The organism is Streptomyces sp. NPDC002537, assembly GCF_053594975.1.
Genome location: NZ_JBSFWT010000039.1, coordinates 1 through 57,537, shown reverse-complemented (window position 1 = coordinate 57,537; position 57,537 = coordinate 1). Strand labels below are relative to the sequence as shown.

47 protein-coding genes and 5 pseudogenes (1 of these 52 only partly in view) are annotated in these 57,537 nt (G+C 70.9%); 27 read left to right on the top strand and 25 right to left on the bottom strand.

The window, feature by feature from the left end:
* Positions 1–873, top strand: the 3' portion of a protein-coding gene (locus ACWD4A_RS19195; protein WP_451195297.1) for a LysR family transcriptional regulator. It extends 57 nt beyond the left edge of the window; the window shows 873 of its 930 coding nt (coding positions 58–930); its start codon lies beyond the left edge, outside the window; it ends in the stop codon at positions 871–873.
* Between the two features lie 66 nt (positions 874–939).
* Positions 940–1,461 carry an HAD domain-containing protein gene (locus tag ACWD4A_RS19190; RefSeq protein WP_451195295.1) on the top strand — a complete coding sequence of 174 codons (522 nt, stop codon included), beginning with the start codon at positions 940–942 and terminating at the stop codon, positions 1,459–1,461.
* Between the two features lie 18 nt (positions 1,462–1,479).
* Here ACWD4A_RS19190 and ACWD4A_RS19185 read toward each other — a convergent pair whose 3' ends face one another.
* Complete coding sequence (locus ACWD4A_RS19185; protein ID WP_451195293.1) at positions 1,480–2,406, bottom strand: LysR family transcriptional regulator; 927 nt, start codon at positions 2,404–2,406, stop codon at positions 1,480–1,482.
* A gap of 273 nt (positions 2,407–2,679) precedes the next feature.
* Between ACWD4A_RS19185 and tkt the strand changes: the two genes are divergently transcribed.
* Positions 2,680–4,737 carry a transketolase gene (gene tkt, locus ACWD4A_RS19180; protein ID WP_451195291.1) on the top strand — a complete coding sequence of 686 codons (2,058 nt, stop codon included), beginning with the start codon at positions 2,680–2,682 and terminating at the stop codon, positions 4,735–4,737.
* Between the two features lie 73 nt (positions 4,738–4,810).
* Positions 4,811–6,280 carry a glucose-6-phosphate dehydrogenase gene (gene zwf / locus ACWD4A_RS19175; protein ID WP_451195289.1) on the top strand — a complete coding sequence of 490 codons (1,470 nt, stop codon included), beginning with the start codon at positions 4,811–4,813 and terminating at the stop codon, positions 6,278–6,280.
* 7 nt (positions 6,281–6,287) lie between these two features.
* Here zwf and ACWD4A_RS19170 read toward each other — a convergent pair whose 3' ends face one another.
* The 3 genes from ACWD4A_RS19170 to ACWD4A_RS19160 all read right to left on the bottom strand — a co-directional run bounded on the left by ACWD4A_RS19170 (position 6,288) and on the right by ACWD4A_RS19160 (position 10,401).
* On the bottom strand, positions 6,288–7,730 hold the full coding sequence (locus tag ACWD4A_RS19170) for an MFS transporter (RefSeq protein WP_451195287.1): 1,443 nt from the start codon (positions 7,728–7,730) through the stop codon (positions 6,288–6,290).
* A 138-nt stretch (positions 7,731–7,868) separates the two neighbouring features.
* A complete protein-coding gene (locus ACWD4A_RS19165; protein ID WP_451195286.1) occupies positions 7,869–9,440 on the bottom strand; it encodes an FAD-dependent monooxygenase in 1,572 nt (523 codons plus the stop codon).
* A 121-nt stretch (positions 9,441–9,561) separates the two neighbouring features.
* Positions 9,562–10,401, bottom strand: a complete 840-nt coding sequence (locus ACWD4A_RS19160; protein ID WP_451195284.1) for a TauD/TfdA dioxygenase family protein — start codon at positions 10,399–10,401, stop codon at positions 9,562–9,564.
* 209 nt (positions 10,402–10,610) lie between these two features.
* On the opposite strand from ACWD4A_RS19160, the gene ACWD4A_RS19155 reads away from it, so the two are divergent.
* Positions 10,611–11,552: an ABC transporter ATP-binding protein gene (locus tag ACWD4A_RS19155; protein WP_451195282.1), complete on the top strand. Its 942-nt coding sequence runs from the start codon at positions 10,611–10,613 to the stop codon at positions 11,550–11,552.
* Positions 11,549–12,370, top strand: a complete 822-nt coding sequence (locus ACWD4A_RS19150; protein WP_451195280.1) for an ABC transporter permease subunit — start codon at positions 11,549–11,551, stop codon at positions 12,368–12,370. Before ACWD4A_RS19155 ends, ACWD4A_RS19150 begins: the two co-directional genes overlap by 4 nt.
* Before the next feature lie 44 nt (positions 12,371–12,414).
* Here the strand turns inward: ACWD4A_RS19150 and ACWD4A_RS19145 are convergent, their stop codons facing one another.
* The 5 genes from ACWD4A_RS19145 to ACWD4A_RS19125 form a co-directional block, all read right to left on the bottom strand.
* On the bottom strand, positions 12,415–12,843 hold the full coding sequence (locus tag ACWD4A_RS19145) for a hypothetical protein (protein WP_451195279.1): 429 nt from the start codon (positions 12,841–12,843) through the stop codon (positions 12,415–12,417).
* A gap of 75 nt (positions 12,844–12,918) precedes the next feature.
* Entirely contained in the window at positions 12,919–13,266 is a 348-nt protein-coding gene (locus ACWD4A_RS19140; protein WP_451195278.1) for a hypothetical protein, read from the bottom strand.
* 154 nt (positions 13,267–13,420) lie between these two features.
* Positions 13,421–13,672, bottom strand: a complete 252-nt coding sequence (locus ACWD4A_RS19135) for a DUF6087 family protein (protein ID WP_451195276.1) — start codon at positions 13,670–13,672, stop codon at positions 13,421–13,423.
* 128 nt (positions 13,673–13,800) lie between these two features.
* Positions 13,801–14,025, bottom strand: coding sequence for a hypothetical protein (locus tag ACWD4A_RS19130; RefSeq protein ID WP_451195274.1), 225 nt, complete (start codon positions 14,023–14,025; stop codon positions 13,801–13,803).
* Between the two features lie 150 nt (positions 14,026–14,175).
* On the bottom strand, positions 14,176–14,739 hold the full coding sequence (locus tag ACWD4A_RS19125) for a GNAT family N-acetyltransferase (protein WP_451195272.1): 564 nt from the start codon (positions 14,737–14,739) through the stop codon (positions 14,176–14,178).
* 69 nt (positions 14,740–14,808) lie between these two features.
* Between ACWD4A_RS19125 and ACWD4A_RS19120 the strand changes: the two genes are divergently transcribed.
* Entirely contained in the window at positions 14,809–15,411 is a 603-nt protein-coding gene (locus ACWD4A_RS19120; protein ID WP_451195270.1) for a TetR/AcrR family transcriptional regulator, read from the top strand.
* A 3-nt stretch (positions 15,412–15,414) separates the two neighbouring features.
* On the opposite strand, the gene ACWD4A_RS19115 is transcribed toward ACWD4A_RS19120, so the two are convergent.
* Positions 15,415–16,449 carry a pyridoxal-phosphate dependent enzyme gene (locus ACWD4A_RS19115; protein ID WP_451195268.1) on the bottom strand — a complete coding sequence of 345 codons (1,035 nt, stop codon included), beginning with the start codon at positions 16,447–16,449 and terminating at the stop codon, positions 15,415–15,417.
* Positions 16,450–16,684: 235 nt separating this feature from the next.
* On the opposite strand from ACWD4A_RS19115, the gene ACWD4A_RS19110 reads away from it, so the two are divergent.
* From ACWD4A_RS19110 to ACWD4A_RS19100, 3 genes are all read left to right on the top strand, one after another.
* Positions 16,685–17,821 carry an acyl-CoA dehydrogenase family protein gene (locus tag ACWD4A_RS19110; RefSeq protein WP_451195266.1) on the top strand — a complete coding sequence of 379 codons (1,137 nt, stop codon included), beginning with the start codon at positions 16,685–16,687 and terminating at the stop codon, positions 17,819–17,821.
* A gap of 116 nt (positions 17,822–17,937) precedes the next feature.
* Positions 17,938–18,321 (top strand): hypothetical protein, encoded by a 384-nt coding sequence (locus ACWD4A_RS19105; protein ID WP_451195264.1) that lies wholly within the window; start codon positions 17,938–17,940, stop codon positions 18,319–18,321.
* 320 nt (positions 18,322–18,641) lie between these two features.
* Positions 18,642–19,625 (top strand): PP2C family protein-serine/threonine phosphatase, encoded by a 984-nt coding sequence (locus ACWD4A_RS19100; protein WP_451195314.1) that lies wholly within the window; start codon positions 18,642–18,644, stop codon positions 19,623–19,625.
* Between the two features lie 29 nt (positions 19,626–19,654).
* Here ACWD4A_RS19100 and ACWD4A_RS19095 read toward each other — a convergent pair whose 3' ends face one another.
* The gene (locus tag ACWD4A_RS19095; protein ID WP_451195263.1) at positions 19,655–20,266 is read right to left on the bottom strand and encodes a DUF642 domain-containing protein; all 612 of its coding nucleotides are present in this window, start codon (positions 20,264–20,266) and stop codon (positions 19,655–19,657) included.
* A gap of 174 nt (positions 20,267–20,440) precedes the next feature.
* Between ACWD4A_RS19095 and ACWD4A_RS19090 the strand changes: the two genes are divergently transcribed.
* Complete coding sequence (locus ACWD4A_RS19090; RefSeq protein WP_451195261.1) at positions 20,441–21,253, top strand: aminotransferase class IV family protein; 813 nt, start codon at positions 20,441–20,443, stop codon at positions 21,251–21,253.
* Positions 21,254–21,291: 38 nt separating this feature from the next.
* Here ACWD4A_RS19090 and ACWD4A_RS19085 read toward each other — a convergent pair whose 3' ends face one another.
* The 7 genes from ACWD4A_RS19085 to ACWD4A_RS19055 form a co-directional block, all read right to left on the bottom strand.
* A complete protein-coding gene (locus ACWD4A_RS19085) occupies positions 21,292–22,458 on the bottom strand; it encodes a copper resistance D family protein (RefSeq protein WP_451195259.1) in 1,167 nt (388 codons plus the stop codon).
* Between the two features lie 128 nt (positions 22,459–22,586).
* On the bottom strand, positions 22,587–23,666 hold the full coding sequence (locus ACWD4A_RS19080) for a Rieske 2Fe-2S domain-containing protein (RefSeq protein WP_451195258.1): 1,080 nt from the start codon (positions 23,664–23,666) through the stop codon (positions 22,587–22,589).
* A 3-nt stretch (positions 23,667–23,669) separates the two neighbouring features.
* Positions 23,670–24,746, bottom strand: a complete 1,077-nt coding sequence (locus ACWD4A_RS19075; RefSeq protein WP_451195257.1) for a terpene synthase family protein — start codon at positions 24,744–24,746, stop codon at positions 23,670–23,672.
* A 23-nt stretch (positions 24,747–24,769) separates the two neighbouring features.
* A complete protein-coding gene (gene uppS / locus ACWD4A_RS19070; RefSeq protein ID WP_451195256.1) occupies positions 24,770–26,113 on the bottom strand; it encodes a polyprenyl diphosphate synthase in 1,344 nt (447 codons plus the stop codon).
* Positions 26,114–26,152: 39 nt separating this feature from the next.
* Positions 26,153–26,752, bottom strand: coding sequence for a 1-deoxy-D-xylulose-5-phosphate synthase N-terminal domain-containing protein (locus tag ACWD4A_RS19065; RefSeq protein ID WP_451195254.1), 600 nt, complete (start codon positions 26,750–26,752; stop codon positions 26,153–26,155).
* Positions 26,753–27,116: 364 nt separating this feature from the next.
* Complete coding sequence (locus ACWD4A_RS19060) at positions 27,117–27,629, bottom strand: hypothetical protein (protein WP_451195253.1); 513 nt, start codon at positions 27,627–27,629, stop codon at positions 27,117–27,119.
* 94 nt (positions 27,630–27,723) lie between these two features.
* Positions 27,724–28,857, bottom strand: a complete 1,134-nt coding sequence (locus ACWD4A_RS19055) for a NucA/NucB deoxyribonuclease domain-containing protein (RefSeq protein WP_451195251.1) — start codon at positions 28,855–28,857, stop codon at positions 27,724–27,726.
* 288 nt (positions 28,858–29,145) lie between these two features.
* On the opposite strand from ACWD4A_RS19055, the gene ACWD4A_RS19050 reads away from it, so the two are divergent.
* Positions 29,146–30,015: a DMT family transporter gene (locus ACWD4A_RS19050; RefSeq protein WP_451195249.1), complete on the top strand. Its 870-nt coding sequence runs from the start codon at positions 29,146–29,148 to the stop codon at positions 30,013–30,015.
* A 52-nt stretch (positions 30,016–30,067) separates the two neighbouring features.
* Here ACWD4A_RS19050 and lpdA read toward each other — a convergent pair whose 3' ends face one another.
* Positions 30,068–31,468 (bottom strand): dihydrolipoyl dehydrogenase, encoded by a 1,401-nt coding sequence (gene lpdA, locus ACWD4A_RS19045; RefSeq protein ID WP_451195248.1) that lies wholly within the window; start codon positions 31,466–31,468, stop codon positions 30,068–30,070.
* 218 nt (positions 31,469–31,686) lie between these two features.
* Here lpdA and ACWD4A_RS19040 point away from each other — a divergent pair, with 218 nt between their 5' ends.
* Positions 31,687–31,860, top strand: a complete 174-nt coding sequence (locus ACWD4A_RS19040; protein ID WP_451195246.1) for a hypothetical protein — start codon at positions 31,687–31,689, stop codon at positions 31,858–31,860.
* A gap of 202 nt (positions 31,861–32,062) precedes the next feature.
* Positions 32,063–32,491 (top strand): annotated as a pseudogene (locus ACWD4A_RS19035) (VOC family protein); the annotation flags it as partial.
* Here ACWD4A_RS19035 and ACWD4A_RS19030 read toward each other — a convergent pair.
* A complete protein-coding gene (locus ACWD4A_RS19030) occupies positions 32,490–32,816 on the bottom strand; it encodes an alpha/beta fold hydrolase (protein WP_451195244.1) in 327 nt (108 codons plus the stop codon). The pseudogene ACWD4A_RS19035 and the gene ACWD4A_RS19030 sit on opposite strands and share 2 nt — an antisense overlap.
* Positions 32,817–32,869: 53 nt before the next feature.
* On the opposite strand from ACWD4A_RS19030, the pseudogene ACWD4A_RS19025 reads away from it, so the two are divergent.
* From ACWD4A_RS19025 to ACWD4A_RS18995, 7 genes and pseudogenes are all read left to right on the top strand, one after another.
* A pseudogene (locus ACWD4A_RS19025) lies at positions 32,870–33,688 on the top strand (beta-ketoacyl [acyl carrier protein] synthase domain-containing protein); the annotation flags it as partial.
* A pseudogene (locus ACWD4A_RS19020) lies at positions 33,621–35,825 on the top strand (acyltransferase domain-containing protein); the annotation flags it as partial. The pseudogenes ACWD4A_RS19025 and ACWD4A_RS19020, both read left to right, overlap by 68 nt.
* A gap of 493 nt (positions 35,826–36,318) precedes the next feature.
* Positions 36,319–38,370, top strand: coding sequence for a methyltransferase (locus ACWD4A_RS19015; RefSeq protein ID WP_451195243.1), 2,052 nt, complete (start codon positions 36,319–36,321; stop codon positions 38,368–38,370).
* A gap of 86 nt (positions 38,371–38,456) precedes the next feature.
* Complete coding sequence (locus tag ACWD4A_RS19010; protein WP_451195241.1) at positions 38,457–39,644, top strand: thioredoxin family protein; 1,188 nt, start codon at positions 38,457–38,459, stop codon at positions 39,642–39,644.
* Positions 39,645–39,659: 15 nt separating this feature from the next.
* The gene (locus ACWD4A_RS19005; protein ID WP_451195239.1) at positions 39,660–40,199 is read left to right on the top strand and encodes a GNAT family N-acetyltransferase; all 540 of its coding nucleotides are present in this window, start codon (positions 39,660–39,662) and stop codon (positions 40,197–40,199) included.
* Positions 40,200–40,371: 172 nt separating this feature from the next.
* Positions 40,372–41,641 (top strand): annotated as a pseudogene (locus ACWD4A_RS19000) (DUF692 domain-containing protein).
* A 56-nt stretch (positions 41,642–41,697) separates the two neighbouring features.
* On the top strand, positions 41,698–42,702 hold the full coding sequence (locus tag ACWD4A_RS18995) for a TIGR04222 domain-containing membrane protein (RefSeq protein WP_451195238.1): 1,005 nt from the start codon (positions 41,698–41,700) through the stop codon (positions 42,700–42,702).
* A gap of 146 nt (positions 42,703–42,848) precedes the next feature.
* Here the strand turns inward: ACWD4A_RS18995 and ACWD4A_RS18990 are convergent, their stop codons facing one another.
* Positions 42,849–43,712, bottom strand: a complete 864-nt coding sequence (locus ACWD4A_RS18990) for an SDR family NAD(P)-dependent oxidoreductase (protein ID WP_451195236.1) — start codon at positions 43,710–43,712, stop codon at positions 42,849–42,851.
* A gap of 271 nt (positions 43,713–43,983) precedes the next feature.
* Here ACWD4A_RS18990 and ACWD4A_RS18985 point away from each other — a divergent pair, with 271 nt between their 5' ends.
* Entirely contained in the window at positions 43,984–47,277 is a 3,294-nt protein-coding gene (locus tag ACWD4A_RS18985) for a DEAD/DEAH box helicase (protein WP_451195234.1), read from the top strand.
* A 120-nt stretch (positions 47,278–47,397) separates the two neighbouring features.
* On the opposite strand, the gene ACWD4A_RS18980 is transcribed toward ACWD4A_RS18985, so the two are convergent.
* A complete protein-coding gene (locus ACWD4A_RS18980; protein ID WP_451195232.1) occupies positions 47,398–48,516 on the bottom strand; it encodes a PP2C family protein-serine/threonine phosphatase in 1,119 nt (372 codons plus the stop codon).
* Between the two features lie 97 nt (positions 48,517–48,613).
* Positions 48,614–49,420, bottom strand: coding sequence for a methyltransferase domain-containing protein (locus ACWD4A_RS18975; RefSeq protein WP_451195230.1), 807 nt, complete (start codon positions 49,418–49,420; stop codon positions 48,614–48,616).
* A 126-nt stretch (positions 49,421–49,546) separates the two neighbouring features.
* Between ACWD4A_RS18975 and ACWD4A_RS18970 the strand changes: the two genes are divergently transcribed.
* Positions 49,547–50,794 carry a cytochrome P450 family protein gene (locus tag ACWD4A_RS18970; RefSeq protein ID WP_451195228.1) on the top strand — a complete coding sequence of 416 codons (1,248 nt, stop codon included), beginning with the start codon at positions 49,547–49,549 and terminating at the stop codon, positions 50,792–50,794.
* Positions 50,795–51,018: 224 nt separating this feature from the next.
* The gene (locus tag ACWD4A_RS18965; protein WP_451195226.1) at positions 51,019–51,849 is read left to right on the top strand and encodes a peptidoglycan recognition protein family protein; all 831 of its coding nucleotides are present in this window, start codon (positions 51,019–51,021) and stop codon (positions 51,847–51,849) included.
* Between the two features lie 19 nt (positions 51,850–51,868).
* Here the strand turns inward: ACWD4A_RS18965 and ACWD4A_RS18960 are convergent, their stop codons facing one another.
* On the bottom strand, positions 51,869–52,255 hold the full coding sequence (locus ACWD4A_RS18960) for a barstar family protein (RefSeq protein WP_451195224.1): 387 nt from the start codon (positions 52,253–52,255) through the stop codon (positions 51,869–51,871).
* A 129-nt stretch (positions 52,256–52,384) separates the two neighbouring features.
* Here ACWD4A_RS18960 and ACWD4A_RS18955 point away from each other — a divergent pair, with 129 nt between their 5' ends.
* Positions 52,385–53,653: an exo-beta-N-acetylmuramidase NamZ family protein gene (locus ACWD4A_RS18955; RefSeq protein WP_451195222.1), complete on the top strand. Its 1,269-nt coding sequence runs from the start codon at positions 52,385–52,387 to the stop codon at positions 53,651–53,653.
* A 357-nt stretch (positions 53,654–54,010) separates the two neighbouring features.
* Entirely contained in the window at positions 54,011–56,041 is a 2,031-nt protein-coding gene (locus tag ACWD4A_RS18950) for an ATP-binding cassette domain-containing protein (RefSeq protein ID WP_451195221.1), read from the top strand.
* Positions 56,042–56,068: 27 nt separating this feature from the next.
* Here the strand turns inward: ACWD4A_RS18950 and ACWD4A_RS18945 are convergent, their stop codons facing one another.
* Positions 56,069–57,085 (bottom strand): alpha/beta hydrolase, encoded by a 1,017-nt coding sequence (locus tag ACWD4A_RS18945; RefSeq protein ID WP_451195220.1) that lies wholly within the window; start codon positions 57,083–57,085, stop codon positions 56,069–56,071.
* Between the two features lie 347 nt (positions 57,086–57,432).
* Between ACWD4A_RS18945 and ACWD4A_RS18940 the strand changes: the two are divergent.
* Positions 57,433–57,537, top strand: a pseudogene (locus tag ACWD4A_RS18940) (carbonic anhydrase); the annotation flags it as partial.

Below are 57,537 nucleotides of genomic sequence, written 5' to 3'. Positions count from 1 at the left end.
CAAGCCGCCGCCAGTCTCTCGATCACCCAGCAGGCCGTCTCCAAGCGCATGGCCGCGCTGGAGAAGGACCTCGGTGTGCGGCTGTTCACGCGCACCGCGCGGGGAGCCCGGCTCACCGTCGACGGGCAGGCGTTCCTGCCCCACGCCCGCGCTCTCCTCCGGGCCGAGGAACGGGCGGCCGCCTCCGTACGGCCCGGCAGTCGCGCGATGCGCGTCGACGTGATCGGCCGACGGCTCGCACCGGCGGATCTGCTGCGCGGTTTCCATCGCGCGCATCCCGGGATCGAACTCGACGTCGTGACACATTTCGACGCCGAGGCGGCCATCGCCGCTGTCCGGTCCGGCACGATCGACGCGTCGTTCCGCGCCGTCACCCTGCCCGCGCGGCAGCTCCCCGACGGTATCGAGACCGCCCGGGTCCTCGACGAACCCCTCCAGCTCCTGACCGGGCCGTCCCACGAGTTCGCCACCGCCCGCGCGGTCACGCCCGCCCAGCTCGCCGGGCACAGGATCTGGATGCCCGGCATCGTCGCCGGTACCGAGTGGGCCGTCTACTACGACGACCTCGCCGCCGCCTTCGGGCTCACCATCGAGGCGACCGGACCCGACTTCGGCACCGATCCGCTCCTCGACACGATCGCCGACTCCCCCGTCCTGGCGACCTTCGTCGGCGAACAGACCCGCCTCGTCTGGCCCGCCGGCCACGATCTGCGGCGCATCGCCGTGCACGACCCGACACCGGTCTACCCGCACTCGCTGGTCTGGCGCGGCGACAACCCGCACCCCGCGCTCACCGTACTCCGCGACTACCTGCGCTCCACCCGGCCCGAGCCCGGGGACACCGGGACATGGACGCCGAGCTGGGCGCAGTGACCGGCTCGCGATGCCACGGACGGTACCGCGAGCCGCCGACGGCCGGGACCGCATTACAGTGCAGTGGTGATCGATTCTGCGCTGCCCCTTCTCTTCCTCGATGTCGACGGTCCGCTCATCCCCTTCGGGGCGACGCGGGAACAACTTCCGTACGGGTACCCGACATACGGGACGGGACGAGAGGCGCGGGGAGCCGGTGCGAATCCCCTGATCGCCAGGATCGATCCGGCTCATGGGCCTCGCCTGATGGCGCTGCCGTGCGATCTGGTGTGGGCCACGACGTGGATGTCCGACGCGAACGAATGCATCGCACCATGGCTCGGTTTGCCGGAGTTGCCCGTGGTGGACTGGCCGGAGCCGTCCGACGAGGACGGGAGGGACGGGCTCCACTGGAAGACCCGTGCCCTCCTCGACCGGGCGGCCGGACGCCCGTTCGTCTGGGTCGATGACGAGATCACGGATGCCGACCGGGCCTGGGTGGCGGAACACCACCGGGGACGAGCCCTTCTGTATCGCGTCGATCCCCGGATCGGTCTCACGGACGAGGACTTCACCACTGTCGACGCGTGGCTGCGTCTGCGGGACTAGCCTGTCTCCCCGGCCACGTCACAGCCGACAGTGATCCGGGCGGTGCTGGGCGAGGTGGGCCGGGGTGACGCACGCATGGCGGTTGAAGGTGTCGACGAAGGCGGCGGTGAGGGGGTCGGGCCGACTGCGGGTGTACACCGACAGCCGTCGGCGCACCGCCGGGTCGGGCAGCAGGACACGGCCGTCGAAGTGCGCGGGCACGATGTTCGCGGGCACCAGCGCGGGGCCGATCCCCGCTGCCGCCAACAGGGGTGCGGTGGCGGTCTGTTCGGTTCGTACGGCGGTCCGCGGCCGGAAACCCGCTGTGGCGCAGGCGCGGTCCAGGAGTTCCGCCAGGCCGTTGTCCGGGGCGAAGTGGACCCACTCGCGGTCCGCGAGATCGGCCAGCCGGACGCGGGAGCCGCCGCTCGCGGCGACGGGGTCGTCATGGGCCAGGACCACGACGAACTCTTCGGTGCCCAGGGGCACCGTCGGACCCGTCCAGTCCACGGGTACCGGACCGACCGCCACGTCCGCCCGGCCCGACCCCATCGCGCTCTGCAGTGCGGCGGCGTGCGGCTGCTCGACGACCGTGACGCGGCCGTCGGGGTGGGCACGCCGCCACGCCCGCAGTACGGGCGGCAGCACCCCGAGGCTGATCGAGTGCAGGGTGGCCAGCCTGAGCTCACCGGCTCCGCCGCCGTTGACCCGTAGGGCGGCGGACCTGACCTTGTCCGCACCGGCCAACGCGGCCTGGGCGTGCGGCAGCACCGCACGGCCCAACGGTGTGAGCGCGGCCGGGCGCACGCCACGCTCGATCAACGGTCCTCCGCAGGACCGTTCCAGTGTCTGGATCTGGCGGGACAGCGCGGGCTGGGAGACCCGCAGCCGGTCGGCGGCCCGGGTGAAGGAGCCGGTGTCCACGATCGTCACCAAATACCGGAACTGCCTGAGCGTCATGGTCATAGCCGCAGGTTATGCAGCGGTGTTCAACGTTTGTTCCACGTCCCTGGCCGCGGCTCCGCGGACCAGTCGCATGACTTCCGGTTCTCGACATCCCCGGCGGCGTGGCGGGGGCCGCGAGCTTCTCCGGCCGCGTCCCACGGGTTCACCCGATCGGCCCATCTGCGGGTCTCCCTCCGGCTTCGTCGCCGGGAGGCCCAGCGGTCCGGGGATGCGGGCGGCCGGACGGGGTCGTGTACTGGTCGGAGCGGGGGCCGACGAGATCAGGGGCGTTCCATGCACGAGCTGGACACTCTCGCGGTGAACACCATCCGCGGTCTGTGCATGGACGCGGTCCAGCGGGCGGAGTCCGGACACCCGGGTACGCCGATGGGCATCGCCCCCGTCGCCTACACCCTCTGGCAGAGGTTTCTGCGGTTCGATCCGCAGGATCCGATCTGGCCGAACCGCGACCGGTTCGTGCTCTCCGAGGGGCACGCCTCGACGCTGCTGTGGTCCCTGCTGCACCTCACGGGGGTCCGGGCGGTCGACCCGGACTACGAGGTGCTGGGCCGCGCGTCGGTGACCCTCGACGACCTCAAGACCTTCCGCCAGATCGACTCGCGGTGCCCGGGGCACCCGGAGTACCGGTGGACCAGCGGTGTGGAGGCCACCACCGGGCCGCTCGGCCAGGGCGTCGCCATGTCCGTCGGGATGGCCATGGCGGGCCGCTGGCTCGCCGCGCGCTACAACCGGGACGGCTTCCCCCTCTTCGACTTCGACGTGTACGCGCTCGCCGGGGACGGCTGCATGATGGAAGGCATCTCCTCCGAGGCCGCCTCGCTCGCCGGGCATCAGCAACTGTCCAACCTGTGCTGGATCTACGACTCCAACCGCGTCACCATCGAGGGCCACACCGACATCACCTTCACCGAGGACGTCGCCGCCCGCTTCCTGGCGTACGGCTGGAACGTGACCACCGTCGCCGACGCCAACGACCTCGACGCCGCCACACGCGCCTTCCACACCTTCAAGGCCGAGACCGAACGCCCGACCCTGATCGTGGTGCACAGCCACATCGGCTACGGCTCACCCGTCGAGGACTCGCCGAAAGCACACGGCGAGCCGCTGGGGCCGGCCGGAGTACGGGCGGCCAAGCGCTTCTTCGGCCTGCCGGAGGACGAGCCCTTCCACGTTCCTCCCGGCGTCCGGGACTGGTTCGACAAGGGCATCGGCGCCCGGGGCGCCGGGCTGCGCATGGCCTGGGGGAAGTTCTTCGAGTCCTACCGCGCCTCCTGGCCCGACCTGGCGGAGGAGCTGGAGCGCATCCAGCGCCGCGAGCTCCCCGACGGCTGGGACGGCGCGCTGCCCGGCTTCCCCGACGACGCCGAGGGCCTGGCCACCCGGGACTCCTCGGGCCAGGTGCTCAACGCCCTTGCCCAGCGCGTGCCCTGGCTGCTGGGCGGCTCGGCGGACCTCGCGCCGTCGACCAGGACCCGGCTCACCTTCGACGGCGCCGACGACTTCCAGCCCGGCAGCCCCTCCGGACGCAACCTCCATCTGGGCGTCCGGGAGCACGCCTCGGCGGCCGTCGCCAACGGCATGGCACTGGTCAAGCTGCGGCCCTACTGGTCGGGCTTCCTCATCTTCTCCGACTACGCCAAGGCCGCGATCCGGCTCTCCGCCCTCATGGAGATCCCCACGATCCACATCTTCACCCACGACTCCATCGGCGTCGGCGAGGACGGCCCCACCCACCAGCCCGTCGAACAGCTCGCGGGACTCCGCGCGATGCCGGGGCTGCTGGTCTTCCGCCCCGCCGACGCCACCGAGGTCGTGGAGACCTGGCGGGTGGTCGCCCGGCTCCGTCACGAACCGGCGGCGCTCGTCCTGTCCCGGCAGAAGCTCCCCACGCTCGACCGCTCCCGGCTCGCCTCCGCCGACGGGGTCGCGCGCGGCGCGTACGTCCTGGCCGACGCGGACCCCGGACCTCCGCAGGTGATCCTGCTCGCCACCGGCTCCGAGGTCGCCCTGGCCCTGGCGGCGCGGGACGAACTCGCCGGGGAGGGCATCGGGGCCCGGGTGGTGAGCATGCCCTGCTGGGAACTGTTCGACCGTCAGCCGGCGGAGTACCGCGACCACGTGCTGCCGCCGTCGGTGACCGCCCGGGTGGGCATCGAGCAGGCGTCGACGTTCGGCTGGGACCGGTACGTGGGAGACGGCGGAGTCGTCATCGGCATGCACACCTACGGCGCCTCGGCCCCACTGAAGCAGTTGCTCCAACGGTTCGGATTCACACCGGAGGGCGTGGCCCGGACAGCGCGCGGACTGGTGGGCGCGGGAGACGCCGCGTGAGAGCGGCCGGGACGCCCGGGGAGCACGGGCAGGGCCCGCGCCACGCGCCACGCGCCGAGAGGAAGGAGTGACCGTGTCCGGCCCGTCCCGCCCCGCCGAGCCAGCCGAGAACAACGGCCCGCGCCCCGACGACCACGTCATCGTCCTCTTCGGCGCCACCGGCGACCTCGCCAGGCGCAAACTCCTGCCGGGCCTCTTCCACCTCGCACGGGCCGGGCTGATGCCCTCCCGTTACCGCGTCGTCGGCTCGGCACCCGCCGCCGAGGCGCTCGGTACCGAGGAGTTCCGCGGGCACGCGCGGGAAGCCGTCGCCGAGTTCGGCAGGTCGAAGCCCGAGGGCCGGGCCTGGCGGGAGTTCGAGGACGCGCTGGGCTTCGGCGCCGCCGACCCCGGCGCCTGCGGACCGCTCCTGGAGGCCGTACGCGATGCCGAGCAGGCCATCGGCGGACGGCCGCGACGGCTGTTCCATCTCGCCGTGCCACCGAAGGCGTTCCCCTCCGTCGTCGACGAGCTCGGCTCGACCGGCCTCGCCGAAGGCGGACGGCTGATCGTGGAGAAGCCCTTCGGCACGGACCTGCCCTCCGCCCGCGCCCTCGACGCGACCATCCATAGTGTGTTCGACGAATCCCGGGTCTTCCGCATCGACCACTTCCTCGGCAAGGAATCCGTCGACAACATCCTCGCCCTCCGTTTCGCCAACGGCCTCTTCGAACCCGTCTGGAACCGGAACCACATCAGCCATGTACAGATCGACGTACCGGAGGAACTCACCATCGAGGGCCGCGCCGGGTTCTTCGAAGGCACCGGCACCTTCCGCGACATGATCGTCACGCATCTCTTCCAGATCCTCGCGTTCGTCGCGATGGAGCCTCCCGCCGCCCTCACCGCCCAGTCGCTGCGCGACGAGAAGGACAAGGTCTTCGCCGGCCTGCGGCCCCTCGCCCCGGCCCACGTCGTCCGCGGCCAGTACGAGGGCTACCGCGACGAACCGGGTGTGGCCCCGGACTCGGACACCGAGACGTTCATCGCCCTCCGTGTCCGGCTGGACAACTGGCGCTGGGCCGGAGTGCCGTTCTACCTACGCTCCGGCAAAGCCCTGGCCCAAGGACGCCATCTGGTCACGCTCGGCTTCCGTGAACCCGCCCTCCGTATGTTCCCCGTCGACGCGCAGGACGCCGTCGGAGGACGGCACAACAAGCTGGTCGTCGACTTCGACGACCCGGGCCGCATCACCACCCGCTTCCTCGCCAAGGAACCCGGCCCCGAGATGCGCCTCGGCGAGGCGGAGATGGTCTTCGAGTACGCCGACTGCTTCAACACGGCCCACGCCCTGGAGGGTTACGAACGGCTCATCCTCGACGCGATGCTGGGCGACCAGTCTCTCTTCACCAGCTCCGACGGCATCGAACGCCTCTGGGCGGCGTCCGCCCCGCTGCTCGAGAACCCTCCCCCGGTCCAGCCGTACGCACCGGGCTCCTGGGGCCCGCAGAGCATCGACCGGCTCATCCAGCCGTACTGCTGGCACCTGCCGGACAGCCGGTGAGCACCAATCACCGTACGGCTTGAGGGGCGGGTGCCGAGCGGCCTCCGAGGACGACGGACAGGCCCATCAGGGCCGTGACGCAGGCGAGTGCCGCCAATGGGAGCGGCGGCAGGACCGAGCCCCGGGTGCGGTCACCGTCGAGGTGGAAGGTGAGGGAGACCAGGGCGATGCCGAGCGCGGTGCCCAGGGCCCGCACCATATTGATCATTCCGCCGCCGGTGCCGGACAGTTCCCTGGGCACGGCTCCCATGACCATCGCGTTGTTGGACGGGGTGAACGTCCCCAGCCCCAGCCCGAGCACGGCGAGCCAGCCGATCAGCCACGGCAACACGGGACAGGCCAGGGCGAGCCCGGCCAGACCGGCCAGGGATACCGCCGCTCCGACGAGGCACCGGCGGCGGCTCGTCCACCGCTCGGGCAGCAGCTTCTCCTGGAGGTTCGCCGCGCACGCGAAGCCCGCGGCCAGCGCGCTGAGCAGCAGACCGGCCCGCATCTCGCCCGCCCCGTCGCGAGTCAGCACCAGCGGTACGAGCAGCAGCGGCCCGAACAGCACCAGATATCCGGCGAGTGCCCCCATGAGGCCCCAGCCGATCCGCTTGTCGCGCAACAGCTCCAGCGACACCAGCGGCGCGGGGGCCCGAGCTTCCCGGCGGACGAACGCGGCGAACGCCCCCATGGACGACGCGATCAGCGCGGCGCCCGCCCATCCGGGCAGTGGCAGGCCGGAGAACACCGAGACCCCGGCGAGGAGTGCCGTCACCGCGGCCGCGAGCCAGGCCGTGCCCGGGAGGTCGAACCGTGTGCCGTCGGCCCGTTCGACCGTGCGCGGCAGCAGATAACGGCCGACGACGATCGCGGCGACGCCGACCGGCACATTGATCCAGAACACCCAGCGCCAGCCCACCGTGGAGACCAGGATGCCGCCCAGCGTCGGCCCGGCCGCGAGCCCCAGTGCCTGCCCCCCGGCCTGGAGACCGAGCGCTCCCCGCAGCCTGTCCCGTGGTGCGGCGAGGGTGACCAGGGCGACGCTGTTGGCGGCGAGCATCGCCGCGCCGAGCGCCTGTGCGCCCCGGCAGCACACGAGCACCGTCAGGTTCGGGGCGAGGGAGCAGGCGGCGGAGGCTGCGGTGAAGAACCCGAAGCCGTAGAGGTAGACCAGCTTGCGGCCGAGCACGTCCGACAGATGGCCGACGGTGACCAGGAGAGCGGTGAGAACGAGCAGATACGCCAGCGAGACCCACTGGACGGTGGCGAGCGGTTCGTGGAACTCGCGCTCCAGACTGGGGTAGATGAGCGTGACGATGCTCGCGTCGAGCTGGCTCATGAAGGCGCCGAAGCAGACGGTGGTCACCGCGAGCTGCCACGCGTACCGTGACTCGCGCACCCGGCGCGGGCGCGGGCGCTCGTGGACCAGCCGTGCTCTCCATCCTCCTGCTGCCGGGCGCTTCACGCGAAGCATTCTCCATGCGACGGCGACGACAGCTCCCGCAGGCGTCCGACACGCGCGGCCGAAGGGGTTACGCGATGCCGCCGTCCCGGCCGGCTACGGCCCCCGGACAGCACATCCGATTCGAGCCGGGCGGGGCCGTCAGGGAGGCGTCGAGCCGGTGATCGCGGTGAGGGCGTGGTGGAGGGCGGCGTCGCTCAGTGGGCGGTCGCGCCAGCGGGCGCCGATGTGGCCGTCGGGCCGGACGAGCAGCGCTCCGTGCGGGCGAAGGCCGCAGAGGCGGGCGGGCTCGTGGGGAAGGTTCTCGATGCGCAACGGCCATGGTGAGGTGGCGTGTTGTTGCGCCCAGCGGGCGGGGTCCGGCGTGAGCAAGGTGAACCACTCGCCGAAGGCGTCGAGCGTGGAGTGGCCGTGCGCGAGCCAGAGGTGTGGCATGCGATGGCCTGGTTCCGCGGTGGGGACATAATCCGTGCCCATGTCGGAGAGCTCGGGTGGGGTGCTGTCGTCGGCGAGGACGGCACCGGAGCGGTAGGTGACGCCGAGCACGAGACCGAGTTGCGCGAAGTACCGCTCCGACCACGGCAGTTCGACATGGGCCGGCGTCGCTTCGCCGCTCCGGAGCTGTTCGCGGCGCCGGTTCTGCACTTGGAGCAGGAGCTGGGTGTTGGCCACCGCTTGACGGAGAGTCTGGTCGGCGACGGGGTGTCGCTCCGTCTCGTAGGTGTCCAGCAGGCCCGGACCGGCCCATCCGCGGAGAACGCCCGCCAGTTTCCAGCAGAGGTTGTGCGCATCGGCGAGGCCGGCGTTCATGCCCAGGCCACCGACGATGGGCATCGCGTGCGCGGCGTCACCCGCCAGCAGGACCCGGCCGTGGCGGAGATGCTCGGCGACGAACGCGCTCATCGCCCAGTGCTGAACCCGCAATACGTCGGCTCGCACCTCGGCGCCGGTGCCGAGGGCACGCGAGACGAGGCCGGGCCAGTCGGCGCGCGCGGCGTCTTCGGGTGTGGGCACGAACCAGGCCCAGCCTCCTTCGGGGTAGAGCGGGGCGAACAGACCGTGGGCGGTGAAGTAGACCCCGGCAGGCTGACGGGCACACCAACGGCCGAGGTCGGCATCGAACACGACGGTGGTGAAGTCCCCCATCGTTCCGGGCCCGGTCGTGCCGATTCCCAGCAGTTGCCTGACGGTGGAGTTCGCGCCGTCGGCGGCGAGTACATAACGGGCGTGGACGCGGGTCTCCTCACCACGCCGGTGGTCGACGAGCAAGGCCACGACGCCGTCGGCCTCCTCGGTCAGGCCGACGAGCTCGACCCCGAACCGTACGGGCGCGTCCGCCGCGCCGAGCAGGGTGGGTTCCAACCGGTCCTGCGAGGTGACCGCGCCGATCACGGGGCTCTCGGGCACCGGCGCGTTGACCCCGACCATCGCCGCCGTGGCGAAGTCGCGGTCGTACAGGGTGTCGCGGAAGCGGATGCGGCCGTACTTCGGCGCGAACGCGTGGGCCGCGATCTCGGTGGCGAGCCCGAGCTGCCGGAAGATCTCCATCGAACGTACGTTGACCAGCCGGGACCGGGGAAAGGGTGACAGCTCGCCATGTTTCTCGACCAGCAACGCCCGCACGCCCCAGCGTTCCAGCAGCGCTCGGGCGGTGAGCCCGACCGGTCCGCCACCGACGATCAATACCGCCACCTCGGTGTCCGCTACGGACATGTCGGGCTTCTCCTGCTCACCTTGGATCCGTCGGGGTACGAGGTCAATCATGCGCACCCGGCGGCCGGCCGCAATGCCCGCGCGTCGCCGTACACCCGAACGTGCGCGGGCAGACGTACGGCTACGCCGCGGCGATGCTGACGCGGTGGACGGTTCGGTGAACTCCCGGCTCGACAGGTGTGGCCGCGTGGTAAGCGGTCGCCGTTTTCCACACCAGGAGGTCCTTCGGCAGCCAGCGGTGTGTGTAGATGTGTTCCGCATCCTGGACGAGGTGGTCGAGCAGGGTGCGGAACTCCTTGACCTGATTGGCGTCGAAGCCGCTCACTGTGCGCAGGTACTCGGGGGCACCGTAGAGATAGCGCCGCCCGGTGGACGCGTCGCGCCTGACCAGCGGGTGTTCGACGGGAGGGTGCTTGATCTCGATCAGGGCCCGCAGTTCGGCCACGGACAGTCCGGCGTGTTCCGGGCCGATGATGAAGTGTCTCGCGAAGGTGTGCACGGCCGTGCGCCCGTCGATCCTTGTTTTCCAGGGGTCCGGCAGGCGGTCGTAGACGTCACAGGCGTTGGCGTACAACGTGTGGCCGCTGGTGTGCGGGACGTCGACGCCGTACAGCATGGAATAGGCCGGCGGATCCTTGATGAACGTGGAGTCCTGGTGCCAGTAGCTCCCGGCGCGGGCGGCTCCCACCGGTTTGTTTCCCTCGACGACGTTCGACATGACGGTGACCTCGGGGAAGGACGGATGCCCGTACCTCGCGTCGGGGAAGGGAACCGGTCTGCCGATCTTGCGCGCGAGGACGACCTGCTGTCCGGGGGTGAGGGCCAGATCACGCACCACGATCAACTCCCGCTGACGCAGCGCCTCGTGGAGGGGGCCGAAGATGTCGGGGCGCCGCAAGTCCTCGAAGGTGACCCCGGTGATCTCGGACCCGATGAATGCCGTGAGCCGACGGATCTGCATACAGACCTCCCCCTTCAGGCGATCGGGGCGTTCCACCCCTCCCCGGACACCGGTGTGGCTGCTCGACGGCAATGTAATCCTTGTTCCCCGGGACCGGAAGCCGGGTTGTCCCGATGTGCTCCCGCAGGGTGGCCGACCGCGGAAGTGCTGGGTTCCCGTTTCAGCGGGTATATGCCCTCATGGTGCGTTGATGCAGTGAGGAGATCGCCATGCCCGCGATGATGACGGCCGACACGGCACCCGTGATCGAGATCGGATCTCTCACCAAGAAATACGGTCGGACCGTCGGTGTCGAGGGGCTGGACATCACCGTCGGCGAGGGCGAGGTGTTCGGTTTCCTCGGGCCGAACGGAGCGGGCAAGACGACCACGATCCGGTGTCTGGTGGGGCTGCTGCGCCCCACCGGGGGCCGGGTCCGGGTGCTCGGTCTCGACCCGGTCGCCGACCACCGCCGGCTGGCCCCGTCCCTCGGGTATCTGCCGGGTGAGCTGCGGCTGTACCCGGAGCTCACCGGCGGGCAGACCCTGGAGCTGCTGGCCGACCTGCAGGGCGCCGCCGTCTCCCGGCGCGCGGAGCTGTGCGATCGGCTCGGGTTGTCGGCGGCGGACCTCGGCCGCAGGGTCGTGGAGTACTCGCGCGGCATGAAGCAGAAGCTCGGCCTGGTCCAAGCGCTCCAGCACGATCCCGTGCTGGTGATTCTCGACGAACCGACCGAGGGTCTCGACCCACTGGTCCAGGAGACGTTCTTCGCCCTGCTGGCCGAAGCCGCGGCCGCCGGGCGTACGGTGCTGCTCTCCAGCCACGTGCTGCCGGAGGTCCAGCGGGCCTGCGGGCGGGTGGCGATCGTCCGGGCCGGGCGGCTGGTGACCGTCCAGTCGGTCGCGGCCCTGCGCGAGGCGCGGGCCCGCAGGGTGCGATTCACCTTCGGGGACGGGCGCGGCGCGAGGCGACTCGGCGCGGCGGAGCGCTGGACGCCGCGCTGGCAGGGCGACAAGGTCGAGTTGCTGGTCCCTCCGCACGAGGTGGTCGCCGTGGTACGCGATCTCCTGACCCTTCCCGTGATCGACCTCACCGTCGAGGAGGCCGGGCTGGACGAGGCCTTCCTCGACCTCTACCGGCAGCCGTCGCGGACCGGGCGGGAGGGCCGGTGAAGAGCCGTTTCCCCTTGCTGTGGCTGGCGCTCTACCGGCGCAGGCGGATGCTGGTCGCGCTGTCGACCGGCATGGTGGTCTTCGAACTGCTCATCGTGGTGATCACTCGTGCGGTCCCGCCGTCGGACCTCTTCGGCGGTGCGGGGCATACCCCGCCCAGCGCCTTCAGGGCATTCAGCGGTTCGAACGGTGAGGTGTCGATCGCCAGTTACCCCGGGCTGCTCGGGGCGGGTCTGACCCACCCGTTCTGGATCGCGCTGCAGCTCACCGCGATCGGCTCGCTGGCCGCCGGCGCGGTCGCCGCCGATGTAGAGTCGGGCACCATCGAGCTGCTGATGGTGCGTCCGGTCACCCGCACCCGTCTGCTGGCCGAGCGGACGGCGGCCCTGGTCCTGACCTTGGTGGTGCTCAACGCCGCCGCCACGGTCACCGTCGCCGCCGGGGTCGGGCTCTTCCCGGACCTGCACGCGGCGGTGCCGTTGAGCGGTGTGTTCGCCGCGGGGCTCCAGGGCTTCGGCTTCGCCCTGTGTCTGACGGGTCCGGCGCTCGCCGCGTCCGCGGTGGCCGGGCGCCGGGCGCAGGTGACCGGAACGACGATCGCCGTGGGTGCGGTGGGCTTCGCGGTCAACTTCGTGGCGCTGGCCTGGAAGCCAGCCGCCCCCCTGCGGTTCGTCAGCCCGTTCCACTACTACGCCCCCGGCGACGCGCTGGCCCACGGAGCCGTTCCTTGGGGGTATTTGGGGGTGCTCGTGGGCGTCGGCCTGCTGGGGATCACCGCGTCGTTCCGGCTGCTGGCCCGCCGGGACCTGGCGCCCTGACATCGGCCGGGGACATGACCGGGCGCGATCGGCGATCCGGGGTGTCAGCGCACGGCGAGGGTCGCGTGCCAGGTCTCGCCGGCGCTCCGGCGGCTGGTCAGTTGGACGTCACCGGTGGCGGTCGGGGTGAACAGGGCGGCAGTGGTGCCGATCGGCAGGGTCATCACGCCGTTGTTGCCACGCGTGACGGCCGTCTCCGGTTGTGCCGTGATCGGCTGCCAGCGTCGCTGCGGATCATTGCTGTGCGCGTTGAGGAACACGGCGATCTCCTGGCCCCGCGCCAGGCAGATGCGTGCGCCGTTGTCGTTCTCGGTGAGCGTCCCGTCGGTGTGCGGCAGCACGGCCTTTCCGGGGGCACGGCACGGTGGTGTCCGATGTGCCGGGGTCGCCCGTCCCGTGGTGGCGGCACAGCCGGTGAGGACGAGCAGGACGAGGACGGTACGGGCGATGAGGGCAAGGGTGCGGTGGCTCATGGCGTGGGCCGTTTCTGCGTTGCCGCGGGATGCCGGAGGGTGGGCGGAGCATCCGGCTCCGCCCACCCGGGCAGGTCAGCCTCCGCCTTGGTCGCCAGCGGTCTCACCGCCGGTCGTGTCGTTGTCGGTGATCCAGCCCGAGTCGGGCACCGGGTCCGGGAGGGTCTCGGCGTACTCGTGGCCGCCGGCGAGGGTCACACCTTCGTTGCTCGGGTCGACGCCACTGCTGCCGACGGGCTGGATGTCGGGGCCGCTCACGCCGAAGTACTGTGCGGCCTTGATGGCCTCGCTCGCGAAGTCGGACTGCGTGGGGCTCTGCGGCGAGGCCGCGCTGTCGTCGAACCACTGCCCCACTCGCTGGGTTCCCCACCACACGACATATACCTGGGGCGCGTCCTGGATCGCACCACCGTGGTACGTCACGGGGTTGGTGTTCGAAGGCAATATGGGGTGCGGGGGCTGAGGGCGAGGGATGCGGCCCTGCCGCGGCCCCATGCTGCGGGGCCATGCCGAGAAATCCGAGGACGAGAACGAGGACGCTCAGGGCGGCAAGCCCCGCGACCGACCCTTCGCCGACTCAGGGTGACGAGACTTCACGGGCCCAGGCCTGCGCCTCGGCGAGGTTCCGTGCGACGCCGACCGCCTGGTAGCCGAACCCGTCCCACTCCTCGAGCAGCCGCTGCTCGTCCGGCCGTACGTGACGCCCGCCGCCATTCACGGGCCGGTGACGCCGCGGGCCGTCCGCGGGCGGTCGGCGGCGCTCGTGGTAGACGGCGAGGGGGTCGTCGGACGGTTCGTCTGCAGAGGTGCGGCGTGCGTGCTTGCCCATGCCTCCGGAAGGGTGGACTCCCAGAGGCGATCCTGTCAATTTCCCTTCCATCGCTGCGCTGTTGAAGATCGCCCGTGGAAGGTGACGCACACGAACAGGGAGCTGAAGGCGGTGATGTCAGTCGCCTGTCACGGCGATTCACGCAGGAACAGGGCTCCGCAGCTGTGGCAGACCGGGATGCCCGAGCCCCAGTCGTCGGAGGACCGCACCGCCGACTGAGGTTCCAGCTCCCGGCCGCACATGGCCGTGAGCGAGTCCGCGCGCACGACGTGCCACGTCTTGACCTGGGCATCCGGGTCCTGGAGCAGGCTGCCGTTTGCGTATTCCGCACGAAGTTCGTGTTCCACTGCCATGCTCCCTGTCGCCCGCCCTTGCTGGTGAACGGCTGAGGTCGTGCTCAGCCGGCAAGGCCGCGTCCAGCCTATGGCCGACGGTTGACGGCGGAGATATCCCGGTAGGTGTGTCCGGCAAGTTACACCCGGTGGTTCAGCGAACGAGCGCGATCACGGTCGGATCCCGGACGCATGCCACTCCTCGGCCAGCAGCGACCAGACCTCCTTGTCGTGCCGGACCCCGTTGTGCGGGAAGTAGGAGCGCAGCACGCCGTCCAGGTGCATGCCCAGCCGCTCGGCGACCGCGCGGCTGCGCAGATTGAGCGTGCTGTTGAACCACTCCACCCGCTGCATCCCACGCTCGACCAGCGCGTACTCCATCAGGTGCCGCACGGCCGCGGTGACCAGCCCGCGCCCCTCGCCCGCCTTCTCCGCCCACACTCCGATCTCGCAGTTGCCGGAGCGGACGTCGAAGTGGACGAACATCACGCCGCCGACCAGTGTCCCGTCCAGCCAGATGCCGTAGATCCGGCCGGTGTCGCCCGCCTGCTTGTCGGCGTACGACTGGAGCGTCGCCCGAGCCGATTCCAGGTCGGTGGAGCGGGAGGCCCACGGGATCCAGGGGTCGGTGTTCGGCCGGGCGCGGTCGATGTGCGCGAGGAACTCCTCGGCGTGCCAGGGCTCCAGCGGGCGCAGCTCGGCGGCAAGGGTGGTGGACAGCGGTATGGCGTACATGGGGAACCTCCAGCGGCACACGATGACACACAAGGTACGTAACAAACGTTTGGTATGTACGATAGCGGCATGACCCCAGCTCGTGGAGACCATGACGCCCGCCGCCGCGAGGTTTCCGAGGCCGTCTGGCGCGTCCTGGCCGCACGCGGCTTCGGCGGGCTGACGTTGCGCGCCGTGGCGGCGGAGATGAACGCCTCCACCGGGCTGCTCACCCACTACTTCCCGAACAAGCGCGCCCTTGTCGGCTACGCGCTGGACGTCCTGTCCCAGCACTCCGAGAACCGCCGCCGCCGGACCGCGCCCGCCGAAGGGCTCGCCGCGCTCCGCACCGCGCTGCTCGACATCCTCCCGCTCGACGCGGAGAGCACCGTCGGCAATCGCATCTGGGTCGGCTCCTGGGACGTCGCGCTCGCCGATCCCGAACTCGCGGCCGAGCATTCCGCGCGCTACCGCCGCTCCCGCGAACGCCTCGTCGTCCACATCACCGCCGCCCAGCGGCGCGGCGAGCTTCCCGAAGACGTCCCGGCCGCCGAACTGGCCGCCACGGCCCAGGGATTCACGCTCGGCCTGGTGGTCCAGGCACTGCTCTCACCCGAGGAGTTCCCACCCGAACGCCAGGTGACGTTGCTGGACGACTGGCTGGCCAACTGGCACGGAACGCGGCAGCTTTAAGCGCTACCCGGATGTGTGCAGGTTCTCCCCGAAACCACCCACCGCCCGGGAGATGGCGTCGGGCACCTCGTCCAGGTGAGCCTGCCCGTGGGGGTGGTATGTGCCGGAAGGCAGTGGGGCGGAGCCGCCGGTGTACACGGCAAGCACGTGTTCGCCGGGGCGGATCACCTCCTGCTCGATCGCGTCGAGGGCACCCACGAGGGAGTAGAGCCCGGCGCGCTCCCCGGGCTGTCCGTCGCTGTCGCGTGTCACCGTCACTCCGGCTTCCTGCAGCATGGCGGTGGCCTGCGGCTCGAGCTGCCGGTAACGGGTGTTGGTGACGTGGCGCACGGTGCCCCGGGAAGTGGAGCAGAGCCGGCGCATCCGCTGGACGAGTTCATCGGTGAGGACACGCCGGAAGAGAGTGGGCTCCACCATGTCGGCGTCCGGGTCGCCCTTCCGGCCGGTGACGGCGTGGACGAAGGGTGTCACCGCTTCTTGCTGGATGCCGAGGAACCGGGGCACGCGCATGGCCGTGCGATCCGTACGCCCGATCTCCTCCACCCCTTGGTAGAAGCCGAAGGGGCCGTACGCGCTGGAGATCGCCTGTACGTGCCAGTCCCAGTGGCGGTCCAGCTCGCGTGCGGCGTCCCGCAGGAAGTACGCGCGCGCCTTGTTCGCTTCGTCCTGGTCGGACCGGGTGGGCGCGACGGGGATCCCGGAGGTCCGTGCGTAGGCGGCCAGGGCGGCCTTGATGTGCTGCTCGGTGGCGTCGACCTCGACGAACCGGACGGTCTTCGCCTGGGCGAGGTGCGGCAGGAACTTCCCGCGGGAGGCGGGCGGGTACAGGAACACGGCGCGGATACCGACGTGGGCGGTGTAGGCGGCCATGGCGTTGGCGGTGTTTCCCGAGCTCTGCCCCAGGATCAGCGCATGGTTCTCACCGAGGCACCGGGCGACGGCGACGCACGCGAGCCAGGACTTGAAGGTGCCGGTGGTGTTGGTGGTGGACAGGTCCAGCACATCGAGGAGGACCTCGCGGTGGGGCGGCAGTTGCACAATGCGGCCGCCCTCAAGGAGGGACGCGCGCCGGATGAGCTCCGGCGCGATGTCCAGGTGGGCGGCGTACCGCTCGATGACACTCGTGTCCTGCGCGTAGATCTCGATACTCTCCCCCTCGCCCCATAGTCCCCCATAAGGGTTGTAACAGATATCCCTTCCGAACAGCCCAACTGTGGGTAAATATCGTCCTCGTGAGTGAGACGTACGGCCCCGACGGCGGAAGGCAGCCAGCATGCGAACGACGCACGGGCCCGGCGAGGCCGTCCGGTCAGGGCTGGCACGGGTCAGGGCGTTCGCCCGGACGGAGATCGGACCGTATCTGGCCGAGCATCCCGAAGCGGACTACCCCCGCCCCCTGGTCCAACGGCTCGTGCAGCTGGGCACGTTCGGGGTGACCGTACCCGCGGAGTACGGCGGGGCGGACTGGGACCGCGCGGACGTGGCCAGGCTCGGCTATGAACTGGGGCGCGGCTGGCAGCCGCTCGCCGGCCTGGTGGGCACCCACCTGAGACTCTGCCGAGAAGTACGGCAGCACGGCACCCCCCAGCAGCGCCGGGCCTGGCTGACCTCGATGGCCCGTGGCGAGACGGTGTTCGCCCGTGCCTACCACGAACAGGGCATCGGCCATCCCTCGCGGCTGCGCAGCAGCGTCACCCGGAGCGGGGCCACGGGCGTGCTCGACGGCCGTAAGAGCTGGGTCACCAACGCCCGCGACGCCGATCGTGTCCTGGCCATCGCCCGGGGCCCCGACGCCGTCCTGGGGGTGTTCGTCGATCCGGCCCGGCCCGGGGTGACCATCGGCCCGGAGCTGCCGCGCCCCGGCATGCTCGGCGTCTCCCTGGCGGAGATCACCTTCACCGGTTACGAGTTCGACCCGGACGAGGAGGTCCTGGGCGGGTGGGGCCACGACATCACCACATCCCTGCTCGCCCATGATGTGACCGGCTATGTCTCCCGTGCCCTGGGCTCGGCCGACGCCGTGCACGCACACGCCCTGCGCTTCGTGCGCGACACCCTGGAGCAGCGACCGGCCGAAGTCAGGGGCGCGATGCTGTTGCGCGTCGGCGAACTGGCCACACGGGTGATGGTGATGCGGTCGGTGTGGCAGAGCCTGCTGGGACCGGACGCACCCGTGACGTCCGAGGCGGCCAAGGTGTTCTGCACAGCAAACCTCCAGGAGGCCGTGCGCGAGGCGGCACTGCTGTGCGGGGGAGCCGGTTACGCCGCGCCCGAGACCACGTTGGGCCGCCACTACCGGGACGCACTGGCCCTGTTGATCGTCGGTGCGCCCAACGACGCGCTGCTGCAGCGCATCGGCGAGCGGGAGCTGGGGCGATCGTTCACTGGTCGAGGGTTCCTTTCTGGCTAGAGGTGAAGGTGACGGCGCGGGTCGGGAAACAACGGCCGTCACACGGCGGACGAACCCTCTACCGTGGGCCGGACCATCACCACGCTCCGCCTGCGCTGGCTCCGGCCGTGGAGGGCGTGTTCGAAGCCCTCGCCCTGCTGAGGGCAGAGCCCTTCGAGGGGCGGGTGCACCTGGTGTCCAAGGCAGGCCCGAAGGTGGCCGCGAACACCTGCGCATGGCTGCACCACCATGAGTTCTTCCGCCGCACCGGCGTCCCCGCCGGAAACCTGCATTTCGTTCGCGAGCGTGCCGGCAAAGCGCCGGTCTGCGCGCAGTTGAACATCACGCACTTCGTCGACGACCGCCTCGACGTCCTGGGGCATCTGACCACGGTCGGCCACCGTTACCTGTTCACCGGCGGACTGGGTGACAAACCGGCTCCGAGAGCAATACCGTCCTGGGCGACAGCAACGGGCACGTGGGCCGAACTCGCTGCCGCGATTGCCTTCACAGCAAGCTGACGAGTGCGGCCGCACCCCCGCCACCCCCCATATAGGTCACGCGTTCGATGTCATGCGCGCCACCACCGGACGGCCTAACGATGGAGCGCGCGATCCGCGCCGCCTTCGCCCCAAGTGAAGCCGCCAGGCCCGGCCCCAGGCGAGGGCGAACCCGGCCCACCAGGGCGCTATGCCCCCTTTGTCTGGATAGACTGTGCAGTGTGATCAAGCCTGGCCGGCTGCGGCTCCGTCGTCGCCACGGCCGGTGGCCGCTTACTCCGCTGTCCCCGGTGATCCTCACCGTTGTCATCGCCAGCCTGGCCTACACCACGCCCAGGAGCATGGCCTTCAGCCGTCTCCTGCCCGCGGCGCCCGCTCTTGCCGCCTCCATGTGGCCCGTACTCCCCACCGTCCTCCTGGGCACGGTCTGCCTTCTGCTCATGATCGGCCTCGGCATCGTCTTCCCCGACCTGGGGACGGGGTACACGGCGGCGGGGATCGTCGCGGTCACCGTAGCGGCCGCGTACGGAAGTCACGTCCGGCTCCAGCGGGAGCGGACGCTCTTCCAGGTCCGGCTCGTCGCCAACGCGGCGCAGCAGGTGGTCCTGAGCCCGATGCCGCGCTGCTTCGGAGACATCGAGATCGAGTCGCTGTACCTCGCGGCCGCGGCCGAGGCCCGTATCGGCGGTGACTTCTACGAGGTGGCCGACACCCAGTACGGAGTCCGGTTGCTCATCGGAGATGTCCGGGGCAAGGGTCTGCCGGCGGTGGGGTCGGCGGCGGCGGTGGTCAACTCTTTCCGGGAGGCGGTCTACGACGAGCCCGACCTGGGCAGTATCGCGCGCCGCCTGGAGGCGAGCAGCGCCCGTTACAGCGCCGCGTTCCCCCTTGAGGATCTGATGGAGAGCTTCATCACCGCTCTTCTCGTCGAGATCCCGCACGAGGACGGCCGTATCGCGATCCTCAACTGCGGACACCCACCGCCCCTGCTCCTCGGCCGTGGAGAACTCCACGTCCTGGAGCCCACCGCTCCCTCGCCGCTGCTCAACCTCGCCGAACTGATCGGCGATCACTACAGCGTCGACACCTTCGACTTCGCCCCCGGCGACCATCTGCTTCTCTACACCGACGGTGTCACCGAGGCCCGCGACCGCGATGGCGAGTTCTTCCCGCTGGCGGCCTGGATGCGGCGGCAGACACCGGAGCGGCCCCGCGAGCTTCTCGACGGGCTGCACCGTGACCTCCTCCGCTACAGCAGCGGAGGCCTTGACGACGACATCGCCGCACTCGCCGTGCGTCTGCGTGAACCGGCCGGACCCGCTTGACGGCCGGATGGAGGCGCCCGCTGCGGCCACTACTGGCGCGAGGGCTCCAGCTCCACGTTGTCGAGCAGCGGGCCGCGCTCGGCGAAGCCGCCGGGTCCATGGCCCCAGGTGTTGTTGGAGAACTCCACCCAGGTCGTCCTGTCCCGCGCCGGGAACAGCTGGGAGTTCTTCTCCCAGCCCACGTCCTGCGGACGGTTGCCCATCGGGTCGACCGAGGAGGTGCGTGCCCCTCCGGATGAGAACGACACCAGGACGTCCTTGACCGCGCGGGGCTCGGCCGGGTCACCCGCGAGGTCGAACCGGACGTCGTACTTCTGCCCCGGGACGGTGTCGAAGGACCGCCGGACGGTGCCCTCGCCGAGAAGCTGCAGGGACTGCTTGCCCTCGGACGCGTTCAGGACTGCCGTGTCGCAGAGCCGCGCCTCACCGGCGGTCACCTCCCATGCGCCCACCCGGTCGCCTGTATGGAAGGTCCGGCACTCCCCCGGAGCGAGCGACGGGTTTTCGAAACCGTCGGCGGCGAGCGGTGCCGCCGGCGCTTGCGGGGCGAGGGCCAACGTCAGAGCGGCCGTGCCGAGCGTGGTGACCGTCAGGCCGAGCGCCCGCCGGCGTCGTCGTGCGGGTAGACGTATCGCTTCCATATCCGTACCTCTCGCCTCATGTCTGGAGATCAACTTGGCGATCAGCTTTGCCGGTACGGGACACGGACGCAACGGAGTTATGGGAACGGGCCCGCAGTGCGAAGCCGGCGGCGCCGCGGTCCCGCCGCACGACGAGGTTTCGCCCTACGGATCTCCTCTACCAGAATCAGCCGGGTGGACATCATCGATGGAGCACCGGCTCCGCCCGCATCCCTGCGGGCTCTGGCCCTGACGAACTATGGGCATTTCACCACCATGCGCGTGGAGAACGGAACGGTCCGGGGTCTGTCACTGCACCTCGACCGGCTGACGCGGGACTGCCGCGCGGTGTTCGGGGCGGAGCTGGACCCCGCGCGCGTCGTCGAGTACGTCCGGCGGGCGGTCGACGACCGGTCCGGGCCGGTCACCGTGCGCGTCACCGTCTTCGATCCGGACCTGGACACGCTCCGTCCCTGCGCGGAAGCGAACCCCCGCGTTCTGGTGACGGCCCGGCCAGCCGGTGCGACGGCTCCGCCGCCGTTGAGGGCGAAGCTCTTCGCTTTCCGGCGCGACACACCCGCGGTGAAGCACGTCGGCCTGTTCGGTCAGTACAGGTTGCGGCGGGAAGCGCAGCTGGCCGGGTTCGACGACGCGCTGTTCGTCGAACCCGCGGGAGGCGTTTCCGAGGATGTCGTTTCCGAGGAAGTCGTTTCCGAGGGCAGCACGTGGAACGTCGGTTTCGTGGACGCAGGGGGCACGGTGGTGTGGCCGCGGGCCGATGTGCTGGCCGGAGTCACCATGCGGGTGCTCCGGGCCGCCCACGGGCGCACCGTGACGGCTCCGGTTCCGGTCGGCCGACTCCCCCGTATGCGCGCGGCCTTCGCCACGAACGCCTCGGTCGGCGTGCGCGCGATCAGCGCGATCGACGACATGTCGTTCCCGGAGAACGAGAAGGTCGTCGGAGAACTGCGTGAGCTGTACGCGCGCATCCCCGGCGAGCCCTTGTGAGCAGCCCTGAACCTCCGGAACAGACAGATCCATTTTTGTCAGGGCATGGCCGGGGTCTCGCGCCGGGACAGGGCGTCGGAGGTCCTCACCGTGATCCAGAGCGAGGCCACGAGGGTGAGGACCAGCGCGACGCCCACGGCGAAGACGCTGCCGCTCGCGACGGGCTGGGGGCTGCCGCCCTCGGAGCGGGCGGAGCCGCTGAGGAAGGGGACGACGGCCAGGACGGCGAATCCGAGGGCGGCCTCGGCCCGGACGACCTTCGGGAAGTGCCGCAGCGTCAGGTGCAGGAGGGAAGCCGTGGAATCGGCACGGCGGGCCTGGGCTATGCGGGGCATCAGCCAGAACTGGTTGAAGCCGCCGGCCGCGACCATGCCGAGGACCAGCACGGTCTTGACGAGGAGGAAGAAGCCGTAAGTGGTCGTCCACAGCTGACCGACGGTGCCGACGTGCTTCCAGCTCATCCACAGGCCGGAGATCAGTACCGCGCCGACGCAGACCAGGGCGACGAAGCTGAAGCGACGCCAGAGGTCCGACCACAGGACACCGGCGTTCCCGCTCAGCCTGCCCCGGGCACCGGCGAGGGCGGCGAGCAGGACCAGGCCGCCGATCCATACGGTGCCGCTGACGATGTGCACCTGGTCGAACAGGAGGTCCAGCACCTTGTCCGCGTTCTTCGGCGCGGTGGCCGGTATCGCCGCGATGAGCGAGACCGCGAGCGACAGGGGCAGAGCGGTCAGCGCGAGCGCGTTCAGATGCCGACGCGCCCGCGGGGCGAACAGCACGATCAGTGCGGCGGACGCCAGGATCAGGACGGTGTTCTGGACCAGGTAGATCGTGCCCTGGGCCACCCAGGTTCCCTTCGCCGCGGGTGCCCGCAGGAAGTTCCAGATCCGTCCCGGCTCGAGGGCGTCCCCGAAGGGCATGCCCTTGCCGGCTCGGGCCAGGCGGGCGGCGAGCTGGAAGTAGCCGGTCACGAGCAGGACCACCCCGGCCCAGGCCAGGCAGCCGGCCGTCCGACGTCGCATGGCCGCGACATCGCCGCGCTCGTTCTCCGGGGCGCGAAGCGCCGGGCGGACCGCTGCCGCGTACGTCACCGTGGCGCCGACAGCCCCGGACAGGCCAAAGAAATAGCCCGATTTGGTAAGAATTCTCCAGGTCGGAGGCGTGGCGTAGCCGACCGAGGCGGCCAGATGAGCGAGGGTCATGAGAGGGAAGGCTAACCTAATTTTTTCGAGGCTCGTCCACTCGGGCACGACCCCCACAGCCCTGTCGGCACCCCCTTCGCGGCACCCGGCCCAGCCGTCCGGGCGCCGCGGGTTTCGGTGATGGTCCGTCAGAGTTTGAGCTGTGCGTAGTAGGCGTCAGGGTCCCGGCCTTCCGGAGCGGGATAGAACTGGCGGGCCCACTTGCGGTGGGCGCCGATGGGGCCGTCCCCGTCGGCGAGCCTCGGAGGCGCGATGAAGCGCTTGTGGTGGAAGATCCCCAGGTCGCGGGCCGCGTCCTTCCGGGTCTGCCAGAAGATGGGGTGGTGGATCGCGCGCACCGTCTTCCGGCCGAGCCATTCGCGGACCGGACCGGAGCGGTTCCGGGAGGAGAGAAGTTCCAGGCTGGAGGCCAGGCTGTAACGCATGCGGGCGGGACCGATGGGGGTGGCGAGCAGCCAGTTGACCGAATAGAGGCCGTATTCGGGCATCTCCACATTGATGTTGGCACCCGCGAGCCCCGGGAACTGATTGACGAATTCGCTTTCCACACAGACCGGGCCGATCCTGCGTCCGGACTTCATGGTCACCCACCCGAAGGGGCCCTCGTACTTCGGTGGCACGAGGACCTGCAGGTCGATCAGACCGTGCAGGTAGGTGAGGTGGGTGTAGTCCACGACGTTCTCCGAGACGTCCTGGGGGTATCCACCGAGATCGGTGATCTGGTAGATGGGGTCGCGGGCGTTGTCGAGTCCGCTGAGGCCTGCGGACACGTCCCAGGTCGGCCCTGTTCCTTCGTGGTGGTGCCAGGCCCAGACGATTCCCCATTTCTCCTGCACCGGGAGCAGGGACAGCGAGAGTTTCGGAGTCGGCCCGTACGGGCTGTGGACGCAGTCCCCGTCGATGGAGTAGCGGAGATTGTGGAAGGGGCACTGGAGTTGTTCGCCCTGCACTGTTCCACCGAATCCGAGGTGTGCGCCGAGGTGGGGGCAGTACGGGCGGGTGGCCCGGAGCGTGCCGCGTCGGGTGCGGAAGACGACGAGGTCTTCCCCCATGAAGGGGACCGTGCGGACGGAGCCGGGTGTCCACATGTCGGAAAATCCGGCGCAGAACCACCCGTTGGGGTACGGGAGAGCGGGAGGCCCGCTCCTTTCCCCGGGAAGGACTTCGTCCGGGAATTGCCTGACTCGCGGGGTCGGTTTCTTTCCCATTCCTCACCAGGATTCCGGTTGGTCAGCTGTCGATGGCGGTGTCAGGAATCCTTCCGTGCGCTTGTAGCGCAGGCATGATTCCTGCCAGCGGTAGTAGCCGGACAGGCCGTCCTCGAGGATCTGGACGCCGCGCAGGACGTCGTCCTTGTGGGCCGCGTGCGGGTCGCCGGGAATGCCGGTCATCGCGCGCAGCCGGTCGGCGATCCTCGTGAAGTCGCGCAGTCGCTGTTCGACCATGTACGCGACGTGGCGTGCGGCTTCCTGAAGGCCGATGCCCCGGTCCTGGCTCAGGACCAGGACGAGATTGTGGGGGTTGCGGTAGTGGAGATCCTTGCGAACGGTGAAGGTGTCGTTGGACCACAGCCACAACTCGGCGGTCATCTCGCGGAGCTCGTAGAACAGACCGCGGTGGATGCGGTCGGGAATGTCGGCTCCTTGGAGGCCTTCGAGGGCATCCATGCTGGGGCGGGTGGCACCGTTGATCAGGCGCAGGCGCAGATACGCGTCGGTGTCCGGGAGTTCTTCCGCGGACCGGTTGTGAACTTCCTTCTGCATGGCGTTCAGGTACTGCATGGTGTGGGCCGCGAAGCGGCTGCGCGGCCGCTCGGGGAAGTAGTCGTGGAAGTCACCCCACAGGTCGGCCAGGGCGCGAGCGTGCGGGAGGGAGAGCCTGGGATCTCCGGGTGGTGGGGGCGGGCTCTGGCGCAGGACGTAGTCGAGCTGGGATTTACCGTCCTGGAAGGCCCTCGGATTCCGTCCGTACGGTCCGTCGTCGAATATGTCGTCCCACAGGAAAAGCCAGGCGACCCACCTCGCCATGAGGACGGCACCGAGGGTGTCCGTGCGGGGGCACCACCAGCCGGAGAACAGACCTGACTGCATATCGACGATACGCTGACGTGCCGCGTCGTTGTTCAGCATGCCGAAGTCATCGGCCCATTCCTGTGCTTCCTTCTCGGCCAGCCCGTGGCTCGGGTTGAGACGGACCGGCCAGGGCATGCGGTAGTCGGGGATCTTGTAGTGGGCCATGGCTGCCATGCTCTGCGCATACGTACCTTCGAACAGCATGGGCTTGGGCACGGAGGCCTCCTGGCGGTGGAGGGTCAGCGACCGAAGCGGCGCTGGCGGTGGGAGTACCAGTGCAGTGCCTCGTCGAATTGGCGCTTGGTGAAGTCGGGCCAGAGCGTGGGCGTGAAGTACAGCTCGGCCTGCGTGGCCTGCCAGGGCATGAAACCGGACAGGCGTTGCTCTCCCGATGTGCGTATCACCAGGTCCAGGTCGGGCTGTCCCGCGGTGGTCAGGTGTGCGGCGATGAGGTCTTCGGTGACGGCTGCCGGTGCGACGCCGGTCTGCATATCGACGATCAGGCGGCGCACCGCCGCGACGATTTCCTCGCGGCCTTCGTAGACGACGGCCGCGTTGAGCGTCGCGCCGTGCGCGTCGGCCGTGTCCCGGGCGATGTCCCGTAGCCGGTCCGCTTGTTGCTGCGGCAGGAGATCCAGGGCACCGATCGGACGGATGCGCCACTTCCTGGTCTCGGCCATGGCGCGGAGCCCGTCGGTGATGACGGTGACGAGCGCGGACACCACAGGTGTGGGCCTGGAGAGATTGAGTGTGGACAGGGCCCAGACCGTCACCCAGCCGATGCCCTCGTTGTCGCACCAGTCCATGAGCTCGCCCACCTTGCCCGCGCCCTCACGGTATGCCTCGATCGAGGAGACACCGTGGGCTCGTGCCCAGCGCCGGTTCCCGTCAGGGATCACCCCGAGATGGCGCGGGAACACGGACGGCTGGGACAGTACGGGCTGACGCTGCTCGGCGCGGGAAATGTCGGCGACACCTCGAGGCAGGGCGAAATACCGACTCTCCTCGTCCCTCTCCATGGTCTCGACGTCCTCTAAGGCGCGCTGCGCCGGCCACTCCAGGGCACCCCCGACCCGAGCCCCGGAGACAGCTGAGCCCTCCGGTCCGGGGACGGTCGTCCCGGCGGCATCGCCCGGCCCGCCGACGGGCGTGCCGCGCCCCGGCGCCTCACCCGGGGTGCCGATGCCCTTGCCATGGCCCTCGTGGCCGGTCGTGAGGGTGCCGCAGTACTCCTTGGCGAACCGCGCGGCCTTCTCGTGAACCTTGTTGACCGACGGGCAGGTCGGATCAGTGGCCACGAGCTTCGGCTCGGCGGTCTCATCATGGACAGCCGGTGTCACCACTTGCGCCAAGAACACCACGATGGAACCTTCAGGCGCCTCGGCAGTCTCGTCGACGAAGGTCACGCTCTTCTTCTCCAGAGCCGGTACGACGTACTCGTCGGGGGCGGTCTCGTGCCGGGCGTGGACCGGCACCCCGTACTCCAGAGCCGTATCCACCACTTGCACAACTCGGTGGGCACCCCCGCGGAACCGTCGCAAGCCAGTCGCAGGACTCGCCGTGTGCACGGCGGCCTGCCCCATCGCGCTCAGCCGACGGATGGCCTGTGCCTTTGCCGGTCATCACATACGCGACCGGTCGGCCCACGCCACACCCCCGGCACAACACCGCCTCGATCTCAGTGGTGTTGCGGCCGCCGAAGGCCCGGAGCGGACGAGCCCGGGACCGGTGAGCGGCCGAGGCGCATGCCGGCCCCGCCACCGGGCATCAACGTGTCCAGGCGCACAACCACCACGCCGGCAGGCGGAGCGTGCGACCCCGCTCGTGTGCCGCCCGCGGGCGGCCGGAGACCGATTCTCCGCCGGGTCCTGGACCGGCTCCGCCCGGCCGGGACAGCCGGGCGCATCCGTCTGCCGCCGCCCGGCGTCGAGAACGAGTGCGCCCCGGGAGGAGTCGAGGAGCCGGTACAGGGCAACGGCCAGCCCCACCGGCAGACTCAGCACCAGAAGACCGCCCGATGCGCATACCGTTTCGATCAGGAACTCTCGGGTCCGACGGGCCAGGGCGGGCAGCCGTGCGGCAGGGCGTTTCCACAGCTGGGCGAAATCAGACACCTTCAGCGAATGCCGGTTCGTGGCAGTCACAGCGAAACGGCCTCCCCACACTCGTGCCCTGCGCGGACGGCCGTATCCCTGGTCGCGGTGCCGTTCCGGGCGCTCCATGGACCCGCCGCGGACAGGGCAGGAAGGCACGCCCCACAACGACGGGAGGAACAGCGCACCCGTGGCTCCAAGACAGTGAAACGGCGTTCCACCCGGCTACACCCACTCAACACGCGCTGAGCAGCGAAGACAACCCCCGGCCGAGGGGCGCGTGGATCGCTCCGCAGCCCGCGCCCCATTCGCCCGTGACCGTGGCACATGCCGTGCGGAAGCGCTTTCTCCGCACTCCCTGCACGCCCACCCGCGGTAGGTACTCGAGTTCGACGAGGTGACGAGCCGGGTGGCTGGGGTCCGTGGGCCGACGGCGGCGGCTGGTCGGCCGGCGGGCTTCTCCGTACGCGCGCACGCCCTGTCCAGGACCCGGCTACCGCCTCCAGTAATGTGCCGTCCTGCTGGTGCACTTGATGACATGCCCGGTGTCGTACGGCGCGGCCCACACCTGGATCAGATACTCCTCCACCGGACCGTCGGCCGCGCGGGGGTCGCCGTCGTCGCGGTGCCGCCCGTGCACCCGCAGCCGGTAGTCATCCGGGCCGGGCAGGTCCAACTGCCGTGCCGAGTCGCCCTCCTGGCCGTCCGCGCCGAAGTCGACGAACGGTGAACGCCACGCGACGGACACCTCGGCGACGTCCTGCCAGGTGTCCATGTCATCGACCGGAGGCGGCTTGTCGTCCCACAGCTGAGCGGTGACCGTGACCCGGCCGATCTCCTGGCCGCACAGGATACGGGCGCCGTCCCCCGCGGGGTCGGCCGCGACCAGGCCGTTGCCTCCGGTCCACTCCGGCTGGAACTCCACCACCAGTTCCTCCCCGGCCAAGTCGACCGTGGTGGCGTCCACGTGCACGGTACCGGTGGTCTGGTGGATCAGGCTGGGCATGGGATCACCTTTTCTCGTACAGAGGGCCACACCCATATTGGGTGTGGCCCCCGTCGCTTGGCCTGCTTCACGTCGGATCCGGCAGAGAGGCGCTTCAGTCGTGGCCGCAGCCGACCGGGCCCATCAGGCCCGGCTCACCGAGCTGCTTCTTCGGCACATTGACGACCTGTACGTAGAAGGCGTCGTTCTCCAGGACGCGCTGCCCGTTCAGGACGGACTTGCGCAGCGATCCCTCACGCGAGTTGGCCGTGCCGTTGAGGAAGTGACAGCTGTAGTCCGGGTTCCGGCTGGCGCCCTCGTACGTCTGGGCGAACGGGTACTCGTCGCAGGTCAGGTCGGGGCGCCCCGGCGGGCGGGGAACGTCGCTGCCGCAGGCGACCCCGCGGTTGTCGTCCTGCAGCTTCTGGTCGAAGGTGCGGTGCAGCGGATAGCGGCTGTTCACCACGCCCCACGGGTGCTTGAGGTTCCGCTGCGCCCACAGCACGTGCCAGCCGACCGCGTCCACACGGGGGTTGGTCACGTCGATCTGGTACAGCGCGGGCACGTCCGGGTAGACACAGCCGCCGGTGGTCTGCGGGGTGATCCTCGGGGTGTTGTCGCACCGTGGCCGGAACGTCGAGCCGATCACGGCGGAGCCCTTGTCGTGCCGGGGTGCCTTGAGCGTGGCGTACGGGCGGATGCTGTCGTTCACCAGGTCGCGGCCCGGCGACGACGCCGTGAACTCGTATGTGACGGTGTTGCCCGGGAACAGGTACCGCTCGCCGGAGGCGGGGACCTGGCAGTGGCCGCAGTCGAAGCCCACCATGCCCGTCGTGGCGAACCCGGCCCATGTGGTGGGGTCGGTCAGGCGCAGCTCGACCTTCTGCTTCCACGTGTACCGGTTGCGCGGGTCCAGCGTCGCGGTGGTCCTGGCCCACAGGTTGGCGGTACCTTCCGGCACCTTGTCGACGGTGTAGACGACCGGGATCTTCCAGTACGAGCACGACTGCGTGCGGGAATGGAAGGCCTCACCCACCTGACAGCCCAGGTCACCGGCGGCGGTGACGTCGGTTTTCGTGACGGTGCGCACCTGTTGCGGCTCGCCGAGTTCGATGGCCCTGTGGCCGTTGCCGGAACCGGCGGGCGCGGGCGCGGCGGAGGCGACGCCGCCGATGCCGAGCGGTAACAGCAGTGCGGCGCCGGCAGCGGCAACTGCCGTGCGCAGGCGCGTGGTTGTTCTCTTGCCCATGCGGGTGTGACCCTTCCGTTGATCGGACTGATTTTGACCCGTTCATGCTCAGACTGGTGTGGCGGGCGGTCAACACACCGCTGGACATTGGTCGAGAACGGCACACCGCCCCCGCCAATCAGCCACGAGTGGAGCCCGCGCGGCCGGTGTCCGCGGTTCCGTGCATTCGGCGGACCCGCCGGTCGTGTGACCGCCGTTCGCCCACCGGTAGTGCGTCCGCGGTGTGCGCAGCGGGGCTGCCATTGTCGTGGTCGGCAGGCGCCGTGCCGGGCCGGAGGGAGTCGCGCCGTGAGAGTCGTGTGCACCGTGGTGTTCGCCGTGCTGGCGGCGGTGAGCAACGCCTCGGCCGTGGTGCTTCAGCGCACGGCGGCGCGGGACATGCCCAGGGCCGACGCGTTCCGTTTCCGGCTGATGCTCGACCTGGTGCGCCGCCCGGTCTGGCTGGGCGGGATCGCCGCGGTGGTGTGCGCGGCGGTGTGCCAGGCGCTGGCGCTCGCGCTGGGGTCGCTGGCCCTGGTCCAGCCGATCGTCGTCACCGAACTCGCCTTCGCCCTCGTGATCGCGTGCGTGGCCTTCCGGCGGCGGCTGCCCGGCTACGGCTGGGCCGCGATCGCGGCGGTCACCATCGGCATCGCCGGGGCACTCGCGGCCGCCGCGCCGTCGGGGCGACGGGTTCACGTCGGTCCGGAGAGGTGGGTGGCGGCCCTGGTCGTGACCGGAGGTGTGACGGCCCTGTGCGTGCTCGCCGCCCTTGCCCGCCCCAGAGGCAGGGCACGTGCGGCGCTCTTCGGTACGGCGGCGGCCATCGGTTACGCCGTCACCGCGGCCTTGATGAAGTCCGCTGTCGGCGTCTTCCACCGGGACGGCGCCGGCGCGTTCTTCACCTGCTGGCAGACCTATGCCTTCGGGGCGACGGGAGGGACCGCGCTGTTCCTGCTGTCGAACGCCTTGGAGTCCGGGCCGCTCCTGGCCTCGCAGCCCGCTCTCGTACTCGGCGACGCGCTGGTGAGCCTGGCCCTCGGAATCCTGGTGTACGAAGAGGAGATCCGTACGGGATGGTGGCTGGTCCCCGAAGTCCTCGGCCTTCTGCTGGTCGTCGCCGGCACGCTCGTCCTGCCCAGGGTCGAACCACAGGCTCTCGGACCGCGCACCGGCTGACCTGGCGAGCGCTCGGGCGGGCTGCCGCGTATCCGCCGGGCGTCCCGCTCCCCTACATATTGATCATGTGGCCGGCCAGACCGTGGACGGCCTCCTTGACCGCTTCTCCGAGCGTGGGATGCGCGTGGACGTTGCGCGCGACCTCATGGACGGTCAGATCCCATTGCTGGGCGAGCGTCAGCTCGGGAAGGAGCTCGGTGACCTCGGGCCCGATGAGATGCGCGCCGAGCAGTTCGCCGTACTTGCCGTCGCTGATGACCTTCACAAAGCCGACGGGGTGCCCCAGGCCGTGCGCCTTGCCGTTGGCGGTGAACGGGAACTTGGCCACCCGGACATCGAATCCCCGCTCGCGCGCCTGGGCCTCCGTCCAGCCGAAGCTGGCGATCTGCGGCTGGCAGTAGGTGGCCCGCGGGATCATGGTGTAGTCCAGCTCCATCGTCTCCGCGTCCGCGATGGTCTCGGCCGCGACGATGCCCATGGCCTCGGCGGCGTGGGCCAGCATCAGTTTGGCCGTGACGTCCCCGATCGCGAAGATATGGGGCACGCTGGTACGGCAGCGTCCGTCGACGTCGACCGCGCCGCGCTCCGTGAGCCGGACTCCGGTGTTCTCCAGGCCGTAGCCCCGGACGTTCGGGGCGAAGCCGATGGCCTGGAGCACCTTGTCCGTCTCGAGCGTCCGGCGCTCGCCGCCCTTGTTGACTGTCACACGGACGCGCGCGCCGGAATCGTCGATGGCCTCGACGGCGGTACCGGTGAGAACCTCGACGCCGAGCTTGCGGTAGTGCTTCGCGAGCTCCTTGGAGATCTCCTCGTCCTCCAACGGGACCATCCGGTCGAGGTATTCGACAATGGTGACGTCCACGCCGTAGCTGCGCAGCACATAGGCGAACTCGACACCGATCGCACCCGCACCGGCGATCACGATGCTGCCCGGCAGCGTCCCGCTGAGGATCTGGCTCTCGTAGGTGACCACGCGTTCCGACAGAGAGGTGCCGGGCAGCAGTCGCGGACTCGCGCCGGCCGCGATGATGCAATGGCCGAAGGTCACCGTCTCGGCGCTGCCGTCGGCGGAGGTCACCACCATGGTGTGGTCGTCGGTGAAGGCGCCGCGCCCCTCCAACTGGGTGATGGCGTTCTTCTTCATGAGGTAGTGCACGCCCTTCACCCGGCCGTCGGCGACCGTACGGCTGCGCTGGAAGGCGGGCCCGTAGTCGGCCGAGACCTCGCCGCCGACGTCGATGCCGTAGGCCTTGGCCTCGTGCGTGACGAACTGCACCATTTCAGCGTTGCGCAGCAGGGCCTTGGAGGGGATGCAGCCGACGTTGAGGCATACGCCTCCCCAGTAGCGCTCCTCGACCACCGCGGTGGAGAGACCCAGTTGCGCGCTGCGCACGGCGGCCGTGTAGCCGCCCGGTCCCGCTCCCAGAACAAGAACATCGAAATGTTGGCTCACAAGTGACTGATCCTGGTCCGATGCGCCTCCACGCGCAACCCGGTCGGCCCCACGACCAGGAGTGACCTTGACCGCGCCGCGTCACTTCGGCAGGCGGCTCGACAGGGCGTGGCGGGATTCGTCGCGCGGGTCCCGGCGGGCCGCGGGCTCGGGCCCGAAATGCGCCCTTCGTACGCGAGTGCGAACCTGGAAGCAGCTCGTCGGGAGGAGACACGATCATGGGCAAGAAGCAGACCCGGCAGAACCGCGGCGCCCGTACCGGTGGCCATGCGTACGGCACCACCACGGAGACGAAGAAGCAGACGAAGTCCTCCACCGCGCAGCAGGAGCCGGCCCACCCGGCCCCGGAGCCGGTCGCCCATAAGCAGCCGCGCAAGTTCGGGCACAACTGATCTCCGGCGTGCGACCGTGGACGGCCCTGGACGGCCTGCTCCGCGATCGTCGTTGATCGTCGCTCGCGGTCGGCCACCGCCGCCGCCACAGCCGCACCGATACGCCCAGGCCGCCGTCCCGGCCGAACCGGCCGCCGTCGGCGAAGCCCCGGCGGCGGGGTGCCACGATGTCACGGACGGACGCGACAGGAGAGCGAGCCCCATGCTGACTTCCACGCATGTCCCGGGCGGGCTGAACTGGCTCGATCCGGGAACGCCCGACATCGACGGTGCCGTCGCCTTCTACGGAGGTGTTTTCGGCTGGGCGTTCCAGTCCGCCGGGCCGGAGGCCGGAGGCTACGGCTTCTTCCTCAACGGCGGGAGGACCGCCGCGGCCGTCGGCCCGCTGATGGAGGAAGGCGCGAGCGCGGCCTGGACGGTGTATTTCCGCACCGTCGACGCCGATGCCACCGCCGAGACCGTGGAGCAGGCCGGCGACACGGTCCGCTTCCCGCCGACGGATGTCTTCACGGCCGGGCGGATGGCCGGTTTCACCGACCCGGCCGGTGCGGAGTTCGCGGTGTGGCAGCCAGGTGACACCGACGGCCTGGAAGTCGTCAACGAGCCGAACTCCGTGAGCTGGATCGAGCTCAGGTCTCGTATCCGAGGGCGGCCCCCATGCTGTGCCCGAGGATCACCAGGGGTTCCGTCACGTAACGCGCCACCCTGTCGGCCAACGCGGCGGCGAGTCCGGTCAGTCCGGGTGCCGGGGCGAGGTCCGGGGCGCTGTCGCAGCGTCCCGGGTACCGGGCGGTCAGGACGCGGAACGCGGGGGCGAGGTGGCGGGGCCAGAGCGCGAAGTCGCCTGTGCTGCCGCCCACTCCGGGGAGCAGCAGCACGGCGGCATCGGGGCCGGTCCATTCCGACTCGGGTGTCAGCGCCCACAACAGGCCGTCACCGACTGCTTTCGCCCACATATGGGAAGACTTTCCCAGAAGCTGGTCGGAGCACACGCTGACAAGGGGTGGCTATGGGGCCCGCCTGTTCGTCCAGCCTGGTCGCCCTTCACCAGGCACGCGCGTTCCTCGGGTCCGGCGGGGAACTGGCACTGGCCGCCGGGGTCAACATCCTCGTCGGACCACACGAGTTCGTCGGCTTCTCCAAGGCGTCGATGCTCTCCCCCACCGGCCGCTGCCGCGCCTTCTCCGCGGCCGCCGACGGTTTCGTACGGGCCGAGGGCGGCGTGGTCCTCGTTCTCAAACCCCTCGACCGGGCCCTCGCCGACGGCGACCGTGTCCACGCCGTGCTCGTGGTCACCGGCACCAACAGCGACGGCCGCACCCCCGGCCTGGCGCAGCCCAGCGCCCAGGCGCAGGCCGCCCTGTTGCGGCAGGTGTACGGCCCTGCGGGCCCGGACCCCCGGGAGCTGGTGTACATGGAGGCGCACGGCACCGGAACGCCGGTCGGCGACCCGCTGGAGTGCGAGGCCGTCTCGGCGGCGCTGGCCGCCAGGCGCACCGCGGGGCTGCCGCTGCCGATCGGTTCGGTGAAGACCAACCTCGGGCACCTGGAGTCGGCTTCGGGGCTGGCCGGGCTGCTCAAGGCCGTCCTCGTCCTGCGCCACCGGGTCGTCCCGCCCTCCTTGCACGGCCGGCCGGTCAACCCGGCCGTCGACTTCCCCCGCCTGGGCCTGGCGCCCGTGCCGACCGCCACTCCCCTGGCCACGGCTTCGGGCGGGATCGTGGGCGTCAACTCCTTCGGATTCGGCGGCTCCAACGCCCATGCCGTCCTGGCTCCCGCCCCCGCGGCGCGGCCCGATCCGCCCGAGGGTCCGCTGCCGGTCCTGGTCAGCGCACGCACACCCGCCGCACTCGCCGAGGCCGCCACCGCACTCGCCGACCGTCTCGACGCCGTGGGCGCGGATGCCCACACGTTCTACGACATCGCCCACACCACCCTCATGCGCCGCGGCCGACACCCCCTACCGCGCCGCCGTCCTCGCCCCCGACGCCCGCACCGCCGCCGACCGGCTGCGCGCCGGTGCGGACGCCGCGCCCGTACCGGCGCTCGCGAACGGCGCGATCGCCTTCGTCTACAGCGGCAACGGTGCCCAATGGACGGGAATGGGACGCCGGTTGCTGGCCGCGTCCGCTTCCGGGCACCGGTCCGGGCCGACCGCGTTCCGGGATGCCGTCGACGAGGTCGACGCGGCGTTGTCACCCCTGCTCGGCTGGTCCGTGCGCGACGAGCTCGCCCACGGCACCGACGCGATCCGGCAGGCCCGGACGGAGATCGCCCAGCCGCTGCTGTTCACCGTGCAGGTCGCGCTCACCGCCGCCTTGGCGGTGTACGGGGTACGCCCGGCCGGCGTGGCCGGGCACAGCGTCGGTGAGGTCGCCGCCGCCCACGCCTGCGGCGCGCTCGACCTGGCCTCCGCCGCCCGGGTCATCGCCCATCGCAGCCGCGCCCAGGCCCGTACGGCCGGTTCCGGGCGGATGGCGGCCGTCGGTCTCGGCCTCGACGAGGCACAGAAGGAACTGTCCTCCTTCGGCGGCCTGCTGGAGCTTGCCGCCGTCAACGGTCCGCACGACGTGACGGTCGCCGGGGACGAGGCCGCCCTCGACGAGCTGGCCCACCGGCTTGCCGGGCGCGGTGTCTTCTTCCGGATGCTCGACCTCGACCACGCCTTCCACACCTCGCGGATGGATCCCGTCGAGGCGGATCTGCGCGCCGGCCTGGCCGCACTCCGGCCGCGGCCCGGACGGCTCGCGTTCGCCTCCACCGTCACCGGCACCCTCCAGCAGGGGGAGGAACTGACCGCGGAGTACTGGTGGCACAACATCCGCCGCCCTGTGCAACTGCCGGACGCGGTCCGGGCGCTGGTGGCCACGGGCTGCGACGCCTTCGTCGAGATCGGCCCGCAGCCGGTCCTCGCCCACTATCTGCGCCGCATCCTGGCCGCGAACGGCCCCGGCCCCGCCGCGGTGCTGCCGACCCTCTCGCGGGACCGGGACGGCGCCGACGCCCTTGAGCGGACCGTCGCCACGCTGCTCGCGGGCGGCGCCCGCACGGACGTCGGCGGCTTCTTCCCCGTGCCGGGCCGGGTCCAGGATCTGCCCGCCTATCCCTGGCAGCGGGAAAGCCACTGGCACGGCTCCCCACGGTGGTTCGGGCACGGTTGTGGCGACGGGCGCCGCCACCATCCGCTCCTCGGCGAGCGCACCGCCCACGCCGAACCCCTCTGGCAGCTCCGGATCGACGCGACCCGCCACCGCTGGCTCGCCGACCACGTCGTCACCGGTGCGGTCGTCGTCCCCGCCGCCGCCTTCGCCGAGGCGGCCCTGGGCGCGGGCCGCCTCCACCTCCAAGGGCCCGTCCAGCTGGAGGACCTGGCCGTCGAGCGCGCCCTTGTCCTGCCCTTCGACGACCCCGCCATGGACGTCCGCCTCCAGACCTCCCTCGACACCGACGACGGCACGGTGCGCATCACCGGCCGCGACGGCACCGGACCCTGGCGCCCGCACGCCCGCGCCGTGGTGCGCCGCCTGCTGCGCGAACAGCCGCGGGCCGAGGACGTCCCGGCGCTGCGTGCCCGTCTGACGACGGCGGTGTCCGCGAGCGACGCCCGTGCCGCGGCCGCCGCCGCGGGCATCGTCTACGGACCGGCCTTCGCCGTCCTCACGGGTCTGCGGGTCGGGGACGGGGAGGTCCTGGCCCGGTACGCGCTCCCGGACACGCCGGAATCCGCCGCGCACGCTCCCGGCCGCACGGCCTACGTCCTCCACCCCGTGCTCCTCGACGGGGCTCTCCAGGCGGGTACTCCCCTTCTCGGTCAGGCAGGTGGCGGATCCGGCGCCCCCTACCTCCCTTCGGCCATCGCGAGTCTGCGGGTATGGGAGGAGGCCCCCGCCGAGGGCTGGGTGTACGTACGCCGCCGCGAGGCGACGGCTCGTGAAGTGTGCTGGGACATCCGTCTCCTGGACGACCGGGGCCGCGTCACCGCCGAGGCCGACGCCTGCCGGCTGCGCCGTTTCGGCGCCTCCCCCGCCGCGCCCACACGCCTGGTCACGGTCCTGCGTGCGGCGCCCCGCGACCTCGGCCCCGGCGCACCCGCCCCCCGCCTGCCCGCGCCCCGCGAACTGGCCCGGACGGCCCGGCGCACCTGGACCGGGCCGGCCTGGGACGGCGGCCGGTACGCCATGGCCGTCGAACTGGCCGATCGGCTGAGCGCGCACTTCACCCTCCGGGCGGCCCGTGCCCTGGATCCCGGCGCCGCCGCGTACACACCCGACAGCCTGATCGCCGCCGGTGCGCTCCCCGTCCACCGGCGCCTGCTGCGCGCGTCACTCGATCAGGCCGAACGGGCGGGCCTGCTGCTCCGTGGCGGTGACGGAGCCGGGGCACCCACCGCGCGCCCCGGCCCCCGCCCCGCGTTGACGCGCCTGCTGCGGACGATCCCGGAAATACGCCACAGAGGCGGTGCTGCACACGTACTGCGGTGCTCTGCTGCCCGACGTGCTCCTCGGGCGCAGCGACGCCGTCGCCATGCTCTTCGGGGAGAGCGACCGTCACTGGGTGGAGAACTACTACTCCACCACCAACGTGGTACGCCACTGCAACGCCTCGGCGGTCGCCCTCGTCCGCGAGTTCGTCCGGCACTGGCCCGACGGCCGGCCGCTGCGCGTCCTCGAAGTCGGTGCCGGCACCGGAGGGCTGACCGCGGCGCTGCTCGACGCCCTGCCGCCCGGACGCACCCACTACACCTTCACCGATCTCTCCGAGACGTTCTTCCCCCGTGCCCGTTTCGCCGGCCACGGCCACATCGTCTACCGTCCGCTCGACCTGGACCGGGACCCCGGCTCCCAGGGGTACGTCCCGGGTGCGTACGACCTCGTCGTGGCCGGCAACGTCCTGCACGCCACCGCCCGGCTGCGGGAGAGCCTCGTCCGCCTCGCCGGTCTGCTGGACGAGGGCGGGCATCTGCTGGCCGTCGAGACCCACAACCTCGACCGTCTCCTTCCCTGCTTCGGGCTGCTGAAGAGTTTCTGGAATGCCGACGACCCCGACCTGCGCCCGCACTCCCCACTGCTGACGGCCGGCCAGTGGCATGAGCTGCTCACCGCTCATGGCTTCGACGAGACGGCCCGGCTCGGCGCGCGGGGAGCCGACGCCGACTACTCCATGCTCATCGCCCGGCGTGCTCCCGGACCTGCCGGCCGGCCGCGCGCCCCCAGGCCCGGCTCCGCCCGACAGGCAGCTGACGGTACGTCAATTGCCGACACTGCCGGGCAGTCGGCCGCCCCGGCTCCCGCGACCTCCTGGATCATCGCCACCGAAGGGCCGGGCGACCCGCTCGCCCCGGCCCTCGCGGCCGTCCTGCGTTCGTCCGGCGACGGTCCGGTGACCGTCGTCCAGGCCACCACCGATCCCGCGCAGTGGACAACCCACTTGGGTTCCGACCAGGTCCGGCCCGCCGTCGTCCTCCTTCTCGCGGACCTGGACGGTGATACGGGCGACGACGGCCGGCAGGTTCTCGAACGCGCCGTCACCCGCACCGCCGTCCTGCGCGCCGTGGCCCGGACCTGCGCGCTGCTTCCCCGTACGGTCGATCCCCTGCTGTGGCTGATCGCCCGCCCGTCGGGAGCCGTACCGGCGGCGGGCGCACTCCTCACCCCGCCGGACTGTGTGCCGTGGGCGGTGACCCGCACCCTCGCCAACGAGCAGCCCAGGCCGACCGTCAGACGGCTCGCGTGCGAACGGGGACCGTCGCCCGGCGCCGACGCCCGGCGGCTGGCCCGCGAACTGCTGGCCCCGACCGCGGACGACGAGATCGTCCTCACGGCCACCGGACGATTCGTGCCACGGCTGCGCGAACTGCCCGCCCCCACCGCCCCGGCCGGCCGGCGTCCCTACCGGCTGCGGCTCCGCCGCCCGGGGCTCGGATTCGGCCTGGACTGGGTGCCCGCCCCGGCCCCCGCCGCCCCCGGTCCGGGCGAGGTGACGATCGAGGTGCGGGCGGCCGGGCTCAACTACCGTGACGTCCTGCTGGCCACCGCCTCGCTGCCACCGGGCGCCGAGGTCCCGGCCCCCGGGGAGCACAGCCTCGGCCTGGAGTGCGCGGGCGTCGTACAGGTCGGCCACTTCGACTTCGCCCGCATGGCCACGATCCTGCCGGGCCTGCGCACGCCGAGATTCGCCGCGGTCCTGCCTCCCGAGCCCCACGGCGAAGGCACGGGCGCCGGGCAGGGGCGTCTCCGGACCGAGGACGGCCAGGGCATCGGCACGGCCGCGCTCGCGGACCTGCTGGTCACGCTCATCGCCCGCATCACCCACCGTGCCCCCGAACGCATCGACCGGACGCACGGTCTGGACGCGCTCGGGCTCGATTCCCTCATGGCCACCGAACTGGTCGTCGCCCTCCAGAGCGAGCTGGCCTGCGAGATCCCCGCCATGGAGGTCGTCAACGCCGGCAGCGTCGACGAACTCGCGGGCCGCATCCGGATGCGCCTCGGCACGACGGCTCACCCATGACGGGCCCGCACCGCCGCTCGGCGGGGGTCCGATCTCCGCCGATCGGCCGACCCGGTCCGCCAGGGTGCCTGCCTAGCATGGGGCACATGGGCAACAGGACTCGCATACTCCGCTTCCCGGCGCAGGGCCTCCCCGGCACGCTGATCAGCTATGTCGAGGGCGCCGACCCCGTGGAGTCGGAGGCCCGCGGCCCGGTCGAGTTCCCCGCCGGGGCCCGGTTGATCTACGCGACGGACGTGGCCGGTGACAGCCTCGCGGCCCTGGCCGAGCTGCCGTCCGACGTGTTCGTCGTCCTCGATCTGGGCGGCGCGACCGACGGGACGATCCGGTCGGTGGCGAACCAGCGCGGGCTCAAGACGCTCGTTCTGTCCGGTGACTTCACCGACGAAGGCGTCGCGGCGCTGGGAGGGCTGCCCGAACTGATCAATCTTGTCCTGGAATCACCGCGATTCACCGGTACCGGGCTGGCCGCGCTCGCCGGATCCGAGACCTTCGGCTCCCTGCGGAGTCTCGACCTCGGCGACGTCCCCGCCCTCGATCCGGAACAGTTGCGCGCCCTGGCAGAGGCGCGGCACCTGGAACACCTCACCGTCGAGAAGACCCGCGTCGACCACGCCCTGGCCGACGCCTTGCTCGCTCTTGTGCCCTCGCTGTCCGGGGTGTCGCTCACCGAACGTCCCGGCCACGCGCTCGATCTCGGCGTGCTGGAACGGCTGCTCGCCGCGGGACTCGAGGTGAACGGCGTCTCCGCGCCGCCGCACCACGCGGCCCGTTTCGCCCCTACCGCCGCCGATGCCGCGACCGCGGGGGAACTTTCCGACGACTCCTGCGGCTCCTGCGACTCCGACGGCTCCGACGACGAGGGGCCCGCCCGGCCGCGCGGCGGAGTGCTCCGCGAGGTCGTCGAGGAACGGGAACTCGACCGGCTCCTCGCCGGACCCGTGCCCGTACTGATCGGCCTGACCGCGCCCCGGTGCGGGCCCTGCGAGATCCTCGTCCCCGTCCTCGAGGACACTGTCGAGGCGTACGGCGCGGGCCTGGCCGGCGTCGTGATCGACATCGCCCGCGCGGAATGGGCCCGGCAGCGCTTCGACGCGCTGGGCGCGCCCACGGTGGTCCTGCTGCAGAACGGCAGGGAGGTCTCCCGGTTCAGCGGGGTCCGGCCCCGGCGGCAGATCGTGGGCTGGCTCACCGCGGCGGGCATCGCCGATGCCGCCCCCGGTTCCGTCGGTGGCGGCCCCCGGGAAATGGATTGCCCCGCCGACCGTGGTTGACGTTGGCTTGGTGGCATGACCGAACTGTGCACCGATCGTCTCCAGCTCCGTCGATGGCGGGATTCCGACCTCGCACCGTGGGCGGCGATGAACGCCGACCCCGAGGTCCGGGAACACCTGGGCGCTCCGCTCACGCGCGAACAGAGCGATGCCTCGGTCGCCTGTTTCCGGGCCGACTTCGCCGAGCGGGGTTACGGATGGTGGGCGGTCGAAGTACGGGCCACCGGCGAGTTCATCGGCTTCGCGGGACTGGACGACGTGGATGACGACATGCCGTTCACAGGGGTGGAGATCGGCTGGCGGCTCGCCCGTCCGGCCTGGGGGCACGGCTACGCCACCGAGGCCGCCTCGGCCACACTGGCCTTCGGCTTCGAGACCCTCGGACTCCCCGAGATCCTCGCGGTGACCACCGCCACCAACCGCCGCTCCCAAGCGGTGATGCGCCGCATCGGCATGACCCGGAACCCCGCCGACGACTTCGACGACCCCACCGTGCCCGAGGGACCGCTGCGCCCGAACGTGCTGTACCGGATCAGCCGCGGGACGAGGGCCTGAAACTCCGGGCCGCTTTTTCCCCCCGCCGCCCTTGAGCCCGGCCTCCCGGGCCGGACCTGGTGTGGCGTGGCGTGGTGTGACGTCCGAGGGTGTGCGCCGGGCGGGAGTTGACGTACGGTCGAGCCATATTCGGCGGCAGCGTCCGGCGCTGTGCGCGGGGAGGGGGACGGCGATGGGGGGCTCCGTTTCGGCCTGGCCCGCGCTCGGGGTGGGCCTGGGCTGGCGGGAGGAGATCGACGTCGTCGTGGAGCAGCTCCCGGGCGTCGAATGGGTCGAGGCCGTCGCCGAGAACATCTGCCCGGAGCATCTGCCCGCCTCGATCCGGCTCCTCCGTGAGCGTGGCGTCCCCGTGGTGCCGCACGGCGTCGCGCTCGGCCTGGGCGGAGCCGAGCTTCCGGACAGGGCCGGGCTGGCGCGACTGGCCCGGGTCGCCGGGGCGCTGGGAGCTCCGTTGGTCACGGAGCATCTGGCGTTCGTGAGGAGCGGAGGAATGGAAGCGGGGCACCTGCTGCCGGTGCCCCGTACGCGCGAGGCGCTGGGGGTGATCGCCGAGAACGTCCGGATCGCCCAGCAGGAGCTTCCCGTGCCTCTCGCGCTGGAGAACATCGCCGCGCATTTCGCCTGGCCCGAGGACGAGTTGACCGAGACGGAGTTCCTCACCGAATTGGTGGAGCGGACGGGCGTGGGACTGCTCGTCGATGTCGCCAACCTGCACACCAGGCGGGTCAATCTGGGCAGTGACGCCAGGGCCGAGGTCGCGGATCTTCCGGTGGAGGCGATCGCCTATGTGCACGTGGCAGGCGGTCGGCTGATCGACGGGGTCTGGTACGACTCCCATGAACACCCTGTGTCCCAGCCCATTCTCGAGTTGCTGGCGGATCTTTGTGGACGGATGGCGCCGCCCGGGGTACTGCTGGAGCGGGACGGGAATTACCCTCCCCCTCGTCGACTCGCCGGTGAACTGGAGGCGATCCGGCAGGTGGTGCAGGGGGTGGAGCAAGGTGTCGCATGACGCCGGCCACGCGGTCACCGCGGCTCGGACGCGCCTGAGGGAACGGCAGACGGCGCTGCTGGCCGCGCTGGTCGCCGGCGGTCCCGTGCCGGACGGCTTCGACGCGAGTGCGCTCCGCGTCCAGGCCCGTGTGCTGGTGGTGAAGCGCCGTGCCACGGTCGCCAAGGTGGGGCAGGAGTTGCCGCGGCTGCTCGGTCCCGGCTTCGACACGCTCTTCCTCCGCTATGCCCGCGAGCACCCGCTCACCGGCGGGTATCACGAGGATGCGCGCCGGTTCGCGGAGTGGGCCCGGTCCGCGGTGACGGATCCCGAAAAGCGGCAGGCGCTGGCGGACTGGCTGCGGCCGCGGGCGCCTTCACCTCCCGCGCCTTCACCTCCCGTACGGCGGAGGCGATGGTTCCGTCGCTCTGGAGCCCCTGCCGACCGCTGACCCCGTGTCATCAACCGCCCGGAGAACCACATCGCCCGGAGAGCCGAGGGGAATTCATGTGGGCCATACCGTTCCTCATATGCGCTGTGCTGGTGGCCACGAGCGCGTGGCGCGTACGCAGAGCACTTCTGGAAGCACAGCGCCTGTCCGCTCCCGGTGATCTCCCCGCGCGGGACTTGTCGCTGTACGGCGCCGCCTACCTCCATGGCGGCTCGGCGCGTGCGGCGACGACCGCCTTCGTGGCCATGCGGCTCGACGGCAGGCTGATCCTGTCGCGCTCCGGCACCGTCACGGCGACGGACCCCACCCCGCGCAACGCCGTCGAGGCCGCGATCATCGATGCGACCGGTGCCACCCGCCAGCGGAAGCTGACCGAGCTGAGCCGGGCCGTCATCAGCAGCACGGCGATCCACGCGATCCGCGAACGACTTCTCCGTCAGGGGCTGCTCCCCCGCCCCGAACATACGGGATTTTCGCGGAAGTTGACGAAATCCCGCGCTGCCCATGGCTGGATGCTCATGGTGCCGCTCGTTGTCGGGATGGTGACCGTGCCGCTCGCCGCGAAGACGGGGGACGGGGGGTTGCCGTCCCTGCTCGCCTTTCTCCTCCTTCTCGCGCTCGGATCGGTCCCACTGATCCACTACCGCCCTCCCGGCCCCGACCGGGCCACCAAGGCCGGCCGGGAACTGCTCGCGTCGTTGCGTGGTGACGATTCCCGGCAACCGGGCGACGAGGGGCTCGGCACCGAGGCCACCACTGCGCTCAGGCCCTTTGCGCTGGGGAGCACCGACCACGTTCCCGGCCTGTCGGACGACGAGGTGCGGGACCTCCTGCGCGAATTCGGGACCGGCCCCACAAGCTATCGGCGGTCGGCGGCCTCCACCGGCACCACGGCCGCCACGGGCCTGGCGGCGGCCGGTTACGCGAGCGGGTTCACCCCCTCCTCGGGCGGCGGATGCGGCACCGGCAGTGGCCATGACGGCGGTCACAGCGGATGTGGCGGGCACGGCGGATGCGGTGGCTGCGGAGGCGGGTGCGGAGGGTGTGGTTGCGGGGGCTGACATCGCCCGGCCCGGTGATCGCGGTCGGGCACGCCGCGGTACCGGGCGCGCGGCTGCGGTTCGGCGCTCCGGCCGACGGCGGAGCCGGGGTCGTGCCGGATCCTCCCGAGGGGCGGAGCGCCTGACCCGCTACCGCTTCGGCGTGGTCATCGTTCTCCGCGGACAGCCCGCGCGTTGTCCTGCCATGGCAGCAATGTCGGGTTCTCGCCGTTCAGGATCTGTGTCGTCCGGTGCTCGATGTGTCCGTTGTAGGCGGAGTCCGTCAGGACGTAGAAACGCTCCTCGCGCATCGCCTGCACCACCAGATCGCCGACGGCGCGGGGGCGGAGGCCGAGTGCGAACGCCTCCCGGGCGGCGTCGACGGACCAGTCGCCCGGACGCGGGCCCGCATCCGGGAAGCGGGCCGGCCGGTTGCGCTCGGAATGGAAGATGTTCGTGCCGACCAGGCCGGGGCACAGCACGGACACCCGCGGCTTGAAGCCACCGCTGACGAGTTCGAGATGAACGGTCTCCGACAGTGCGACGACGCCCGACTTCGTCACGCCGTACAGCGAGCCGCCCGTCAGCAGACCGGCCAGCGACGAGGTGTTGACGATGTGCGCGTCCTCGCCCTGCTCGATCATGACGGGCAGGAAGGTGCGGATTCCGTGCACGACACCCATCAGGTTCACCCCGAGGATCCATGCCCAGTCGTCGAGCGTGCTCTCCCAGCTCGGCCTGCTGCCGGTGTAGACGCCCGCGTTGTTGCACAGCACGTGTACCGCGCCGTATTTCGTGAGCGTGGCCTCCGCGAGCGAGGTGACTTCTTCCGCTTGCGACACGTCCGTCACGACGGCGTGTACGTCCGCACCCGCGTCACGCAGTTCGGCCGTCGTGACATGAAGTGCGGCCTCTTCCACATCGCTCAGCACCACGCGCATTCCCTTGTCGGCGAACGCCTCGGCCATTCCACGGCCGATACCACTCGCCGCACCGGTGATGACGGCGATTTTGCTCTTCAGGTCGTCCATATTCCCTCCGCATGGAAACGGGGCCGGGCCATGTTCACAGATTAGGGAACGAGCAGTTGGGCAACATCCACCCGCGGGCCGATGTATTCCGGCTCCCGCTCATTTACTCTGAAAATGGCGGAGGAAGAAGATGCGACCGCCAGGACGGACTCCCCGCCTCCCTTCTCCATCGGGCCCCTCCCCCGCCGGCAGGACGGGGCGATATTTCGAGGGCTCTCCACGCTGCGTAAGGTGCGGTGCGAACAGGGTTCGGCATGAGGGTGGGGGCGCAATGGCGGATGAGCAGCGGCGGCGGGCTCGGATCGTGGATTATTGGCGGGCGATCGAGCTGTTCAGTCCGCAGAGAGTCCCGGCCGTCTCCTCTCGTGAGCGTGTGTACGCGGTGACGGCGGACGGCCCCATGCCGTGGGAAGCGGGGCATCCGCTGCGGTCGGAGCCGCTGGAGCCGGGGTTGGTCTGGCAGCACGTGGTCTACGGCGGAACGTACGCGCTGCAAGCCGTGCGCGACACGTTGTTGGCCGTGTTCGGCGAGCGCGAAGAGGACCACGACGGGCGGACGGACGGCGAGAGCGCGCTGTTCGCCCTGACGGTGACCGACGGGGGCCACCTCCTGCTCGACTCCCCCGTGCTGTCCACATGTGCCTGGGCCACGGGCCGCGCGCTGTCCCCGGGGCCGGGCAGCCGGGGCTGGTTGAACGGCTTCGACGAGGACGCCGCCGTCTGGCTCTCCCGGGCCGCCGAACTGGGCGAGATCCCCGTCGACGAACTGCCGGGAACGGACGCCGACCTCACGGCCGATGACGACGATGACGACGGCGCGGACGAAGCGGATGAAGCGGACGAGGAAGAGGGCGGCGGGCACGTCGGCCAACGGAGGCTGACGGCCAAGGCACTGCTGGACTTCGTGGGCGACCTGACGGAAGCCTGGGGCGTGGCGGTGGCGCTGCGGCCGGACAACATACGTGTGCGCAGCATGGCGGTGCGTCGGAAGCAGGCTGCCGAGGCGGATCAGCAGGATTTCCTGAACAGCTTCATCGCTGCGGATCTGGGCCTGGTCGCGGACGCGCTGCGGACGCGCGACGGCGGTGCGGGGCTCGCCGCGTATCTCACGCCGGGTGCCGGGGTGAACTCCGCCTGGCGGATCGATCTGCGCGAGCGGCCGCAGGTCGCGCTCGACGGGGTGGCGCCTCCGCTGACCCCTGCCGGGCGCTGGCCGGCCGAGCCGGGCCATCCCCTCGCCCTGAGCCAGCAGTTCGCCGTGAACGCCATCTGGTCCGAACTCGCCACGGCGGAAGGGGTCTTCGCGGTGAACGGTCCGCCCGGGACGGGCAAGACCACGATGCTGCGGGACTGTTTCGCCGCGGTCATCGTGGAGCGCGCCACGCGGCTGGCCGCCCTGCGGCTGCCCTCGCAGGCCTACGCGGACCAGGCTCCGTACACCTGGAAGAGCGGCGACTACACCCGCACCGTCACTCCGTTGCGGCCGGAGTTCACCGGCTTCGAGATGGTGGTCGCTTCCGCGAACAACGGGGCGGTGGAGAACATCTCCACCGAGATACCCGCCCGCGCGGCGCTGGGCGACCAGTGGAAGGAGGAGGCGGATTACTTCGCCGAGCAGGCCACCCGGTTGCTCAAGGGCACTCCGGCGTGGGGGGTGGCCGCGGCCCGGCTGGGCAGCAAGAAGAACCGCGTGGAGTTCGTCAACCGGCTCTGGCACGGCAAGTACAAGATGACCGATGCCGGTGCGCCGCAGCCGCCGCGGCGGCCGGCCCGGCAGGGCCGTAACGCCTGGGTCGACAGCGAGCGCGGGCTGGCCCATACCTTGCGGGAGTGGATGAAGGCGCCCCAGGGCGGTGTGTGGCGGCAGGCCAAGGAGCGTTTCCAGGCCGCGCACGGCGAGGTGGAGCGGCTGCGGGCCGAGCGCGCGGATGCCGCGGCCGCGTCGGAAGGTCTGCCCGCCGCCCGGTCGAGGCTGCACGCGGCACACCGGTCCGTCACCGAGGCCGCCGCCCGGCTGGAAGGGCTCCGCCATGCGCTTCCGGACGCCGAGGGGGCCTTGGAGCGGGCCGAAGCGCGGTTGCACGGCGCGCGGGAAGAGCACGAGGCGCATCTCGCGCGGCGCCCGGGGTTCGTGGTGAGTCTGTCCACGCTGGGGCGGGCGGCGAGGGAGTGGCACCGTACCGAGCAGGAGCTCGCGGCCCGCGTCGGCGAGGCACGCGAGGGCCGCGACACCGCGCACACGGCACTGGACGGGGCACGGCGGAAGGTGGCGCAGGCGGCGCACGAGCACACCGCCCGCGAGCGGGCACGGGATGACGAGGCGGCACGTCTCGCCGCCCTCGAAGCCGTCGTCGCGCAGGCGCGGGCCGCCTGGGGCGACCATGTGCCCCAGGACGGGTGGCTCACCGACGACGCCCGGCGTGAACTGGCCGCGCCCTGGGCGGACGAGGACATCAGCCGTGCGCGCAGCGAGCTGTTCCTCGCGGCCCTCGGTCTGCACGAGGCGTTCCTGCGGTGTACCGCGCGCACGGCGTACGCCAACCTCATGGCCGCCATGGACGCCGTCACCAGCGCCGTGCCCAGGACCGTGCCCGGGAGTCATCTGCACGCCGCGTGGCAGAGCCTGTTCCTGCTCGTCCCGGTCGTCTCGACCACCTTCGCGTCCCTGGACCGGGTCTTCGGCCGTCTCGGACGCCAGGCGCTGGGCTGGCTGTTCATCGACGAGGCCGGCCAGGCCACTCCGCAGATGGCCGTCGGCGGGATGTGGCGCGCGCGGCGCACCGTGGTGGTCGGTGATCCCCTGCAGCTCGAACCCGTCGTCGTCCTGCCGTGGACCGCCCAGCGCGCGCTGGGCGCCGAATTCGGTGTCGGCGAGGAATGGGCCCCCAGCCGTACCTCGGTCCAGCAGCTCTGCGACCGCACCAACCGCTACGGCACCCTGCTGCCCGCCGAACTCCCCGACGGCACGCTCGAGGTGTGGGTGGGCAGCCCCCTGCGCGTCCACCGGCGCTGCGACGACCCGATGTTCGGCGTCAGCAACGCCATCGCCTACGACAACCTCATGGTGCACGGCACCCCGCGTCGCGACCCCTACCGCTACCGGCCCCGCAGTTGCTGGGTGCACGTGGCGGGCGGCCAGGCCGACGGCCACTGGATACCCGAGGAGGGCCGGGCCCTGCGCCGCATCGTGGAGCGGCTGCGCGACGAGAGCGGCATCGACCTCGCCCAGGATGTGTACGTCATCAGCCCGTTCCGCGCTGTTGTCCGCGGCGCGCAGAAAGCCTGTCACGGCCTCCTGCCCGACAGCCGCGTCGGTACCATCCACACCACCCAGGGCAAGGAGGCCGACGTGGTCATCCTGGTGCTGGGCAGCGACCCGCGCCGCCCGGGGGCCCGCGCCTGGGCCGCCTCCCGCCCCAACCTCCTCAATGTCGCCGTCAGCCGGGCCAAGCGCCGCCTGTTCGTCGTCGGCAATCGTGAGCTCTGGCGCGACCAGAGGTACTTCGGCACTCTGGCCGACGCCTTGCCCGTGCACGACTGGACGGCCGGAGAACGCCCCGCATAGAAGCGCCGTACGGCGCATATTTATCCGCCGTGTGCCCTTCGGCCGCTCCGAGGCGCGTGGCAGCGGCCTGTCGCTGTCACGCCGAACCACCGACACCCGCCGCGCCCGGGGCCGCGCGGCTCAGGTGACGGGCCCGGTCCACGTCGGATGGACGCGTTCGACCGCGATGAGGGCCACGTCGTCGTCCAGCGGGGCACCCACATGGACCAGCAGATCGGCGGCGACCTTCCGCACCAGCGCCGCGGGACTGTCGACGGCCGCCCAGGTGCCGACCCGTTCGGCCAGGGGGTAGAAGTCGCCGTGGCGGTCGCGGGCCTCGGTCACCCCGTCGGTGTAGAGCAGGAGCAGGTCGCGCTGCTCGAAGTCGAACGTGGCGGGCTCGTACGAGGCTTCGCTCAGTCCTCCCAGGCCCAGCGGCGGGGAGGGGTGGCTGACCTGCAGGGCCGTCGCCTTGCCCTGGTGCAGTTTCAGGGGAGGCGGGTGTCCGCAGCTGATCATGTGGATCAGCGGCTGGTCGTCGGGGATGTCCACCACGGTCGCGGTCACGAACCGCTCCCCCACGTCCTGGTCCCCCTGCGGGAACTCCGCCAGCCCCCAGGAAACGCTCCCCTCCAGATAGGCCACGAGCTCCGGCAGAGGGGCTTGCCGGTGTGCCGCCGCGCGGAAGGCCCCCAGCAGCAGCGCGGTGTCGCTGATGGACCCCAGCCCTTTGCCGCGGACGTCCCCGATGAGCAGCCGCGTCCCGTGGGGCATACGGGCGGCCGCGTACAGGTCCCCGCCGACGTGTGCCTCGTCGTCCGCGGCCTGGTAGCAGGAGGCGATCCGCAGCGGGCCGATCCGCTCGGGGAGCGGGCGCAGCACGACGCGTTGCGCGGCCTCCGAGACCGTGCGTACGCGTGCCAGCTCCCGGGTGCTCCGTTGGATCAGGTTGCAGTACACCACCAGGAACCCCGAGATGACCGCGAGAGCGGTGCTCTGCATCCAGATGTTCAAGGTGTACAGGGCGTCCCGCTCGACCCCGATCATCACCTGGGCCACCACGGCCAGTGCCCCGACGGCCGCGGTCAGGCGGGGGCGGGCGGCGGTGACGGTGACCGCGGGGGCGACGATCAGCAAGGGACCGAGGTGGACGTCGGGCGGCGACCCGATGTCGACCGTCGCGACCACGGCCATCAGCAGCAGTGGAATCGCGACCGGCCGGGACCTCTGCCACACCTCTGAGCCCGAAACGAATCGCACTCTTCCTGCATACACCCCGTACGGGCATCCCGCACGGATCACCCGGGCCCGGGACCCGCCGCCTCGCCCGAGGCGGCGCCTCCCGCACGGGCGGGGTCTACACGGGCAGGGTCGCGGACGTGAGGAAGTAGGTCACCGCGTACAGGAACCGCCGGTCGCGGATGGCATCGTCGAGGAGTGTGTTGAAGCGGTGTGCCTCCGACCGGTCGAGGTGGCCGCGGTCGGCGAAGGCGTCGGCCCAGTCGCGGATGCCCATGGTGCGGTCCACCGTCCTCTGATCGCGGACGAGGAGGACACGGGCCTCGACCTCGACGTCCCGCAGCCCGCGTGCGGTGAGGAGGCCTGCGGCTCTGCGGGCGAAGGTGCCGTGCCGGATGCTGGCCTTCTGTCGCAAGGTGAGGATTTTGGCGGCGAGGTCGTGGTCCCCGATGTCGAGTGCCTGGGTCGCGGTGTCGGGATCGCACACGACGACGCGCCCTCCGGGCCGGATGACACGCAGCATCTCGTACAGGGCCTGCTCGGGATCGTCGACGTGCTGGAGCACGCGATCGGCCCATGCGCCGTCGAACGTGGCGTCCTTGAAGGGCAGCCGGTGGACATCGGCGGCGGCCACCCGCGGCAGACCCGTCGCCGTCTTCATCGCGGCACACATGGCCATGGACAGGTCGCATGCGGTGACCTGGGCACCGGTCTCTCCCGCGAGTCGGCCGGCGGCGTCCCCGGTCCCGGCGCCCACATCGAGGAACCGCTGACCGGGCCGGGCCCGCAGCAGCTCACGCAGGCGCCGCTTGTAGGCGACGAAGAACGGTTCGGCTTCCAGTCGGTTCAGCGAGGCGACGAGACGCCTCGGATCAGGGTGGGCATCGATGTCGGAGAAGGCGTGCGGCACATAGCGGTCGGCCATGAGGAGTCACCTTACCGGCGTGGTCGTACGGTCGTGCGGGGTAGGACAGCGGGCAGGCCGACGCGGCTTGCCACGCCCGGCAGTTGATCCAGCGGTCGGCCGTCCGCCTCTCCGTAGGAGCCTCAGATGCAGGACCGATCCGACGCACCGCACCGTCTCGACCCGACCGGGGCCGGTCAGCACGCGGCCAATGAACGGCTGCGCGCGCGGGGCCCGGCCGTTCCGGTGGTGCTGCCCGACGAGGTCGCCGCCGTGGCGATCACGCGGCACGAGGAGCTGAAGGAGTTCCTCGCCCATCCCGACGTCGCCAAGAACGCACGCCACTTCACGGCGCTGCGCGAGGGCGCGATTCCGCCGGGGTGGCCGCTGGCCATGTTCGCCACCGTCGAGGGCATGACCACCGCGGACGGGGACGACCACCGTCGGCTGCGCGGGCTCGTCACCCAGGTCTTCACCCCTCGCCGCATCGACGGATTACGGCCGCACATCGAGGAACTGACGGATCGTCTGCTGGACGCGCTCGGTGAGGCCGCGCTCGACGGGCGGACCGGCGCGGCGGGGGTGGTCGACCTGCGTGAGCATTTCGCCCTTCCGCTGCCCATGGCCGTCATCGGTGAACTCCTGGGCGTCGACGAGGACATACAGGGCAGACTGCACGAGCTGTCGACGCTGATCGTGAGCACCACGACCACCCCCGAGCAGGTCCTGGCCGTCAACCGCGAGATGGCCGACGTCCTCGGTCTCGTCGTCACCCGGCGCCGTGCGGCCCCGGGCGACGACCTCACCAGTGCGCTCCTGGCCGCGCAGGCCGAGGACGGCGACCGGCTCACCGGCCGCGAACTGGTCGGCACCCTGCTGCTGATGGTCGTCGCGGGGCACGAGACCACGCTCAATCTGATCACCAACGCGGTACGGGCGCTGTGCGCGCACCCGGAGCAGCTCGCGCTGGTGCGCGCGGGGAAGGCCGACTGGGCGGACGTGGTCGAGGAGACCCTGCGCTACGACAGCCCCGTGAGCTTCTTCCCGTTCCGGTATCCGACCCGTGACCTGACGGTCGGCGGCACGGTCGTCCCGCGGGGCACTCCCGTCCTCGCCTCGTACACCGCCGCGGGCCGCGACGAGCGCGCGTACGGCCCCGACGCGGCCCGCTTCGACGTCACCCGCCGCCCGGCGGCCCGCCATCTCTCCTTCGGCCATGGCCCGCACTACTGCCTGGGGGCACCGCTGGCACGGCTGGAGGCGACGGTCGCCCTGGGCGCGCTGTTCGCCCGCTACCCGGACCTCGCGCTCGCCGTCCCCGACCACGATCTGCCTCCGCACCCGAGCTTCGTGGGGAACAGCGCGGAGGTGCTGCCGGTGCGGCTTCAGCCATAGAACGGCCCCCCAGCAGGCCGTGGGGCCGGGGGCGCGACCCCTGCGTGAAAACCCGGAGAGCTCCGGTGAAACTCCCGTCCTGGCAAGGGACTTGCCGATGAATGCCTGCCTTCGCGGGGCTGCCGGATTCCGTGGTGCGGAAGCTACAGTCGACGCGGAGGGCGCCGTAGCCGGGCTGCCGAATCCTGCCGCGGGTCCGACCGGAGAGAAGGGGCTTTCGACCCATGACCGGACATGCCGAGAGATCCTGGATGGGACGCCGCGGTCTGCTGAACGGGGCACTGGCGGGCGGGGCCGCCGTGGTGGCCGGGAATTCCTTCCTCGCGCCGGAAGCACAGGCGGGAACGAGACCGGCGCATGACTGTCCCGTACGCCGTCCCCGGCTCCACACCCGCGAGGAATGGCGGGCCGCTCCGCCCGGAGATCCCCACGGCGTCAAGGTCGAACCGTTCGCGCCGGCGCTGATCGTGATTCACCACATGGACTACCCGAACACCACCGACTATTCGCTGGAGCACGCTTTCCAGCTGTCCAGGGACTGCCAGTACGACCACATGCACAACAACGGGTGGAACGACATCGGCCAGCAACTCACCATCAGCCGCGGCGGCTTCCTCATGGAGGGCCGGTACCGGTCCGCCGAGTCCATCCGGGACGGCGAGCATGTCATCGGAGCGCAGGTCGCCAACTGGAACACCGCGAGCCTCGGCATCGAGAACGAGGGCACGTACATCACGGAAGTCCCGCCCGACGCACAGTGGCGGACGCTCGTCGCGACCTGCGCCTGGCTGTGCGACACCTACGGGCTCTCCCCGATGACCGCGCTCGTCGGCCACCGCGACCTCAACCAGCCCGGTACCCGCCTCGCCACCGAGTGCCCCGGCAACGCCCTCTACAAGCGGCTGCCCGGACTGCGCGAACAGGTCTCCCGGGCCATGGGCCTCCCCATCGGGGACGGCTCCCCCAACCACGTGGCGGAGGACGTTCCCGCTTCGACGCCGTCCCGGGGCAAGGACCACGGACCGGCAACGGGCCCCTTGGACCCCACCCGCTGACGGAGCGCCCCTCGGCATGTCACTGCAGCCGCAGGACGCCGGGGGCGCGGTCCTCGAAGATCTCGACCAGCCAGTCGAAGACGGTTGTCCCGTACTCTCCGCGGGCCATGGCCAGATCGGCACCGACAGCAGGACGGTTCGTGGGGTGGCAGCGCGAGAGGCGGATCTCCAGCTGCCGAGCCGTCTCCGCATGGCCCAGAGATTCGCGAGACGCCTTGTGGTCCTGCCACTCGACGACGAAGTCACCGTCGTCAGGCGTTCCGAAACCGCCGCCGAGGCAGTCGGCGAAGGCATCGAGGTTCCTGCCGAAGTAGCCACCGGGACCGTTGACCGCCTCACCGATGACTCGCCAGAAGTCTTCCAGCGTCCTGATCCGCGTGCCGTCCAGCACGTATGTCGCTGTCACGGTTCGCAGGATACGGGCGGCCCGGTGACCGCGCCCATCCGTTGTGAACTCGTGCTGTCCGGAAGCCATCCGCTGCCTCTGGCGTGCCACGCGCGGATCCAGCACCCGCGGTCGATACGCTTCGCTTCCGTGGAAACTCCTCGCAGGACATTCCTGGCGGTCTGCACGGCGACGGCACTCACCACCGCGGGCAGGGCGTCGTCAACCGCCGCCCCCTCGCACGGAGAAGGCGGCCGAAGCCGAGTGAAGTCCGGATTCGAGCGACTCGCCGACGACGGCTACCGCCTCCTTCAGGGCCAGAAGGTCGGCGTCCTCACCAACATGAGCGGCGTCACCGCCGACGTCCAGGGCATCGTCGATGTCATGCACCGTGATCAACGCGTGGACGTCACCGCGATCTTCACGGGAGAACATGGATACCGCGGCGCCCCGCAGGCCGGACACTCCGAGGGCGACAGCACCGACAAGCCCACGGGCCTTCCCGTTTTCGACACCTACCTCAAGAGCGGCAAGCAGCTCGCCGATGTCATCCGCGCCTCGAAGGTCGACACCGTCGTCTACGACTTCCAGGACTGCGGGGCCCGGTTCTTCACCTGCAACTGGACCCTGTTCGACGCCATGGTCGCCGCCGCGATGGCAGGGCGGCACTTCGTCGTACTGGACCGTCCCAACCCCGTCACCGGGCGCCAGGCTCTGGGGCCGGTGCTGGACAAGAGATTCGCCAGCTTCGTCGGCCGGGAACCGATCGCTCAGGCACACGGAATGACTCCCGGCGAGCTCGCCCTGCTGTTCAACGGAGAATTCGTCGAAGCGGCCGCCGGCCGGGCGGTCGAGCTGGACGTCGTGCAGCTCTCCGGCTGGAAGCGCGAACACTTCTACGATGCCACCGGCCTGCCCTGGGTGCCGCCGAGCCCGAACATGGCCACCCCCGACACCGCACTCGTCTACTCCGGCACCTGCCTGTTCGAAGGCACCAACCTCTCCGAGGGACGAGGCACCGTCCGCCCCTTCGAAATGCTCGGCGCCCCCGGCATCGACGGCCGCTGGGCCCACGCCGTATCCGAACTCGGCCTGCCCGGCGTGTACTTCCGCGAGGCCTACTACACGCCCACCTTCGACAAGTACCAGGGCAAGAGCGTAGGGGGCCTGCAGATCCACGTCCACGACCGCGCCGCCTACGACCCCGTGCGCACCGCCCTCGCGCTCCTGGTCACGGCGAAGCGCACCTGGGACGGCTTCGCCTGGAACGAGGACCACTTCATCGACCACCTCTACGGCTCCGACCGGCTGCGCACCATGATCGACGCCGGGGCGCACATCGACGACATCGAAGGCTCCTGGCAAGAAGACCTGGAAGCCTTCCGCACCGTACGCCGGCGCCACCTCCTCTACACCTGATCCAGGAGAGCCCGGCCACTCGGCGACAATCCCCCGTACGGGTTGCCACCACCTCACGAGTGAATCGAACGAACACCCCTCGGCACCCCTTCTCAACGCTCCCAGGGCCGTCACCCCCCCTCAAGCCGATTTCCCGCACATGCGCGCGACGAATACCCCGTAACGGAGCAGTGGCACCCTTCGTTCTCCGAGCACCCGTCCGAAGTGCCGTCAACGAAGGAGCACCTTTGCGTCCCGCCTTGACGTCGTCGGATCCCACCCGCTCTTCGAACGCGACAACCCCGTCCGCGAAGCGGACCTGCAGCTCGTCCACGTCAACAGCCTGCCGGTTACCTCCATGTCCGAAGGGAGACACACGTGAGCAGCAAGTCGGAGAACAATGCGGGGAGGGTTCCCCGCCCCCGGCCCCGCCGCACGCCGCCGCCACTGCCGCTGCCTCCGGCCGAGGCCGCGGCCGCCCCCGAGGGCGAAGAGGTCGGTGACGAGCTCAAAGGCGCCTACTGGATGCAGTGGGACGGCGAAGCCGCGCGGACCAGCGTGTGGCGGATCATCGGCCGGCTGCCGTCGATCAGCCGCAAAGTGCTGGGCATGGCGTGGCAGGCCGACCCGCGCGCTACCGTCATGGTGGTGACGCTCCAGCTCGGCTCGGCGTTCATGAGCGCGTTCGGGCTGCTGGCCTCGGTGCGGGTGCTGTCCGCGCTCTTCGCCGAGGGCGCGACCCCCGACCGCATCCGCAACGCCCTGCCGTCCCTTGCCGTGGTCGCGGTGCTGATGGCGGCGCAAGGGCTGCTGGACTTCGGTGTCGCACGCGGCCAGGCCGTCCTCACCCCGAAGGTGCGCCGGGCGGTGGAGACGGAGTTCCTGCGCCTGAGCGCGCACGTGCGTCTCGAAGCGGTCGACGACGCGAGCTGGTCCGACGACGCGAACAAGGCCAACGACCGCGGCCTGTACTACATGCGCCAGGCCATCCCCCAGCTCATCGCGCTCGCCCACGCCCTGCTGGCCCTCATCGGGTCCGCGGGTGTACTGGCCGTTCTCCACCCCTTGTTGCTCCCCCTGCTGGTGATCTCCGTGATCCCGCAGGGGTATGCGGCGGTCCGTTCGGCTCGCCAGAGGTTCCTCTCCCACAGCCGCTACAGCAATCTCCAGCGTCGCATCCGGCTCTTCACCTGGCTGCTGCTCGACCGTGACTCCGCGCCGGAGGTGCGTTCTTCCACCGCCCAGCGCGCGCTGCTGGAGGAACACGAGCGCTTCGCCCGGCGGATCGAGGAGGAGGATGCCCGTCTCGGGCGCGAGGAGGCACACGTCGCGCTGCTCGGCCGGGCCGTGGGAGGTGTGGCGGTGGGGGCGACCTATGCGGTGCTGGCGTGGATGACGTCCACGGGATGGCTGCCGCTGGCGGCCGGAGGCGGCGCGTTCCTCGCGATCCGTGCCAGCAGGGGCACCCTCGTCAGCGTCGTCACGGCCATGCACCTCATGTACGAGCACGCGCTGTGGATCGAGGATCTCCACGGCTTCCTGGAGCGGTGCCGCACTCTGCAGCCGCGCCGCACCGGCCGTCGGCTGCCGGGCCAGGTGGGGACCATCGCCGTCACCGATGTCGAGTACGCCTACCCCGAGGCCGTCGGGCCCGCGCTGCGCGGGGTGTCGATGACGCTGACGGCGGGCTCGACCGTGGCGTTCGTCGGAGCCAACGGCTCGGGCAAGTCGACCATGGCGAAACTGCTGGCCGGCCTGTACGCGCCGACCTCGGGCACCATCCGCTGGGACGGTGTGGAAGTGCGGGAGGTGGATGCCGAGAGCGTCCAGGCCCAGGTCGGCATGGTGTTGCAGGACCCGGTCGAGTGGCCGCTCACCGCGCTGGCGAATGTCACCATCGGCGCGGGCACGATCACCACCGCCGACCCCGAGCGGGCCCGGCGGGCCGTCGCCGGGTCCGGGGCGGACCACGTCATCGCGGGGCTGCCGCAGCAGTGGGCCACACCGCTGTCCAAACGGTTCAAAGGCGGTCAGGAACTCTCCGGCGGGAACTGGGCGAAGATGGCCGTCGCCCGGGGCCTGTACAAGGACGCCGCCGTGCTGGTGCTGGACGAGCCGACCGCGAGCATGGACCCCCGCGCGGAGCACGCCGTCTACCGCTCCGTCCTCCACGGCCCGCGCCGCCCGGACCGCATCACCGTCCTGATCTCCCACCGGCTCGCCAGCGTGACCGAATGCGATCACATCTATGTCTTCCAGGACGGCCGCGTCATCGAATCCGGCGACCATCGCACGCTGATGAAGCACACCGGCGCGGACGGCCGACCGGGCGAGTACCGGCAGATGTTCCTCCTCCAGGCGGCCGCGTACCAGGTGGATTCGGCCACCGGGAGGGGAGGAGCCGGGTGACACCGTCACCACCTGCCCGTAACGTGCTCAACGGGCAGGTCCGTTGCTCGCATCGGACTGCGCATCGGCCTGTGTATCGGACTGCGTGAGGATGCGTCGGAGCCAGCGGGAACGGGCGTCGCGGGCATCCCGGCTGAGAGCCGCCTGTGGCGCGAAGGTGTCGAAGCCGTGGCAGGCTCCGGGCCATACGTGCAGTTCGGCCTGGCCACCGGCCTGCCAGATCGCGTTGGCATAGGCCACGTCCTCGTCCCTGAAGGTCTCGGCCGACCCGACCTCGATGTAGGCCGGGGGCAGTCCGGACAGATCCGTGGCGCGGGCGGGAGCCGCGTAGGGCGGCAGGTCCGCGGCGCCGTACCGGTCGCCCAACAGCGCCTGCCACGCGGTCGCGTTGGAGGCTCGGTCCCAGGTGTCGACACCGGCCATCTGGTGGCTGGAGAAGGTGTCGCCGCGGTCGTCGAGCATCGGGCACAGGAGCAGTTGCCCGATCGGCGTGGGCCCGCCCCGGTCACGGGTGAGCAGGGCGAGTGCCGCGGCGAGTCCGCCGCCTGCGCTCTTCCCTCCGACGACGACGCGGTCCGCGTCGACGCCCAGTTCGGCCGCGTGCTCGGCCGCCCAGACGAATCCGGCGTAACAGTCCTCCACCGGTCCGGGGTACTGCGTCTGCGGTGCCAGCCGGTACTCGACGGAGATGACGGCCAGCTCCAGCGTGAGGGCCCATTCACGCAGCAGTTGCGGAAGCACGGACCACGCGTTGCCCATGATCATTCCGCCGCCGTGCATGTAGTACAGCAGCGGCAGCGGCCCGGTGGTCCCGGCCGGCCGCGCGCTCACGAGGGTGACGTCCTGCCCGCCCGGCACTCCCGGCACACGCAGTTCGTCCACCTCGAAGCGGCCGTCGGCCCGGAGGTCCCGGACCGTCGGCCTGGGCCGGACCGCGGCATCCCGCTCCTGCCGGGCCGCGAGGTTCTCCGGGGTGAGCGGCTCCCTCGCCCCGTCCCCCAAAGCCGCCAGCGCCACGCTCAGTTCGGGGTCGAGAGGGGGCACGCCCCAAGCCGTCGGGACAGGGCCGGGCTCCGACGGTATGTCACCGGCACTCACGACAGACCGTCCCTCCGGGCGAGGGAATACCGGCCGACGTCCTGGCCGGAACAACCCGTCGGCACGTCCGTGCATACGAGGAAAGCTCGCGCGAGATCCATGCGGCGTAGTCAATCATCTGCCGGGCGGACGACCGCGTCGACCCTGACGGCCGGCATCACAGGCGGCTATAGACCAAACCAATAGGAGTCATGGTTATTGCATATTGGACGCTATAGGTGCAGGTCGTACATGGTGGATCTCGTCAGCCCGACGGGCCGGCATCACCGAAGGGAGTGACCATGCACCACCTCTCCGAGGGCCTCGCGGCCAGCATCGAGTACGCCGTCGCCGCACTGGGCGTCACCGACATCGTCGTCTGCGGACACTCCGCCTGCGGCGCCATGACCGCCCTCGCC

What these genes read in the sequence shown, in the direction of transcription:
- ACWD4A_RS19155 (WP_451195282.1), top strand. Translation starts at nt 10,611, where the DNA reads ATGCCCGCGATGATGACGGCCGACACGGCACCCGTGATCGAGATCGGA.
- ACWD4A_RS19060 (WP_451195253.1), bottom strand. Translation starts at nt 27,629, where the DNA reads ATGCCCAGCCTGATCCACCAGACCACCGGTACCGTGCACGTGGACGCC.
- ACWD4A_RS19085 (WP_451195259.1), bottom strand. Translation starts at nt 22,458, where the DNA reads ATGACCCTCGCTCATCTGGCCGCCTCGGTCGGCTACGCCACGCCTCCG.
- ACWD4A_RS19005 (WP_451195239.1), top strand. Translation starts at nt 39,660, where the DNA reads ATGACCGAACTGTGCACCGATCGTCTCCAGCTCCGTCGATGGCGGGAT.
- ACWD4A_RS19160 (WP_451195284.1), bottom strand. Translation starts at nt 10,401, where the DNA reads ATGCAGATCCGTCGGCTCACGGCATTCATCGGGTCCGAGATCACCGGG.
- ACWD4A_RS19040 (WP_451195246.1), top strand. Translation starts at nt 31,687, where the DNA reads ATGGGCAAGAAGCAGACCCGGCAGAACCGCGGCGCCCGTACCGGTGGC.
- ACWD4A_RS19110 (WP_451195266.1), top strand. Translation starts at nt 16,685, where the DNA reads ATGCGAACGACGCACGGGCCCGGCGAGGCCGTCCGGTCAGGGCTGGCA.
- ACWD4A_RS19030 (WP_451195244.1), bottom strand. Translation starts at nt 32,816, where the DNA reads ATGTGGGCGAAAGCAGTCGGTGACGGCCTGTTGTGGGCGCTGACACCC.
- ACWD4A_RS19145 (WP_451195279.1), bottom strand. Translation starts at nt 12,843, where the DNA reads ATGAGCCACCGCACCCTTGCCCTCATCGCCCGTACCGTCCTCGTCCTG.
- ACWD4A_RS18965 (WP_451195226.1), top strand. Translation starts at nt 51,019, where the DNA reads ATGACCGGACATGCCGAGAGATCCTGGATGGGACGCCGCGGTCTGCTG.
- ACWD4A_RS19080 (WP_451195258.1), bottom strand. Translation starts at nt 23,666, where the DNA reads ATGGGAAAGAAACCGACCCCGCGAGTCAGGCAATTCCCGGACGAAGTC.
- ACWD4A_RS19135 (WP_451195276.1), bottom strand. Translation starts at nt 13,672, where the DNA reads ATGGGCAAGCACGCACGCCGCACCTCTGCAGACGAACCGTCCGACGAC.
- ACWD4A_RS18990 (WP_451195236.1), bottom strand. Translation starts at nt 43,712, where the DNA reads ATGGACGACCTGAAGAGCAAAATCGCCGTCATCACCGGTGCGGCGAGT.
- ACWD4A_RS19120 (WP_451195270.1), top strand. Translation starts at nt 14,809, where the DNA reads ATGACCCCAGCTCGTGGAGACCATGACGCCCGCCGCCGCGAGGTTTCC.
- ACWD4A_RS18970 (WP_451195228.1), top strand. Translation starts at nt 49,547, where the DNA reads ATGCAGGACCGATCCGACGCACCGCACCGTCTCGACCCGACCGGGGCC.
- uppS (WP_451195256.1), bottom strand. Translation starts at nt 26,113, where the DNA reads ATGGGGCAGGCCGCCGTGCACACGGCGAGTCCTGCGACTGGCTTGCGA.
- ACWD4A_RS19130 (WP_451195274.1), bottom strand. Translation starts at nt 14,025, where the DNA reads ATGGCAGTGGAACACGAACTTCGTGCGGAATACGCAAACGGCAGCCTG.
- ACWD4A_RS18975 (WP_451195230.1), bottom strand. Translation starts at nt 49,420, where the DNA reads ATGGCCGACCGCTATGTGCCGCACGCCTTCTCCGACATCGATGCCCAC.
- ACWD4A_RS18985 (WP_451195234.1), top strand. Translation starts at nt 43,984, where the DNA reads ATGGCGGATGAGCAGCGGCGGCGGGCTCGGATCGTGGATTATTGGCGG.
- ACWD4A_RS19185 (WP_451195293.1), bottom strand. Translation starts at nt 2,406, where the DNA reads ATGACCATGACGCTCAGGCAGTTCCGGTATTTGGTGACGATCGTGGAC.
- ACWD4A_RS19095 (WP_451195263.1), bottom strand. Translation starts at nt 20,266, where the DNA reads ATGGAAGCGATACGTCTACCCGCACGACGACGCCGGCGGGCGCTCGGC.
- ACWD4A_RS19010 (WP_451195241.1), top strand. Translation starts at nt 38,457, where the DNA reads ATGGGCAACAGGACTCGCATACTCCGCTTCCCGGCGCAGGGCCTCCCC.
- tkt (WP_451195291.1), top strand. Translation starts at nt 2,680, where the DNA reads ATGCACGAGCTGGACACTCTCGCGGTGAACACCATCCGCGGTCTGTGC.
- ACWD4A_RS19125 (WP_451195272.1), bottom strand. Translation starts at nt 14,739, where the DNA reads ATGTACGCCATACCGCTGTCCACCACCCTTGCCGCCGAGCTGCGCCCG.
- ACWD4A_RS19065 (WP_451195254.1), bottom strand. Translation starts at nt 26,752, where the DNA reads ATGGAGCGCCCGGAACGGCACCGCGACCAGGGATACGGCCGTCCGCGC.
- ACWD4A_RS18995 (WP_451195238.1), top strand. Translation starts at nt 41,698, where the DNA reads ATGTGGGCCATACCGTTCCTCATATGCGCTGTGCTGGTGGCCACGAGC.
- ACWD4A_RS19100 (WP_451195314.1), top strand. Translation starts at nt 18,642, where the DNA reads ATGGCCTTCAGCCGTCTCCTGCCCGCGGCGCCCGCTCTTGCCGCCTCC.
- ACWD4A_RS19165 (WP_451195286.1), bottom strand. Translation starts at nt 9,440, where the DNA reads ATGTCCGTAGCGGACACCGAGGTGGCGGTATTGATCGTCGGTGGCGGA.
- ACWD4A_RS19055 (WP_451195251.1), bottom strand. Translation starts at nt 28,857, where the DNA reads ATGGGCAAGAGAACAACCACGCGCCTGCGCACGGCAGTTGCCGCTGCC.